Source organism: Streptomyces sp. NPDC056480, from assembly GCF_042795405.1.
Classification (GTDB): Bacteria; Actinomycetota; Actinomycetes; order Streptomycetales; family Streptomycetaceae; genus Streptomyces.
Genome location: NZ_JBHTSA010000057.1, coordinates 1 through 51,321 on the forward strand (window position 1 = coordinate 1; position 51,321 = coordinate 51,321).

A 51,321-nucleotide genomic window follows, 5' to 3' on the forward strand; every position below is an offset into this window, starting at 1 on the left:
GGCTTGACCCTGCCACTGGCGTCAGTGTTCGACCATCAGCCCCATGAACACCACCACACCCACCAGGGTCGTCGTCGTCACCGGTGCGGGCACCGGCATCGGCCGGGCCGCCGCCCACGCCTTCGCCCGGCAGGGGGCGACGGTCCTCGCCGTGGGCCGCAGGCCCGAGCCGCTGCGGGAGACCGCCGAGGGGCACCCCGGCATCCACCCGTACGTCGCCGACGTCACGGCGGAGGGCGCGGCCGAGGAGATCGTCCGCGCCGCCGTGACCGGCCACGGCCGCCTCGACGTGCTCGTCAACAACGCCGGGATCTCCCTCGGCGGCCCGCTCGGCACCCTCGACCGCTCCGTGATCGCCCCGCTCCTGGAGACCAACCTCGTCGCCCCCGTCCTGCTGACGCAGGCCGCCCTCCCCGCACTCCGGGAGTCCCGGGGCGTCGTGGTGAACGTGACGACGACGATCGGCCAGCGCGGCTGGCCGGCCAATTCCGTCTATCCGGCGACCAAGAGCGCCCTGGAGACACTGACCCGCTGCTGGGCGGTGGAGCTCGCGCCCGACGGCGTCCGGGTGGTGGCGGTCGCCCCCGGTCCGATCGAAACGCCGATCGCGGACCACATGGGCCTCTCCCCCGAGCAGTTGAAGGCCCTGCGGGCCTGGCAGCTCGCGCACGTGCCGCTGGGCCGGATCGGCCGTCCCGAGGAGGTCGCCTGGGCGATCACCTCGCTCGCGGCACCGGAGGCCTCCTTCCTGACCGGCACCGTCCTGCCCGTCGACGGGGGTGCGCTGGTCGCGTGATAGGAGTGGTCGAGGAGGTGGCGTCCTTGCGCATCGGTGAACTGGCCCGGCGGACCGGGGTGTCGCCGCGCGCCCTGCGCCACTACGAGGCGGCGGACCTGATCACGTCGACCCGCGCGGCCAACGGATACCGGGTGTACGGCGAGGGCGCCGTGACGCGCGTGTCGAACATCCGGTACCTCCTGGACGCCGGCCTCACCCTGGACGACGTGTCCGCGTTCCGTTCCTGCCTGGACGGCGACATGCCGTCGGCCCCGCCGTCCGCCCGCGGCCTGGACATCGCCCGCGAGCGGCTGGCCGTGCTCGACGCCCGCATCGCGGCACAGACCGAGGCCCGGAACCGGCTGGCCCGAAGGCTGGGCGCGGTGTCGGACCGGGACTGACGCCCGCGACGGGCCGATCCCCGGAGTCCGGCTACGACCGGACCGCCCGCACGGGCCGTTCCAGTGTCGCGCGCCCCGTCTCGACCGCCTCCGCGAGCGTCGACTCCCCGCCCGCGAGGGCCCGGCAGGTGGCCGCATCGGTCCGCAGCCGGGCGTCGGGCACCTCGGCCGTACCTGCGCCGTACACCCCGTCCCCGTACGACACCGCCCCGTCACCCCCGACCCGTACGTAGAACTCGCCCTCGTCCAGCGTCACCTGGACGACGCCGGCGCCCAGCCCGGCGAGCACCCCGAGGAGGGGGATCGCGTACCAGTGGGCGCGCACGGCGTCGGTGGGCCGCAGTTCGCCCAGGTCGGGCGCCCCCCAGGCGGCGAGGGTGCGCAGCACGGGCAGCAGGTCGCGGCCGCGCGGGGTGAGCTCGTACACGAACGCCGAGGCGGGCGGGGGCAGTCGGCGGCGGGTGACCAGCTCGGCGCCCTCCATGTCCTTGAGGCGGCCGGCGAGCATGTCGGTGCTGACGCCCGGGAGATCGGCGTGCAGGTCGGTGTAGCGGCGCGGCCCGGCGAGGAGTTCGCGGACGACGAGCAGGGTCCAGCGGTCGCCGACGAGGTCGAGGGCGCGCGCGGCGGCGCAGTGCTGGTCGTAGCTGCGGCGGCGTGGCTGACGTGGCATGCGACGCAGTCTAGACATGTTGTTGGACTTTCCAAGCTCGAACTTGGTAAAACCAAGCAACACTGATTCCGGGGACTTGGGGAGGTCGGACATGGAGTTCCGGCAGTCGAGCAAGCTGAGCGAGGTCTGTTACGAGATCCGGGGCCCGGTCATCGAACACGCCAACGCGCTGGAGGAGGCGGGCCACAGCGTCCTGCGCCTCAACACCGGCAACCCCGCGCTCTTCGGCTTCGAGGCGCCCGAGGAGATCGTCCAGGACATGATCCGGATGCTCCCCAAGGCCCACGGCTACACCGACTCGCGGGGCATCCTCTCGGCCCGCCGAGCCGTCGCCCAGCGCTACCAGTCCATGGGCCTGACGGACGTGGACGTCGACGACATCTTCCTCGGCAACGGCGTGTCCGAGCTGATCTCGATGGCCGTCCAGGCCCTCCTGGAGGACGGCGACGAGGTCCTCGTACCGGCCCCGGACTACCCGCTGTGGACGGCGGTGGTCACGCTCGCCGGCGGCCGGCCCGTGCACTACCTGTGCGACGAGTCCGCCGACTGGTACCCGGACCTCGACGACATGGCGTCGAAGATCACCGACCGCACCAAGGCCATCGTGGTCATCAACCCCAACAACCCCACGGGCGCCGTCTACCCGAAGGAGATCCTGGAGGGCATCTTCGCGCTCGCCCGGCGCCACGGCCTGATGGTCTTCGCCGACGAGATCTACGACCAGATCGTCTACGACGGGGCCGTCCACCACCCCGCCGCCTCCCTCGCCCCCGACCTGGTCGTCCTCACCTTCGGCGGGCTCTCCAAGACCTACCGGGTGGCGGGCTTCCGCTCCGGCTGGCTGGTCGTCACCGGCCCGAAGGAGCACGCCAGGAACTACCTGGAGGGCCTCACCATGCTGGCCTCCATGCGGCTCTGCCCCAACGCCCCCGCGCAGTACGCCATCCAGGCCGCGCTCGGCGGCCGGCAGTCGATCCACGAGCTGACCGCGCCGGGCGGCAGGCTGCGCGAACAGCGCGACCGGGCCTGGGAGAAGCTCAACGAGATCCCCGGCGTCTCCTGCGTGAAGCCGAAGGGAGCGCTGTACGCCTTCCCGCGCCTCGACCCCGCCGTGCACCGGATCCACGACGACGAGAGGTTCGTCCTCGACCTGCTGCTGCGCGAGAAGATCCAGGTCGTCCAGGGCACCGGCTTCAACTGGCCCCGCCCGGACCACTTCCGCATCCTGACCCTGCCGTACGCCGACGACCTCGACGCCGCGATCAGCCGCATCGGCCGCTTTCTGAGCGGCTACCGGCAGTGACGTGACAGCCCCTCGACTGTCATGATCTGAAGGCCTGAAGATCCTTCGGGCCTATGACAGGACGGCAGGACGGGAGGGGGCGCCCGGTCATGGATGTGGCGCTGATAGCAGTGGCGGGAACCCTGTTGGGCGTCATCGCCACCCACTGGTTCCAGGGGCGGGCCACCGAGCGCACCGCCTCGCTGGCCCGGACCGAACAGCTCCGCCAGGAGCGGATCGCGACCTACAGCGCCTACGCGGGCGCGGTCGTCGACTACCGGCACAGCCAGAACGACCGCTGGTTCCGGGCGGCCGAGGAGCCGGGCTCCGAGGAGGCGGAGGAGTCCCGGCACGCCTCCTACCGGCAGCGGACCGCCGCCCGGCAGGCCCTCTTCCGCGTCCAGTTGGTGTGCGACGACCCGGAGGTCCGGCGGCTGGCCGAGGCCGCCTTCGAGGAGACCCACTGCATGCACGAGGCGCGGGACGAGTCCGAGCGCGCCCGTCGCTCGGCGGAGGCGAAGGAAGCGCTCGCCGAGTTCATCGCCGCGGCCGCGCCCGGCGTGCGCTGAGCGGGGCCCCGACATGGACCTCGTCGCGCCCGTGGTCGTCGAACCGCTCAAGCGCCGCCGCTGCTCGGAGTGCCTGCAGGGGCCCCTCGAGCGGATGATCGTCGAGTTCAACGCCCCGGTCTGCCTCGACTGCGCCGACCTCGGGCACCTCGTCTTCCTGCGGCGGGGCGACACGGCGCTCACCCGCCGGGCCCGCGAGGGCAGCACGCTCTGGGCCGTGGTCGTACGCCACAACCGGCGCCGTACCCGGTACGAGCGTCAGGGCCTGCTCGTCGAGGAGGCGGCCCTCGCCGAGGCGGAGCTGTCCTGTCTGGCGGACGCGGAGGCCCGGGCCAGACGCCGGGCACGGGACGCCGTACGGCGCGCGGCGCTCGACGTGGAGATCACCGAGGTCCTCCGGACGGAGATCCTCCGGCTCTTCCCGTCCATCCCGGCCGACCGGGCCACGGAGGTGGCCGTCCACGCCTCGGCGAAGGGCAGTGGACGCGTGGGGCGCACGGCGGCGGGCCGCTCCCTCGACCGCGGCGCCGTCACGGCCGCGGTGCGCGCCTCCGTACGCCATCTCGACACGCCGTACGACACCCTGCTCATGCAGGGTGTTCCCCGGCACCAGGCCCGGACGAGGGTGGCGCCCGCCATCGAGGCGGTGTTCCGGGCCTGGCGTCGCGGCGGCGGGGACGCCGACGGCCGGGGGCGGCGCGGCTGACAGCTCGGGTGTCAGCCCACGTCGGCCCGGCCGTGGGAGCGGAACCGTCAGGCCTGGTCCCCGGCGCGGCGGGCGCGACGGTACAGCAGGGCTCCGCCGAGCAGCAGCGCGGCGCTCGCGGCGCCGGTGTACCCGATGCTCTCGGAACCGGTGGAGGCCAGCGCAACGGTGCTCGTCTCGCCCTGCGGAGCGGGGAGCGGGACGGGCTTCGCCGTCTCGGTCTCGGTCTCCGGCTGCGGAACCGGCACGTTCCGAACGGGGGTCTGCGGGCGCGGCGTCGGCGTCTCGACCGGCGGCGTCGGCTTCGAGGGGCCGTTGACCGACGTGTTGCCGAAGACCGGGTTGAGGATGCCCACCACGTTGACCGAGTTGCCGCTGATGTTCACGGGGAGGTCGACGGGCAGCTGGATGCCGTTCCCGGAGAGCACGCCGGGAGAGCCCGCGACGTGGGTCTCGGCCGTGGACCCGCCGCCGTTGGAGGAACCGCCGTCGGAGGACCCGCCGCCGTGCGAACCGCCGGCCTGCTCTCCGCCGCGCGGGGTGCCGGGCTCGTCCTTGTGGCTGCGGCCGCCGCCCTCCGAGCCGTAGCCGTCGGGCTCCTTCTCGGCGGAGCGGTTGGCACAGCCGTTGCCGAAGGCCGGATTGAGCAGGCCGACGACGCTGACCGTGTTGCCGCAGACGTTGACCGGCACGTGCACCGGCAGCTGAACGGTGTTGCCGGAGCCGACGCCCGGCGAACCGACCGCGGCGCCCTGCGCGCCGGCGTCGGCGTGCGCGGCGCCGGCCGAGAGGGCGATCGCCCCACCCGTGACCAACAGTGTGGCCAGACCACTTCGGCGAATCTGCCTCATGGCTTCCTGCCTTCCGGAGGTGTGCGGGCAAGTGCCCGTACCGGAATCAACGCGACAAACGCACGTGCCGGATCCGGCCGTTGACAGGTTTCACTCCTTCGAGTGGGCCCCGTTCGAGTGTGCGTCAGCGCCCCAGAAGATCGGTGAGAGCGCCCACCGGGTCGTGGTCGGGGGCGCCGCGCGGCCACCAGTCCTCGCGGCCGGCGTCCGACTCGTAGCCGTACCAGAGGCCGTCCCGGCCGAGGCGGAGCTGGAGGGAGTCGGTGGAGAGCCGGTTGCGCCAGGGACGGAAGGCGGGGAAGTCGGCGGCGATCAGGGCGGGTCTGGCCCGGTCGAACGGACCCGCCGGCGGATCCCACGGCTCCTCGAGTACGGCGAGACCGGCGGCGCCGCCCTGCCGCCAGGCGGCGACGGCCCGGGCGAGGTCGGTGGGGGTGCGGTCCAGCGCGTACGCCAGGTCCCGGTAGAGGGCACGGGTCGAGGCGGTGAGACCGGAACCGGGGTGTGCGGCGGCCAGCCGGACGGCGTCCTGCCACGGCGTGAGCGCGGCGACCGGATCGTGCCCGGTGGTGAGGAACGCGTGGGCGCGGACGGCGGCTTCGGAGGCGAGGAGGTCGAGGGCGAGCGGGTCGGGGGCGTCGGGGTCGGGCGGGAACACGGCCGGGCGGCCGGGCCGGTCAGGGGCCGGAAGCGGAGGCGGCAGCGGCAGCCCGGCCCGCTCCGCCGCGTCGAACACCGCGCGGGCGGGGACCGTGGGCATCGGAGGTGCGGCCGCGGTCGTCTCCGCGGCGGACAGGGCGGCGTTGCGCCGGGTCAGCTCGGCGAGCAGCTCCTGCTCCCCGCGGCCGCGCATCAGGAAGAGGACGAACGGGTCCTCGTCGAGGAGCCGGGCGGCCTGGTAGCAGAGGGCGGCGGCGTGCTTGCAGGGGTAACCGTCGTCCGGGCAGGAGCAGTCGGGGACGAGGTCGCCCGGCGCGGGCAGCAGTCCGGTGACGGCCTCCAGGGCGTGCGGCACGTCCTTGTCGAGCAGGGCGGCGATGTGATCGGGGCGGGCGGTCGCCTCGTCGAGGAAGCGCTCCCAGCCGTCGTCGCCGAGCGTCCGCATCCTGATCTCGGTGCGGTACGGGCGAGGCCGGCTGCCGTGGACGTAGGCGACGACCCGGCCGGGAGTGACGGTGATCGCGTCGACGTGGCCGCGCCCCGCGTACGCCTTGCCGCGGGCGAGGCGGGCCGGGTCGAGGGCGGTGTCCTCCAGGGCCTCCACCCAGGCGTTGCCCCACCAGGTGGCGGCGAACCGGCCGTCGGGGGCCTCGCGGGGCGCGACCTGCGGGAAGCTGCGACGGCGGTCGTCGTGGCGGGGCACTGCTCCGCGCGCGCCCCGTGGGGTGGTCACGAGGGCCTCCTCAGGGACACCAGGTCGGCGAGCTCCCGGTCGGTCAGTTCGGTGAGGGCCGCCTCGCCGGAGCCGAGGACGGCGTCGGCCAGGGCACGCTTGGCGCGGAGCATCTCGCCGATCCGGTCCTCGACGGTGCCCTCGGCGACGAGCCGGTGGACCTGCACCGGCTGCGTCTGCCCGATCCGGTAGGCCCGGTCGGTGGCCTGCTCCTCGACGGCCGGGTTCCACCAGCGGTCGTAGTGGACGACATGGCCGGCCCGCGTGAGGTTGAGGCCGGTGCCCGCGGCCTTGAGGGAGAGCAGGAAGACGGGGACCTCGCCGGCCTGGAAGCGGTCGACCATCCGCTCCCGCTCGGCCACCGGGGTGCCCCCGTGGAGGAGTTGGGCCTGGATGCCGCGCGCGGCCAGGTGGTCGGCGAGGAGCCGCGCCATCGTCACGTACTGGGTGAAGACGAGCACCGAACCGTCCTCGGCGAGGATCGTGTCCAGGAGCTCGTCGAGCAGGGCGAGCTTCCCGGAGCGGCCGGCGAGGCGGGCGGTGCCGCTGCCGCGCGGCGCCTCCTCCTTCAGGTACTGCGCGGGGTGGTTGCAGATCTGCTTGAGGGAGGTCAGCAGCTTCATGACGAGACCGCGGCGGGCGATGCCCTCGGCCTCCTCGATCCGCGCCATGGTCTCCCGGACGACCGCCTCGTACAGCGAGGCCTGTTCCCGCGTGAGGGAGACGGGGTGGTCGGACTCCGTCTTGGGCGGCAGCTCGGGGACGATGCCGGGGTCGGACTTGCGGCGGCGCAGCAGGAAGGGCCGGACGAGCCGGGCGAGCCGCTCGACGGCCTCCTCGTGCTCGATCTCCTCGTGGTTCTCGACGGCGCGCGCGTGCCGGGAGCGGAAGGCCTTGAGCGGGCCGAGGAGACCGGGCGTGGTCCAGTCGAGGAGCGCCCAGAGTTCGGAGAGGTTGTTCTCCACGGGGGTGCCGGTGAGGGCGACCCGGGCGGGCGCGGGGATCTCGCGCAACGCCCTCGCGGTCGCGGAGAACGGGTTCTTGACGTGCTGGGCCTCGTCGGCGACGACCATCCCCCACTCCCGCCCGGCCAGTTCGGCGGCGCTCGTCCGCAGGGTGCCGTAGGTGGTGAGGACGAATCCGCCCTCGGCACCGTCGAGATCGCGCTCGGCGCCGTGGAAACGCCGGACGGGCACGTCGGGGGCGAACCTCCCCACCTCCCGCTGCCAGTTGCCGAGCAGCGACGCCGGGCAGACGACGAGGGTGGGGGCGCGCCGGGCGCGGCGCAGATGGAGGGCGATCAGGGTGACGGTCTTGCCGAGGCCCATGTCGTCGGCGAGGCAGCCCCCGAGGCCGAGCGAGGTCATCAGATCGAGCCAGGCGAGGCCGCGCAGCTGGTAGTCGCGAAGGGTGGCGGTGAGGCCGGGCGGGGCCTGCACGTCCTCGGGTCCGGCGAGGAGCCGGTCGCGGAGTGCCGCGAGCGCCCCGACGGGGACGGCGGGCACGGTCTCGCCGTCCACCTCCGCGGTGCCCGTGAGGGCGACGGCGAGGGCGTCGACCGGTTCCAGCAGGCCGAGTTCCCGCTTGCGCGCCTTGCGGACGAGGTCGGGGTCGACGACGACCCACTGGTCGCGGAGGCGCACGATCGGCCGGTGGGCCTCGGCGAGGTGGTCCATCTCCCGCTCGGTGAGCGGGTCGCCGTCGAGGGCCAGCTGCCAGTTGAACCGCAGGAGTTCCTCGCTGTCGAAGAACGCGGTGCCGTCGGTCGCCGAGCCCGGCGCGGCGTGGCCGGCGCTGACGACGGCGGAGGCGCTGAGGGAGCGGGCCAGCTCACGCGGCCAGTGGACGGCGACGCCGGCGTCGGCGAGCCGGGCGGCGGCCGGGCCGAGCAGCTCGTACAGCTCGTCCTCGGTGACCGCGAGGACGTCGGGCACGTCCCGCTCCAGGAGCCGGGCGAGCGGGGGCCAGACGCGGGCGGCCCGGCGCAGGGCCAGGACCGCGTCGATCCGGGCGCGGGGCCCGAAGTGCTCGCCGTCGCCCGCCCAGAGGGCCGTGGCGTCGATGACGAGCGTGGGGTCGGCGAGGCTGTGGACCTGGAGGAGCGCGGCGGCGGCGTGCCGCTCGCCGCGCGGCGTCCGGCCGGCGTCGTCGGTGTCGTCGGAGGCGACGTCGAACAGTTCGTAGGGGGAGAAGTCCAGTCGGAGCGAGACCCGGACGCCCGCGTCCATCCCGGCCGCCGCCTCGGCGGCCCAGGCACGCGCGCGGGGCAGGTGCTGGGGAGCACGGGCGGCGAACGGCGCGCCCACCGCGTGGGCGGCGGCCGGCGTCCTGGGCAGGATGTCGGCGACCGCGTCGAGGAAGGCGCGCACGAGCGCCTCGGGGTCGGGCAGGCGCAGCGGTCCGCGTCCGGGGACGGGCACGGCGTGCGCCTCGTACGGCAGGGCCGCGGCGACGGCCCGCAGATGGGCGATGTCTTCGGCGTCCAGCGGGCCGGCCCGCCAGGCGTCCAGGTCGTCGGCGGTGAGACCCGGCAGCATGCGGCCGCGGGCCACCAGATGCAGGGCGTGCAGGGCGGCGGCGCCCCAGCCGGCGGTCGCGGGGTGGGCGGCAGGGTGGTGGCGGGCCGCGACGAGACGGGGCAGCGCGGCGTCGACCGGGAGGGTCAGGGCGGGGACGGACCGGCTCCGGGCGCCGCTGCCGTGCCGCCGGGCGACGGTCAGCTCGACGCGCTCCGCGCCGCTCTCCGCCGGGTCCGGCAGCGCACCGCCGTCGGGGGCCCAGAAGGCCACCCGGCCCTCACGGGGCAGGGCGGCCGGCAGGAAGACGGCGGCGCTGGTCGTCCAGGTGTGTGCCACGGCTCCGCGCTCCTTCCCACCGGGTGACGAGTGTCGACTGGATCTCCGACCTTACGGCGGGGGTCTGACAACGGCCGCCAGGCGGGTTCGCCCGAGCGGCCCAGCAGCGGATGACACGGGCCCCGGGGCGCGCGAGGGTGGCCTGAACCGGGTGCACCGGAGCTGCCCGCCGGAACACCGACCCGGACTCCGACAGAAGAGGAACCGCCATGTCCGTTCGCCGGCGTCTCACGACCGCCACCGGGGCCGTGCTGCTCACCTTCGCCGTCGCCGGCTGTTCGAGCCTGGGCCGCACCATGGTCGGCACGCTGTCGTACGAGACGGACCGCGAGGTCGTGGTGACCGTGACGAGCCCCTCGGTGAACGGCTGCCACCGCCTCCTCGCCCCGAGCGGGGTGCACAGGGTCGAGAACAACACCCTGGTCGACATCAGACTGTTCCCGACGCGCGACTGCTCGGGGCCGCACAACATCTACCTCCCCATGAACAGCAGCAACAGGGTCGCGCCGGGCGCCCTGCCGTGGCGCAGCTACAACGTCATCCACTAGGCGGTTCCCTCCAGCCCACCGGAGGGTCCATCCTGGAAGAGCCCTTCGGGGCTCGGACGGGAGATGGTGACCGTCATGCGTTCCGGGAACGAACCGGCGACCGCGCGCAGTCCCCTGCGCATGCGCTTCTGGCTGGGCCTGTGGGGACTGCTCTGGGCCGCCTTCGGCACGACCGTCTTCTCGCTGCTCGGCCGGCCGGGATGGGCCGCGGCCTGCGGCGTGCTGTTCCTCGTCGTCCTGGTCGACCTGGGGATGGTGGTGCACCACATCCGCCAGGGCCCGCACTGGCAGCCGGGCCGGAACATCCCGCCGTACGAACCGGATCACGGCGGGACGGGTCGCTGAGCGCGCACGCTCCTCCGCGTCCCCGTCCGCGTCCTAGTTCTCCGTGCTCTCCCTGTTCTCAGAGTCGAACCCGGCCGCCCGGAGGTACTCCGGCTTCGGGTCCAGCGCGGCCGCGAGGCGGAAGTGCCGGGTGGCCTGGGCGGTCAGACCGGAGCGCTCGAAGGTGCGGGCGAGGGCGAAGTGCGCGAACGCGTTGTCCGGCTCGCGCTCCAGGACCAGCTCGAACTCCAGCTGCGCGGGTCGCAGCTGCGCGGCGGCGAAGAAGGCCCGGGCCCGCAGCAGACGCGCCGCCGTGTTCTCCGGATGGGCGGCGATCACCGAGTCCAGGAGCTTCACGGCGCCACGAGGGTCCTTCGCGGCCAGCAGGTGCTCGGCTGCGCGGAAGTCGATGACGTGCGTTTCCGGGTTTCTGTCGGCCACCATGGCATCCTTCCCCTCGATCCGGTGGTTGAACACCGGACCGGGCACCCTCATTCCACCGACGCGCGGCGCTCCAGCTCGTCCCAGACCTTCCGCACCTGCCGTTCGAGCGCGTCGAGCGGCCCGTCGTTGTCGATCACGAGATCCGCGACGTCCAGTCGCTGCGCGCGCGTGGCCTGCGCCGACATCCGGGCGCGTGCCTCGGACTCGGCCATGCCCCGGAGCCGTACGAGCCGGTCGAGCTGGGTCTCCGGGGAGGCGTCCACGACCACGACCAGGTCGTACAGCGGCGCGAGCCCGTTCTCGGTGAGCAGGGGTACGTCGTGGACGACGACGTCTCCCGTGCCCGCACGCCGCTCCAGCTCCGCCGACCGGGCCCCGACCAGCGGGTGGACGATGGCGTTGAGGGTGGCGAGGCGGTCGGCGTCGGCGAACACGATGGAGCCGAGCTTCGGCCGGTCGAGCGTCCCCTCCGCGGTGAGGACGTCCTCTCCGAAGGCCTCCACGACGGCCGCGAGCCCCGGCGTGCCGGGCTCGACGACCTCGCGCGCGATCCGGTCCGCGTCGATCAGCACGGCCCCGTACGAGACGAGCAGCCGTGACACTTCGCTCTTGCCGGCGCCGATCCCGCCGGTCAGGCCCACCTTCAGCATGAGCGGCAGCTTAGGGCCTGCCCCTGGCGGGTCAGGAGTCGCCCTCCCGCTCGGCGAGGAAGCGCTCGAACTCGCGGCCCAGCTCGTCCGCCGACGGCAGGTCGACGGGCTCGGCGACCAGGCTGCCGCGGGTCTCCGCGCCGGCCGCCGCGTCGTACTGGTGCTCAAGGCCCTGCACGAGCGCGACCAGTTCCTCGTCGCCCTCGCCGATCTGGCGGTCGATCTCGGTCTGGGTGCGACGGGCCTCGGTCCGCAGCGCGTGCGCGACCGCGGGAAGGACCAGACCGGTCGCGGCCGTCACGGCCTCGAGCGCGGTCAGCGCCGCGTCCGGGTACGGGGAGCGGGCGACGTAGTGCGGAACGTGCGCGGCGACACCGAGGGTGTCGTGGCCGGCCTCGGTCAGGCGGTACTCGACGAGGGCCTCGGCGCTGCCGGGGACCTGTGCCTCGTCGAAGGGGCTCCGGTGGCCCGGCATGAGGTCGGTACGGCTGCCGTGCGGGGTCAGGCCGACGGGCCGGGTGTGCGGCACGCCCATGGGAATGCCGTGGAAGTTCACGGAGAGGCGCACGCCGAGGCGCTCGATGATCTGCCGGACGGCGGTGGCGAACCGCTCCCACTCGACATCCGGCTCCGGTCCTGAGAGGACGAGGAAGGGGGCGCCGGTGGCGTCCTGGACGAGGCGGACCTCGATGGACGGCGTCTCGTACGCGGTCCAGCGGTCGCGCCGGAAGGTCAGCAGCGGGCGGCGGGCGCGGTAGTCCACGAGCCGGTCGTGGTCGAAACGGGCCACGAGCTGGTGGGGCAGGGTGTCGAGGAGGCCCTCGATGATCTGCTCACCGGTCTCCCCCGCGTCGATGTAGCCGTCGAAGTGGTACAGCATGACCAGCCCGGCCGACTCCTGCGCCAGTGCCAGGTCGACGACAGCCAGGCCCTTGGCGTCCCATTCGTACAAATCCTGGGGATCAAGCACGATTACCGCTCCTCCTCGTGTTCTCTCTGGGAACGTCTCGCGCGGCGACGCCATTCCCGGACGGCGCGATCTTCCGTACGGGCGCGGACCTTCCGGCCGACGGGCGCCGCCTTCGGAGCGAGGAGCACGACCCTGCGGGCGAGGTCTTCGGGGGCGAGGAGCAGGGGCCTCGAAGGCCCTGGAACACGACCTCGAAGGCCCCGGAACATGACCGAGGCCCGCTCCCCCGAAGGGAAGCGGGCCTCGATTCGCTAGCGGCTAGCGCTCAGCGGAGAGCCTGTTCAGCTCTGGCCGCCGGCGAGCTTCTCGCGGAGGGCGGCGAGCGCCTCGTCCGACGCCAGGGCGCCGGAGTTGTCGTCCGACTCCGAGGAGTACGAACCACCCGAGATGCCCGCACCGGCGTTGCCACCGGCGGCCGGGGCGGCAGCGCCCTCGGCAGCAGCGGCCTCGTCGGCCTCGCGGGACTTGATGACCTGAGCCTGGTGCTGCTCGAAACGAGCCTGCGCCTCGGCGTACTGGGTCTCCCAGGCCTCGCGCTGGGTCTCGAAGCCCTCGAGCCAGTCGTTGGTCTCGGGGTCGAAGCCCTCGGGGTAGATGTAGTTGCCCTGGTCGTCGTAGGACGCGGCCATGCCGTACAGGGTCGGGTCGAACTCGACCGAGGCCGGGTCGGCACCGAAGGACTCGTTGGCCTGCTTCAGCGAGAGGCTGATGCGACGACGCTCGAGGTCGATGTCGATGACCTTGACGAAGATCTCGTCGTTGACCTGGACGACCTGCTCCGGGATCTCCACGTGGCGCTCGGCCAGCTCGGAGATGTGGACCAGACCCTCGATGCCCTCGTCCACGCGGACGAACGCACCGAACGGAACCAGCTTGGTGACCTTACCCGGGACGACCTGACCGATCTGGTGGGTCCGGGCGAACTGCTGCCACGGGTCCTCCTGCGTCGCCTTCAGCGACAGGGAGACACGCTCGCGGTCCATGTCCACGTCGAGAACCTCGACGGTGACCTCCTGGCCGACCTCGACGACCTCGGAGGGGTGGTCGATGTGCTTCCAGGACAGCTCGGAGACGTGCACGAGGCCGTCGACGCCACCCAGGTCCACGAAGGCACCGAAGTTGACGATCGAGGACACGACGCCGGAGCGGACCTGACCCTTCTGGAGGGTCGTGAGGAAGGTCTGGCGAACCTCGGACTGGGTCTGCTCCAGCCAGGCACGGCGGGACAGGACCACGTTGTTGCGGTTCTTGTCCAGCTCGATGATCTTCGCCTCGAGCTCCTTGCCCACGTAGGGCTGGAGGTCGCGGACGCGACGCATCTCGACGAGGGAGGCCGGCAGGAAGCCACGGAGGCCGATGTCGAGGATGAGACCACCCTTGACGACCTCGATGACGGTACCGGTGACGATGCCGTCCTCTTCCTTGATCTTCTCGATGGTGCCCCAGGCGCGCTCGTACTGGGCACGCTTCTTCGAGAGGATCAGGCGGCCTTCCTTGTCCTCCTTCTGGAGAACCAGGGCCTCGATCTCGTCGCCGACCTTGACGACCTCGTTCGGGTCGACGTCGTGCTTGATCGAGAGCTCGCGGCTCGGGATGACACCTTCGGTCTTGTAACCGATGTCGAGCAGGACCTCGTCCCGGTCGACCTTCACGATGACGCCGTCGACGATGTCGCCGTCGTTGAAGTACTTGATCGTCTCGTCGATCGCGGCGAGGAAGGCTTCCTCGTTACCGATGTCGTTGACCGCAACCTGCGGGGTGGTGCTGGTGGCGGTGGTCTCGGTGCTGCTCGTCATGTGGGAAAGGGCTCCGGTTACGGACAGAAAGTCGTAGGTACTGCTACGCCGAGAGCCCGTATCGCACCAAGAAGCCGGACAGCCAATGAGGCCCCCTTCCCGCGAACGGGAGGAGCCTCGAAAACCGAGGGGACATACAACAGGTACGAGCGCGGCCTGCTCCGTCTGAGGCGCGCAGGCCCGCAGCGCAACCTTTAGCATACGGGGGCGGCCGGACAGGGTCAATGCGCGAAGCGCGCACCCGGGGCAGATCTACTCAACTCCGGCACCAACTCGTGTCCATCCACGCCTCATCGGCGGGATCCGCGCACAGCGGCACTGAGCGCAAACTACATCGGCGGGCGAGATGAACCAAGAGTACGAACACGAAGTCCCCTCCGACTCGGGCGAGGAGGAGGCGGAGGCGACCCGGCGTGACGCGGGGGACGCGGAGAGCAGCCGGGCGAGCCGCGGCTGGTGGGACAGGAACGCCGACGAGTACCAGAGCGATCACGGATCGTTCCTGGGCGACGACCGCTTCGTCTGGGGTCCGGAGGGGCTCGACGAGGCCGAGGCCGGACTCCTCGGGCCGGCCGCCTCGCTGAAGGGCCTCGACGTCCTGGAGATCGGGGCGGGCGCGGCGCAGTGCTCGCGCTGGCTGGCGGCGCAGGGGGCGCGGCCGGTGGCCCTCGACCTCTCGCACCGCCAGCTCCAGCACGCGCTGCGGATCGGCGGGGACGTGCCGCTGGTGGAGGCCGATGCCGGTGACCTGCCCTTCAGGGACGGCTCCTTCGACCTGGCGTGCTCGGCGTACGGCGCGGTGCCGTTCGTCGCCGACCCGGTGAAGGTGTTCCGGGAGGTGCGGCGGGTGCTGCGGCCGGGCGGCCGGTGGGTCTTCTCGGTGACGCATCCGATCCGCTGGGCCTTCCCGGACGAGCCCGGTCCCGAGGGCCTCTCGGTCGCGGCCTCCTATTTCGACCGCACCCCTTATGTGGAGCAGGACGAGCAGGGACGGGCGGTGTACGTGGAGCACCACCGGACGATCGGCGACCGGGTGCGGGACGTGGTGGCCGGCGGCTTCCGCCTGCTCGACCTGGTCGAGCCCGAGTGGCCGGCGTGGAACAGCCAGGAGTGGGGCGGCTGGTCCCCGCTGCGGGGGAACCTGATCCCGGGCACGGCGATCTTCGTCTGCGAGCGCGCGGAGGAGCGGCACCGCTTGTCCTATTAATGGGTGGGTCCTGTGGACGACGGGACCCACCTTCCTCGCGTCGCGTACGAGACTGAACTCGTGATCCGAAACGACGCTCTCGACCGTCTCCCCGTCCGCCATGCCGTCCCCGAGCTGCTGGCCGCGCTCGACCGGCGCGGTACGGCCGTGCTGTCCGCGCCTCCCGGCACGGGCAAGACGACGCTGGTGCCGCTCGCGCTCGCGGGTCTCATAGGGGAGGGACCGCGGCGTCGGGTCCTGGTGGCCGAGCCGCGGCGGATGGCGGTGCGGGCGGCGGCCCGGCGGATGGCGTGGCTGCTCGGCGAGGAGGCCGGCGGCACGGTCGGCTTCTCGGTCCGCGGCGAGCGGCGGACCGGCCCCTCCACCCGGGTCGAGGTGGTGACCACGGGCATTCTGCTCCAGCGGCTCCAGCGCGATCCGGAGCTCGCGGGTGTCGACGTGGTGCTGCTCGACGAGTGCCACGAGCGGCACCTGGACGCGGACACGGCGATGGCCTTCCTGGTGGACGTGCGGGCCACCCTGCGGCCGGAGCTGAAGCTGATCGCGGCGTCGGCGACGAGCGACGCGGCGGCCTGGGCGGATCTCCTCACGGTCCTGGACGGCGGCGGGCCCGCGCCGGTGGTGTGGAGCAGGGGCGAGGGCCACGGCTGCCGGGTCTTCTTCGAGGCGCCGCCGTCGGGCATCCGGCCGGCCCACGGCACCTGGGTGGATCCGGCGCTGCTCCGGCACGTCGCCGCGACGGTCCGGCTCGCGCTGGAGCGGCACGAGGGGGACGTCCTCTGTTTCCTTCCGGGTACGGGGGAGATCGCGCGGACGGCCGGGATGCTGGCCGATGCCGACGCGGAGGTGCTCCAGCTGCACGGGCGGGCGCCCGCGGCGGTGCAGGACGCGGTGCTGCGCGGTACGGAGCCGGGCGGGCGGCGGCGGGTGGTGCTCGCGACCTCGGTGGCGGAGTCCAGCCTGACGGTGCCGGGGGTGCGGATCGTCGTGGACTCGGGGCTGGCCCGTGAGCCGCGGACGGACCACGCCCGCGGTCTCGGCTCGCTGGCGACGGTGACGGTCTCGGAGGCGACGGCGACCCAGCGCACGGGCCGGGCGGGCCGTGAGGCCTTCGGGTTCGTCTACCGCTGCTGGGCGGAGGCGAGCGACGGGGGCAGGCCACGCTTCCCGTCGCCGGAGATCAAGGTCGCCGACCTGGCGGACTTCGCCCTGCGGGCGGCCTGCTGGGGCGACCCGACGGCGGAGGGCCTCGCACTGCTCGACGCGCCGCCTGCCGGGGCGATGACGGCGGCGCGGTCGGTCCTCGGCTCGATCGGAGCCGTGGACGAGGCCGGGCGGGCCACCGAGCGAGGCGTACGGATGTCCCGGCTCGGTCTCCATCCCCGGCTCGGCCGTGCGCTCCTGGACGGTGCGCCGGAGGTCGGGGTGCGGCGGGCGGCGGAGGTGGTGGCGCTGCTCAGCGAGGAGCCGCCGCGCGACTACGGGGACGACCTGGCGGCGGCCTGGCGCGCCGCCCGCCGGGGCACCGACGGGTACGGCGCACGGTGGAAGGCGGAGGCCCGCCGGCTGGAGCGGTCGGCGGCGGAGGCGATGGGCGGTGGCGCCTCGGGGACGTCGGGGACCTCGGGGACGCCGGCGGCTTCGGGGGCTTCGGCTCGGCTCGCCGGCGCAGCGACTTCGGCGACTTCGGCGGGGTCTGCGGGGTCTGCGGGGTCTGCGGGGTCTGCGGGGTCTGCGGGGTCTGCGACCGGGGACGACGTGGTGGCCGGGCTGGTGACGGCGCTGGCCTTTCCCGAGCGGGTGGCGAGGGCGCGGGAGCAGGGCGGCTATCTGATGGTGTCGGGGAGCGGGGCCCGGCTCGGTGAGGGTTCCGGGCTGCGGGCCACCGCGTGGCTGGCCGTGGCGGTGGCGGACCGTACGGCGCGGGACGCGACGGCGCGGGTGCGGCTGGCGGCGGTGGTGGACGAGGACATGGCGCGGCGGGCGGCCGGGCATCTGCGGTCCACCGGCGAGGAGGTCCGCTGGGAGGACGGGGACGTGGTCGCGCGGTCGGTGGACCGGCTCGGCGCGGTCGAGCTGACGGTACGGCCGCTGGGGGCGAAGGCGGATCCGGCGCTCGTGCGGGAGGCGCTGCTCGACGGGCTGCGGCGCGAGGGGCTCGGGCCGCTGCGGTGGAGCCGCGAGGCCGGGGAGCTGCGCGACCGGCTCGCCTTCCTGCACCGGGAGCTGGGGGAACCCTGGCCGGACGTGGCGGACGAGGCGCTGGTGGAGCGGGCCGGGGAGTGGCTGGAGCCGGAGCTGTCCCGGGCCGCACGGCGGGCCGATCTGGGGCGGATCGACGCCGGCGAGGCACTGCGGCGGCTGTTGCCGTGGGCGTCGGGCGAGGCGGGCCGGCTGGGGGAGCTGGCGCCCGAGCGGATCGAGGTGCCGAGCGGATCGCGGATCCGGGTCGAGTACGGCGGTGAGCGGCCGGTGCTCGCGGTGAAGCTCCAGGAGATGTTCGGGCTCGCGGAGACGCCTCGGGTGGCGGGGGTCCCGGTGCTCGTCCACCTCCTCTCCCCCGCGGGCCGGCCGGCGGCGGTCACCGCCGACCTGGCGTCGTTCTGGCGGGACGGCTACCGGTCCGTGCGGGCGGAGCTGAGGGGGCGGTACCCGAAGCATCCGTGGCCCGAGGACCCTTCCGCTGCGGAGGCGACCCGGTTCACGAGCGCGCGGCTCAGACGGGAGGGGTGAGCGGGGCGACGGCGGGTTCCGGCGCCGGGCGGCGGGAGCGGGCCTCCAGCCAGAGTGCGAGGGCGAGGAGGAGGAGCGCGAGGAAGGTCAGGCTCCAGGGGACGTAGGAGACGAGGAGGAGGACGGTGAGGCGGTTGGAGGCGACCATGTCGCCGACGCTCCGGATGTAGTCCTCGCGCATCTTCACGTGGCCCTCGAAGACGGTGAGGGTGTCGACGCCCATCAGGGCCTTGGCGTTGCGGAGCTCTTCCTTGTGGATCTCCTCGCCGTTGACGGGGGCGCCGGTGACGGGCTCGATCCAGAACATCCGCTTGGTGGTGTACCAGCGGGTGAGGCCGGATTCGGCGATGACCTCCGGGGGGATCTTGACCGGCATGGCCTTGGGCATGGGGACCTTGGTCCAGGGGATGGTCTGCTCGAAGTAGTAGACCTCCATGCCGCGGAAGGTGCGGGTGCCCTTGTAGTGGATGGGGGACGAGGTGCGGGTCTGGGCGTCGAAGTACTGGTAGTCCCGCTTCTCGGTGAGGAAGGGCCACTTGAACTCGATGCCCTCGCGCCGGACCGGGTCGCCGTCGACGGATTCGCCGGTGGCGTTGACGGGGTCCTGGGTGTGGGCGTCGAAGATGTACCGCTCGGGGATCCGGGAGACCATCTTGCCGTCGGGGCCCGTGATGTAGGCGAGGGCGTCCCAGACGACGACGTCGCGCCCGGCGTCGCGTTCGATGCGCCGCGACTCCTCCACGTTGCCCTTGAGGGTCTGGATGATCGTGATCTTGTCGACCTTCTCGGCCTTGAGCGTGGAGTAGTTGAGCAGGGTCGCGGGCTGCGCCTCCAGGACGGTCTCCTGGTACTGGTTCGGCGGGATCTTCGCCAGGCGGGGGAAGGCGTACCAGCGCAGGGTCGGGGCCATCGCGACACAGAAGACGGCGAGGGCGAGGAGGACGAGGCTGGCTCGGCGGCGCACGGTCGCCCCCCTACTTCTTGGGGCCGGGGTCGGCGGTCAGCAGGGGCTTGGGCGAGGTGGGCCCGTCGGGCGGCAGATCGACCACGGAGACGAGGAGGACGAAGAGGAGGACTGGGGCGAGTCCGATGGCGGCGGCGACGAGGGCACGCATGGTCGGCCTCCCGGGGTGCGATCTGATAGGTCGTCAGGGCGGGGGCACCGTAGCAACGCGACCGCGAGATGAGAACACGTTGCACCGCCCTGCCCGGGGATCCCGGTGCCGCTCCCCCGCCCCGGCGTCCCGAAAGGCCGCCCGCCCGCCCCGGCGTCCCGAAGGCCGCTCGCCCGCCGGGGAACGCCAAGCGCCGCCCCGCCGCCCGGTGGGGGCGGAGGAGCGGCGCGTGGGGAGGAGGGGGATGCGCGGGCGGGTCAGGCCGAGGGTGAGGGGGAGGCCTCGGGCGAGCCGGTGCCGGAGGAGCTCGGCTCCGGGGTCGGGCTCGGGGTCGCGGTGGGCGCGGTGACCGTCAGCTTGATCTCCGTGGTGCCGCCGCCGGGCGCGGTGAGGCGGAGCACGTACTCGCCCGCCTTGTCGCCCGCGAGGATCGCCGGCAGCGAGACGAGGCCGTTCTCGTCCGTCTTCAGGACGAGCGTGCGGACCCCGTCCTTGAAGGTCGGGCCGTCGGCGCTCTCCTTGGTGTCCGCGGCGTCGGCGATCACGGCCGTGACGAGCACACCGGGGGCGAGGACGCCCTTGTCGGTTGCCTTCACCTGAACGGACTGGCCGAACGTGGTGCCGGTGGTGGCCGACAGCGGGTCGCCGCCGACCCGGGCGAGGGCGTCCGCCTGCCGTTCGGTGACGGTCGCGGTGAACGTGGTCGCGTCCATGCCGCGGCCCACGACGGTGGCCTTGACCGTGAACGACCCGGTCTTCTCGCCCGCCCGCAGGGCGGGGGCGGCGGCGATGCCGGCCGAGCCCGTGGTGACGGTCGTGGTCGTCGCGCCGCCGGAGAAGCGGGTGTCGGTGGTGCCGGTGATCTCGAAGCGGATGCTCACACCGGTGATCGGCGCGCCCGCGGCGTCGAGCGCCGCGACCGTCGGGGTCTTGGTGAAGGCGCTTCCGGTGGTCGCGGTGAGGGGACCGGAGGAGACGGCCGCGAGGCGCGCGACCTTGACGGCCGGCGGCACGGTCGGCGGGACCGGCGGCTTCGTCGGCGGCGTGACCGGGGGCTTCACCGGCGGGGTCGGCTTCGTCGGCGGCTTGGTGACGTCCGAGGGCCCGCCGGGCTTCGTGGGGCCGGGCTTCGGCGTGCCCGGCTTCGGGGCGGGGGTCGTCGGGGCCGGCGTGAGCGGCGACGTGGGGAGGGGGCGGTTGTTCTGGCCCCGGTCGTCGCTGCGGTCGACCGGCAGCACTCCCGTGCCGTCCGGGACCTGGTGGGTGCCGCGCCGATAGTACTCGAACCACGACATGACCGTGTTCAGGTACTCCGTCGAGCGGTTGTAGCTGAGGATCGCGCGGTCGAGGTCGGCCTTGAGCGCGAGGTTGCGGTCGTTGGCGCAGAGGTAGAGACCGGCGGCCTGCGCGGCGTCGTAGATGTTGTTGGGGTCCTTCTTACCGTCGCTGTTCGCGTCCTGGCCCCAGGTGGCCCAGGTGGACGGGATGAACTGCATCGGGCCGACGGCGCGGTCGTGGGTGCGGTCACCGTCGAAGGCGCCGCCGTCGGTGTCGGAGATGTTGGCGAATCCGACGCCGTTGAGGATGGGGCCGAGGATCGGCGAGAGGGTGGTTCCGTTCGCGTCGACCCGGCCGCCGCGGGCCTGTCCGGACTCGACCTTGCCGATGCCGGCGAGCAGCTGCCAGGGCAGGTTGCAGCCGGGGGCGGTCGAACGGATCGACTGCTCGGCACGCTGGTAGGCGGCGAGCACGGACGCGGGTATGCCGGCCTGCGCAGGGCCCGTGATCACCGGCAGCTTGACGGGGGGAAGCCCGGGCTTGTTCGGCGTGTTCAGCGGCGGCAGTTCCGTGTAGTACGGCGAGTTGCCGGTGGCGGAACCGTCGCCGGACGGCGACGCGGTGTCCCCGGCGCCGATGGCCCGGTCTCCGCCGGCGTTGTCGGTGGGCGGCGGGGTCATCTCCGGCGCCTGTGAGGCGGCGAGCGCGGCGACCGCCGCGGCCACCACCGCACCGCTGGTGGCCCCCTTGCGCAGCCTGCGGCTCAAGTGCGCTGACATGTCCGTGGTCCCTTCCCCCTCGACTGGATCCCGCGCTCCCCGCGCGAGACCTCTGGCGACCCTATGCCAACTCCGGTCCACCGAACACCGGCGCCTGACCGTCTTTCACGCTTTCGTCACCTCTCGGCTGCCTGACGACTTCCCAGGTCGGACACGGAGAGCGACACGACCGGAGGGCCCCGCGCACCCCGGTCGGGAACCGGATGGAGGGTCGAACACCTCTTGCACTGCGGCCGATGATGTACTGCGGCCGTCGCCACCGGAACCTGGGGGAACACCCGTTGCCGTTCACGCTGAGCCATGCCGCTGCCGTGCTGCCCGGACTGCGCCGGAACGGCACCGCCCGCGGACCGCTGGTCGCGTCCGCTCTCGTCGCGGGCTCGTTCGCGCCCGACATGACCTACTTCGCGGCGACGGCCGTCCCCGGGGCGATGGTCTTCGGGGACGTCACCCACTCCCCCGTCGGGATCGTCACGGTCGATGTCCTGATCACCGCCGTGCTGGTGGCCCTGTGGCTGACCGTCCGTGAGCCGCTCGTCGTGCTGCTGCCCGCCCGGTGGCGCGGGCGGGTGTACGGCTTCGTCCGGGGCGAGGTCTGGCACGACCGTCACCCGGCCGTGCTCGCCGGGTGGTTCGGCCTCTCCGCGGTCGTCGGCTCGACGACCCATGTCGTGTGGGACTCCTTCACCCACCTCGACCGGTGGGGGACCCGGATGATCCCGTTCCTCGGTGACGTCGTGGCCGGGTTCCCCGTCTACCTCTATGCGCAGTACGGGGGTTCGGCGCTGGCGCTCGGACTCCTGGTCTGGTTCACGGCGCGGGCGCTCCGCTCCGCCGCGGGCGGTGAGCTGCCGCCCGGGGTACGGGTCCCGGGCCGGCGCGGGCGGCTGCTGGCGGCCGCGCTCATCGGCGGCTGCGTCCTCGCCGGGATGGCCCACCGGGTGCTGCGCTGGGCCGCGTACTGGGGCTGGGACCGCATCGAGACGCCCCTGGACGTCATTCCGACGGCCTGCTTCGGGGCCGGCGCGGGACTCGCCGTCGGGCTCGTGCTGTACGGGACGGGGGCACGGCTCCTTCGGTCGTCGCCCCCTGCGCGGCCGAAGCCTCCGGCCACCCCTCCCCCGGTGACGGGAGAGGGGGACCGGGGAGACCGCCGCGCACGTGATGCGCGGTCAGGCGCCGAAGCCTAGGCCCGGCAGGGGGCGCCGGGGCGCCCGCCTGCCGTGGCGGGTCAGTGTGCCGCCGAGTCCCAGTCGTGGCCCACGCCCACCGAGACGTCCAGGGGGGCGCGCAGGTCGGCTGCGGCCGACATCTGTTCGCGGACCAGGGCCTCGACCCGCTCGCGCTCGCCGGGGGCGAGTTCGAGCACGATTTCGTCGTGGACCTGGAGGAGCATCCGGGAGGCGAGGCCCGCCTCGGTCAGTGCCCGGTCGACGCCCAGCATGGCGACCTTCACGATGTCGGCTGCCGTGCCCTGGATCGGGGCGTTGAGCGCCATCCGCTCGGCGGCCTCGCGGCGCTGGCGGTTGTCGCTGTTCAGGTCGGGCAGGTAGCGCCGGCGGCCGAGCATGGTCTCGGTGTAGCCGGTGGCGCGGGCCTCGTCGACGACCCGGCGCAGGTAGTCCCGCACCCCGCCGAAGCGCTCGAAGTAGGTGTCCATCAGGCCGCGGGCCTCGCCCGGGTCGATGTTCAGCTGCTGCGAGAGGCCGAATGCGGAGAGGCCGTAGGCCAGGCCGTACGACATGGCCTTGATCTTGCGGCGCATCTCGGCGTCGACGGCGGACCGCTCGACGCCGAAGACCTGGGAGGCGACGGTGGTGTGGAGGTCCTCGCCGGAGGTGAAGGCCTCGATGAGGCCCTCGTCCTCGGAGAGGTGGGCCATGACGCGCAGCTCGATCTGGCTGTAGTCGGCGGTCATGAGGGCATCGAAGCCCTCGCCGACGACGAAGCCGTGCCGGATGGCGCGGCCCTCGTCCGTCCGCACCGGCACGTTCTGCAGGTTGGGGTCGGTGGAGGAGAGGCGTCCGGTGGCGGCCACCGTCTGGCTGAAGGTGGTGTGGATGCGCCCGTCGGCGGCGATCGTCTTGATCAGGCCCTCGACGGTGGAGCGCAGCCGGGCCTGCTCGCGGTGCCGGAGCATGATCACGGGCAGGTCGTGCTCGGTCTGGCCGGCCAGCCAGGCGAGCGCGTCCGCGTCCGTGGTGTACCCGGTCTTGGTCTTCTTGGTCTTCGGCAGGTTCAGCTCGCCGAAGAAGACCTCCTGGAGCTGCTTGGGCGAGCCGAGGTTGAACTCGTGGCCGACGGAGGCGTGCGCCTCCTTCACGGCCTGCTGCACGGCCCCTGCGAACTGCTGCTCCATGGCCTCCAGGTGGTCGCGGTCGGCGGCGATGCCGTGCCGCTCCAGGCGGGCGAGGAGGGCGGAGGTGGGCAGCTCGACGTCGTGGAGGAGCTCGCGGGCGCCGACCTCTCCGAGCTTCTCCTCGAAGGCCGCGGCGAGGTCGAGGACGGCCCGCGCCTGGGTCATGAGGGCCTCGGCCTCGGCGGTGTCGTCGGCGCCGAAGGCGAGCTGGCCGTCGGCGGCGGCCGCGGGGGCGAGCTCGCGGTGGAGGTACTCGACGGAGAGCGCGTCGAGCGCGAAGGAGCGCCGGCCGGGCTTCACGAGGTAGGCGGCGAGGGCGGTGTCCATGGTGACGCCCGCGATGCTCCAGCCGTGCTCGGGGAAGACCCGCATCGCGCCCTTGGCGTTGTGCATGGCCTTCGGCCGGTCGGGGTCGGCGATCCAGGCGGCCCAGGCCTGCTCGTCGGCCTCGTCGAGCGCGCTCGGCTCGAACCACGCGGCGGCGCCTCCGGCGGCGGCGAGGGCGATCTCCCCGACGTTCCCCGTGCCCAGGGCCCAGGTGTCGACGGTGGCGATGCCGAGGGGCTCGGTGCCGTGCTCGGCGAGCCAGGGGGCGAGCTCGCCGGCGCCGAGGACGGTGCCGTCGATCTCGACGCCCGCCTCGGGGGCCGGGGCGGTGTCCTCGGCGGCGCCCGGGTCGACGGCGAGGAGCCGCTCGCGCAGCGAGGGGTTGCGGATCTCCAGGGTGTCGAGGACGAGGGCGACCGCCCCGCGGTCGTACGGCTCGCGGGCGAGGTCCGTGACGCCCTTCGGCAGCTCGACGTCCGTGACCATCGCGGTCAGGCGGCGGTTGAGCTTGACCGACTCCAGGTGGTCGCGGAAGTTCTGGCCGGCCTTGCCCTTGACCTCCTCGGCGCGCTCGACGAGCTCGTCGAAGGAGCCGAACTGGTTGATCCACTTGGCCGCGGTCTTCTCGCCGACGCCGGGGATGCCGGGCAGGTTGTCCGACGGGTCGCCGCGCAGGGCCGCGAAGTCGGGGTACTGCGAGGGCGTGAGGCCGTACTTCTCCTGGACCTTCTCCGGGGTGAAGCGGGTGAGCTCGGAGACGCCCTTGGTCGGGTAGAGCACGGTGGTGTGGTCGGAGACCAGCTGGAAGGAGTCCCGGTCGCCGGTGACGATCAGGACCTCGAAGCCGGCGGCCTCGGCCTGGGTGGCGAGGGTCGCGATGACGTCGTCGGCCTCGAAGCCGTCGACGGCGAACCGCGGCGCGTTCATCGCGTCGAGGAGCTCGCCGATCAGCTCGACCTGCCCCTTGAACTCGTCGGGGGTCTTGGAGCGGTTCGCCTTGTACTCCGGGAACTCCTCGGACCGCCAGGTCTTGCGGGACACGTCGAAGGCGACCGCGAAGTGCGTGGGCGCCTCGTCGCGCAGCGTGTTCGCCAGCATCGAGGCGAACCCGTAGATCGCGTTCGTCGGCTGCCCGGTCGCGGTGGTGAAGTTCTCCGCGGGCAACGCGAAGAACGCCCGGTACGCGAGCGAGTGCCCGTCCATGAGGAGCAGGCGGGGGCGGGTGTCTGCGGGGTTCTTCGATGCTGTCTCGGCCACACGACGATCCTGCCACGGACGACTGACAATCCCGCCCACCGTTCCCGTCCGCACCGGCGGGGTGCCGGGCTGTCACCGCCGCGTGACAGGATCGGAGACGTACGCCGCAGGATTACGCTCAAGGGAGAGCGCGATGGTCAGCAAGCCGCCGGTCGGCGACCCGGTCCAGGACGCACCGCAGGTCACGCCGCCGCAGCACGCCGCCGCCGGGCTGCCCGCCATCGGGCACACGCTGCGGATCGCCCAGGAGCAGATGGGGCTGCGGCGCACCGCGCGGACCCTCCTCAAGGTCAACCAGAAGGACGGCTTCGACTGTCCCGGCTGCGCCTGGCCCGAAGAGGACAAGCGTCACGTGGCGGAGTTCTGCGAGAACGGCGCGAAGGCGGTCGCCGAGGAGGCGACGCTGCGCCGGGTGACCCCCGGGTTCTTCGCCGCGCACCCGCTGGCGGACCTGGCGACCCGCAGCGGGTACTGGCTGGGCCAGCAGGGCCGGATCACCGAGCCGATGCTGCTGCCGGAGGGCGGCGACCGGTACGAGCCGGTGACCTGGGAGCGGGCCTTCGCGATCCTGGCGGAGGAGCTCCGGGCGCTCGCCTCCCCCGACGAGGCGCTCTTCTACACCTCGGGGCGGACGAGCAACGAGGCGGCGTTCCTGCTCCAGCTCTTCGCCCGCGAGTTCGGCACGAACAACCTGCCGGACTGTTCCAACATGTGCCACGAGTCCTCGGGCTCGGCGCTGACGGAGACCATCGGCATCGGCAAGGGCAGCGTCTCCCTCGAGGACCTGCACCGGGCGGACCTGATCATCGTGGCCGGGCAGAACCCGGGGACGAACCATCCGCGCATGCTCTCGGCCCTGGAGAAGGCCAAGGCGGGCGGCGCGCGGATCATCTCGGTCAACCCGCTGCCCGAGGCGGGCCTGGAGCGGTTCAAGAACCCGCAGACCCCACAGGGCATGCTCCGGGGCGCCGCGCTCAACGACCTCTTCCTCCAGATCCGGATCGGCGGCGACCAGGCGCTCTTCCGGCTCCTGAACAAGCTGGTCCTGGAGACGGCCGGGGCGGTCGACGAGGAGTTCGTACGCGAACACACCCATGGGTACGAGGAGTTCGCGGCGGCGGCCGAGGGGGCCGACTGGGACGAGACCCTCGCCGCGACCGGTCTGGAGCGTTCCGAGATCGAGCGTGCCCTGGAGATGGTGCTCGCATCGGAGCGGACGGTCGTGTGCTGGGCGATGGGCCTCACCCAGCACAAGCACTCGGTGCCGACCATCCGCGAGGTGGTCAACCTCCTCCTCCTGCGCGGCGCCATCGGCCGGCCGGGCGCCGGGGTGTGCCCGGTGCGCGGCCATTCGAACGTGCAGGGCGACCGCACGATGGGGATCTTCGAGCGGCCCGCGCCCGCCTTCCTCGACGCCCTGGACAAGGAGTTCGGGATCGTCTCGCCGCGCCACCACGGCTTCGACGTGGTCCGGTCGATCCAGGCGCTGCGGGACGGCGAGGCGAAGGTGTTCTTCGCGATGGGCGGCAACTTCGTGGGGGCGACGCCCGACACGGAGGTGACGGAGGCGGCGATGCGCCGGGCCCGGCTGACCGTCCACGTCTCGACGAAGCTGAACCGCTCACACGCGGTGACGGGCACGCGCGCGCTGATCCTGCCCACCCTGGGCCGTACGGACAAGGACGTGCAGGCGGGCGGCAGGCAGTTCGTGACGGTCGAGGACTCGATGAGCCAGGTGCACGCCTCGCGGGGCAACCTGCCGCCCGCGAGCCCGCACCTGCTGTCCGAGCCGGCGATCGTGGCGAGGATGGCCCGCGCCGTCCTCGGCGACGGATCGGCCACGCCCTGGGAGGAGTTCGAGGCCGACTACGCCACGATCCGGGACCGCATCGCGCGCGTGGTGCCCGGCTTCGAGGACTTCAACGCCCGTCTCGCCGCGGACGCGGGCGGCTTCCGGCTGCCGCACGGTCCGCGCGACGAGCGCCGCTTCCCGACGAAGACCGGCAAGGCCAACTTCACGGCGGCGCCCGTGGAGTACCCCAGGGTGCCGGAGGGGCGGCTGCTCCTCCAGACGCTGCGCTCGCACGACCAGTACAACACCACGATCTACGGCCTCGACGACCGCTACCGGGGCATCAAGGGCGGCCGCCGGGTCGTCCTGGTCCATCCCGAGGACGCGGCGGCGCTGGGCTTCGCGGACGGGGCGTACGCGGACCTGGTGAGCGAGTGGACGGACGGCAGCGAGCGGCGGGCGCCCGGCTTCCGGGTGGTGCACTACCCGACGTCCCGGGGCTGCGCGGCGGCCTACTACCCGGAGACGAACGTGCTCGTGCCGCTGGAGTCGACGGCGGACGTCAGCAACACCCCCGCGAGCAAGTCCGTGATCGTCCGTCTGGAAGAATCCGCATCCGCCTAAGCGTTTGCTCAGGCAGCTCAGGAAGACCAGCCGTACGAAGACGTACGAAACGAACGGAGCCGGGCATGGGTGAGCAGCAGCACGTGAAGTTCCCGCAGGAGGTCCTCGACGAGTACGCGGCGCTGGGTGTCGACCTCCCGGCGCTCTTCTCGGCCGGGCACCTCGGCAACCGGATGGGCGTCCAGATCCTGGAGGCCTCCGCCGAGCGGGTCGTCGGCACCATGCCCGTGGAGGGCAACACCCAGCCGTACGGTCTGCTGCACGGCGGCGCCTCGGCGGTGCTCGCGGAGACGCTCGGGTCCATCGGCTCGATGCTGCACGGCGGGGTGTCGAAGATCGCGGTGGGCGTCGACCTGAACTGCACCCACCACCGCGGGGTGCGCAGCGGCCTGGTGACCGGTGTGGCGACGCCGGTGCACCGCGGGCGGTCGACGGCCACGTACGAGATCGTGATCACCGACGAACAGGACAAGCGGGTGTGCACGGCGCGGCTGACGTGTCTGCTGCGCGAGGTCACCGCGAAGGACGCGTCCAACATTCCGGACACCTCGAACGCCTGAGCGGTGACATACGGGGCCTGACCAGCCACGCACGACCAAGGGGCGGCACCTGTGGGTGCCGCCCCTTCGGCGTTCCCCCCCGGTCCGCACACCGGATTTCGTCACGCTGTGTCACATACACAAGAGGGGACGGCGACCGAACCGGAGGGGCCGGTTCGTCCGCTCAGGTTTCTGCCGTTGTCCGATATCCGGAGAGTCCGCTGAGCGGACCGTCAGTACCAAGAATCGCTCAAGCCCCTTAGCGGAACTGCGCGTTCTCACTATGTGAACACCGCATTACAGCCCTCTATGCCCCGGTTTTCCCACTCGACGCGCACACTCTTTCCCCCTCGGCATAACAAGACAGTCACATCCTGTCCTCGGCGCTCCCCGACCCTCCCCACCTGCGCTTAGAGTCACCGCCAGTCACCGCGCCGCCGGGCGCGTTCTACTGCACGGCCCTGTACCAACCCCAGTACGGCCCGGCGTTCCAAAACGGCACCCCTCGCTCCGCAGCTTCACGGCACCGCCTCATCCGAGGGGGCCGCGCCAGGGAAAGGACCCTTCGTGCGAAACCGTTCGATGCTCATACTCACCACCGCGGTCACCGCGGGAGCACTCACCCTCACCGCCTGTGGTTCGCGCGACGACAAGGGCGCCGAAAAGGGCGGCGGCGACAGCGGCAACGTCACCGTGACCATCGGCCTCGACGCGCCCCTCACGGGTGAGCTGTCCGCCCTCGGTCTCGGCATCAAGAACTCCGCCGACCTCGCGGTCAAGACCGCCAACGAGAAGGCCTACGTCAAGGGCGTGACCTTCAAGCTGGAGTCCCTGGACGACCAGGCGCAGCCCTCCGCCGGCCAGCAGAACGCCACCAAGTTCGTCGCCGACAAGAGCGTCCTCGGCGTCGTCGGCCCGCTGAACTCCTCCGTCGCCGAGTCGATGCAGAAGGTCTTCGACGACGCGAAGCTGGTGCAGGTCTCCCCGGCCAACACCAACCCGGCGCTGAGCCAGGGCATCAACTGGAGCACCGGCGACAAGAAGCGGACCTACAAGTCCTACTTCCGCACCGCCACCACGGACGCCATCCAGGGCCCGTTCGCCGCCCAGTACGTCTACAACGAGGCCAAGAAGACCAAGGCCTTCATCATCGACGACAAGAAGACCTACGGCGCCGGCCTCGCGGGCACCTTCAAGGGCGAGTTCGAGAAGCTGGGCGGCAAGGTCCTCGGCACCGAGCACATCAACCCCGACACCAAGGACTTCTCCGCGGTCGCGACCAAGGTGAAGAGCTCCGGCGCCGACGTCGTCTACTACGGTGGCGAGTACCCGGCCGCCGGCCCGCTGGCCAAGCAGATCAAGGAAGCCGGCGCGAAGGTCGTCGTCGTCGGCGGCGACGCGATCTACAGCCCCGAGTACGTGAAGCTCGGCGGCGCGGCCGCGACCAACGGCGACATCGCCACCTCCGTCGGCGCGCCGATCGAGTCCCTCGACTCCGCCAAGGAGTTCCTGGCCAACTACAAGGCCAAGGGCTACAAGGAGGCCTACGAGGCCTACGGCGGCTACGCGTACGACTCCACCTGGGCGATCATCGAGGCCGTCAAGAAGGCCACCGAGGGCAACGGCGGCAAGGCCCCCGAGCGCGCCAAGGTCGTCGAGGCCATGCAGGGTGTCTCCTTCGAGGGCGTGACCGGCAAGGTCTCCTTCGACGAGTTCGGTGACACCACCAACAAGCAGCTGACCGTCTACAAGGTCGAGGGCGGCGCGTTCAAGCCGGTCAAGTCCGACACCTTCGGCGGCTGATCAGCCTCACCACCCCGCATCACCAGCAACTCCGCATCACTCAGCACCACTCAGCACCACTTTCACCGCGCGGGGGGCCGCACCTGGCTCCCCGCGCGGTGTCACATCCGTCGAAAGTCTCGGAGGACAATGCGGTGAACGAACTGCCGCAGCAGCTGGTCAACGGCCTGCTACTGGGATCCATGTACGGGCTCGTCGCCGTCGGCTACACGATGGTCTACGGCATCGTCCAGCTCATCAACTTCGCCCATGGCGAGATCTTCATGACCGGCGGCTTCGGGGCGCTCACGGTCTGGCTCATCCTGCCCGGCGGCACCAGCATGTGGGTCGCGCTGCCCGTCATGATCATCGGTGCCGTGATCGTCGCGACCACCATAGCCGTCGGAGCGGAACGGTTCGCCTACCGTCCGCTCCGGGGTGGCCCACGCCTCGCCCCCCTCATCACGGCCATCGGTCTCTCGCTCGCCCTGCAGTACGCGGTGTGGGTGTGGTACCCCGAGGCGAAGTCCGCCCGGACCTTCCCGCAGATCCCCGGCGGTCCGATCGAACTCGGCCCCGTCACCATCCAGACCGGCGACGTCTTCCTCCTGATCGCCGCCCCGATCTGCATGGCCGTCCTCGCCTTCTTCGTGATGCGCACCCGCGTCGGCCGCGGCATGCAGGCCACGGCGCAGGACCCGGACACCGCCAAGCTCATGGGCGTCAACACGGACCGCATCATCGTGATCGCGTTCGCCCTCGGCGCCGCGATGGCCGCCGTCGGCGCCGTCGCCTACGGCCTCAAGTACGGCGTCGTCGACTACAAGATGGGCTTCCTCCTCGGCCTCAAGGCCTTCACGGCCGCCGTCCTCGGCGGCATCGGCAACATCTACGGAGCCATGATCGGCGGAGTCGTCCTCGGTATCGCCGAGACCATGGCGACGGCGTACATCAGCCACATCCCCGGTATGGAGCAGCTCGGCGGCCAGTCCTGGGCCGACGTCTGGGCCTTCGTACTCCTCATCGTCGTACTCCTCGCCCGGCCACAAGGCCTCCTGGGCGAGCGCGTCGCGGACAGGGCGTGAGCACCATGACCACCATCTCCGAGAACCCCCAGGCAGCACCGGTCTCCCAGCAGGAGGAGGCCACCGGCCTCATCGGCTTCGTGCCGGCCAAGGCCGCCCGCGCCCTCACCCTGGGCGGCGCCGTCCTCACCGTCGCCAGCTGTTTCCTCTCGTGGACCTGGACGCCCACGTTCCCCGGCGACCTCACGTACTACGGCTCCCCGGCCGGCCTCCAGCTCCAGGTCCTGGTCCTGGGTCTGCTCACCGCCCTCTTCGCCCTCTCCTCCTACGGCGTCAAGGGCACCCGCTGGCTGACCCCGGCCGGCGCCGACGCGGCCGTCAAGTTCGCCGCGCTCGCCGCCTTCGGCACCACCTGGTACACCGTCGCCGCCATCAGCGTCTCGCTCGGCGGCCCGGTCAACCTGGAGCCGGGCGGCGCGATCGTCGCGTTCGCCACCCTGATCACCCTCCTCGGCGCCCTCGCCCTCCCCTTCGAGCGGCCCAAGGTCCACCCCGTCGACCCCGAAGACACCGGCTGGGACCAGTTCAAGCACCGCGCCGGCAACGGCTGGACCGTCTTCAAGGGCGCCTTCGCCACCACCGGCACCGCCCGCAAGCTGCCCCCGATGCACTCCTCCGTCGAGATCCTGATCATCACGGGCATCCTCGCCGTGGCGCTCGGCGTCTTCACCTACGGCGTCGGCACCGAGTACGACGAGCTGTTCCTCGGCTTCCTCATCACGGCCGGCCTCGGCTTCGCCGCGGTCAACAAGTCCGGCCTCATGCAGCAGGCCACGCAGCTCACCAAGAAGCACCAGAACCTCACCATCGCGGGCGCGTTCACCGCGGCGGCGCTCTTCCCCTTCACCCAGACCGACGACCAGTACGCGACGCTCGGCGTCTACATCCTGATCTTCGCCACGGTCGCCCTGGGCCTGAACATCGTCGTCGGCCTCGCCGGTCTCCTCGACCTCGGCTACGTCGCCTTCCTCGGCGTCGGCGCCTACGCGGCCGCCCTCGTCTCGGGCGCCCCCACCTCGCCGTTCGGCGTGCACTTCCCCTTCTGGGCCGCCATCCTCGTCGGCGCCGGAGCCTCCCTGGTCTTCGGCGTCCTCATCGGCGCCCCGACCCTGCGACTGCGCGGCGACTACCTCGCCATCGTGACGCTCGGCTTCGGTGAGATCTTCCGCATCGCCGTCATGAACACCGACGGCACCTCCGGTCCGGACATCACCAACGGCTCCAACGGCATCGCGTCCATCCCGAACCTCAACATCTTCGGGTTCGACTTCGGCGCCGAGCACGCCATCGCCGGATTCACCATCGGCCGCTTCGCGAACTACTTCTTCCTGATGCTGCTGATCATGGCGGTCGTCGTGCTGGTCTTCCGGCGCAGCGGCAACTCCCGCATCGGCCGCGCCTGGGTCGCCATCCGCGAGGACGAGACCGCCGCGCTCGCCATGGGCATCAACGGCTTCCGCGTCAAGCTCATCGCCTTCGCACTCGGCGCCTCCCTCGCCGGCCTCGCCGGCACCGTGCAGGCCCACGTGACCTACACGGTGACGCCGGAGCAGTACCTCTTCGCCGGTCCGATCCCGCCCAACTCCGCCTTCCTGCTCGCAGCCGTCGTCCTCGGCGGCATGGGCACGATGAGCGGTCCGCTGGTCGGCGCCTCGCTGCTGTTCCTCATCCCCAACAAGCTCCAGTTCATGGGCGAGTACCAGCTCTTCGCCTTCGGCGTCGCGCTGATCCTGCTCATGCGCTTCCGCCCGGAAGGCATGATCGCCAACCGGCGCAACCAGCTGGAGTTCCACGAGAACGACGAGACGCCCGCCACGCTCGCCAAGGCAGGTGCCTGAACCATGACGACCACCACGAAGACCGCCGACGCCACCACCGCGCCGCCCGCCGGCGAGGCCGTGCTCGACGCGCGCGGAGTCACCATGCGCTTCGGCGGCCTCACCGCCGTGCGCGACGTGAACCTGACCGTCAACAGCGGCGAGATCGTCGGTCTCATCGGCCCCAACGGCGCCGGCAAGACCACCTTCTTCAACTGCCTCACCGGTCTCTACGTCCCCACCGAGGGCGAGGTCCGCTACAAGGGCCAGGTCCTGCCGCCCACGTCGTACAAGGTCACCGACGCCGGCATCGCCCGCACCTTCCAGAACATCCGTCTGTTCCACAACATGACGGTCCTGGAGAACGTCCTCGTCGGACGCCACACCCGGATGAAGCAGGGCCTCTGGTCGGCGCTGCTCCGCCTCCCCGGCTTCAAGAAGGCCGAGGCCGAGGCGACGGACCGGGCCATGGAGCTCCTGGAGTTCATCGGACTCCAGGACAAGGCCCAGCACCTCGCCAAGAACCTCCCGTACGGAGAGCAGCGCAAGCTCGAGATCGCCCGCGCCCTCGCGAGCGACCCCGGCCTGATCCTGCTCGACGAGCCCACCGCCGGCATGAACCCGCAGGAGACGCGGGCGGCGGAGGAACTCATCTTCGCCATCCGGGACATGGGCATCGCCGTCCTCGTCATCGAGCACGACATGCGGTTCATCTTCAACCTCTGCGACCGGGTCGCCGTACTCGTCCAGGGCCAGAAGCTGATCGAGGGCGACAGCCAGACCGTCCAGAGCGACGAGCGGGTCATCGCCGCGTACCTGGGCGAGCCCGTCGCGGACACCCCGGCGGAGGAGGCCCCCGCACCGGAGGCCCCCGCGAAGGCCGCGCCCGCCGAGGACGCGCCCGCCGAGGAGGACGCGCCCTCGGACGAGGACGCACCGTCGGACGGGGACGCACCGTCGGAGGCGGACGCCCCCGAGGCCGCTGAGGCCCCTGAGGCGACCGAGACCCCCGAGGCCGCCGCCGACGAGGCACCGGCCGCCGAGGAGACCTCCTCGGAGGACACCACGCACGACCCTGCTTCGGGCAAGGAGAACGACGCATGACCGCACTGCTCGAAGTCGAGGACCTGCGCGTCGCCTACGGAAAGATCGAGGCCGTCAAGGGCATCTCCTTCTCCGTCGAAGCCGGTGAGGTCGTCACCCTCATCGGCACCAACGGCGCCGGAAAGACCACCACCCTGCGGACCCTCTCCGGGCTCCTCAAGCCGGTCGGCGGCCAGATCAAGTTCGAGGGCAAGTCCCTCCGCAAGATCCCCGCACACAAGATCGTCTCGCTGGGTCTGGCCCACTCCCCCGAAGGCCGCCACATCTTCCCCCGGATGACGATCGAGGAGAACCTCCTCCTCGGCGCCTTCCTCCGGAAGGACACCGCCGGCATCGCCAAGGACGTCCAGCGCGCCTACGACCTCTTCCCCATCCTGGGCGAGCGTCGCAAGCAGGCCGCCGGCACGCTCTCCGGCGGCGAGCAGCAGATGCTCGCCATGGGCCGGGCCCTGATGTCCCAGCCCAAGCTGCTCATGCTCGACGAGCCCTCCATGGGCCTCTCGCCGATCATGATGCAGAAGATCATGGCGACCATCGCCGAGCTCAAGGCCCAGGGCACCACCATCCTGCTCGTCGAGCAGAACGCCCAGGCCGCGCTCGCCCTCGCGGACCACGGCCACGTGATGGAGATCGGCAAGGTCGTGCTCTCGGGCACCGGCCAGAACCTGCTCCACGACGAGTCCGTCCGCAAGGCGTACCTCGGCGAGGACTGACCCACCCGGTCGGCACCACAGACAGAAGGCCCGCCCCACAGAGCCGTGGGGCGGGCCTTCTCCGTACGTCGTGGGCGGGCCTTCGCCGTACGCGTACGGCGGGGCGGGCGGGGCTACTGCCCCTTGGCCGCCTTCTTCTCCTCGGCGTCCTCGATGACGGCCTCGGCGACCTGCTGCATGGACATGCGCCGGTCCATGGACGTCTTCTGGATCCAGCGGAACGCGGCCGGCTCCGTCAGCCCGTACTGGGTCTGCAGGATGGACTTGGCGCGGTCGACCAGCTTGCGGGTCTCCAGGCGCTGGGAGAGGTCGGCGACCTCCTGCTCCAGGGCGCGCAGTTCGGAGAAGCGGGAGACGGCCATCTCGATGGCCGGCACCACGTCGCTCTTGCTGAACGGCTTCACGAGGTACGCCATGGCGCCGGCGTCCCGGGCCCGCTCGACGAGCTCGCGCTGCGAGAAGGCGGTGAGCATGAGGACGGGGGCGATGGACTCCCCGGCGATCTTCTCCGCGGCCGAGATGCCGTCGAGGACGGGCATCTTCACGTCGAGGATGACGAGGTCGGGGCGGTGCTCGCGGGCGAGCTCGACGGCCTTGGCGCCGTCACCGGCCTCGCCGACGACCGTGTAGCCCTCTTCCTCCAGCATCTCTTTGAGATCGAGGCGGATGAGGGCCTCGTCCTCGGCGATGACGACGCGGGTCGTCAGCGGCGGGACGTGCGACGCGTCGGCGTCGTCGGCGGGCTGGGGCGACTCGGGGGCGGTCACGGGGGCTCCTCGTTGCGGGGCAGTGCGCTGCACTAGGAAGCCTACCTAGCTGCTGGCCGGACTGGTGACCGGGTACACTTCGACTGGCAACATTGCCGGGTTGGCGCAATTGGCTGACGCTGAGGTCTCAAACACCTCTGTCCGAAAGGACGTGTGGGTTCGAATCCCATACCCGGCACCATTCTGAAAGCGGACGTTCACCTTCGCGTGGATGTCCGCTTTTTGCTGCGCCCAACTACGACTCGTCGCGCAGAGTGATCGCATGAACTTTCACGGCACAGAAGTGCGACAGCGGGCGCTCGCGCTGCTCCGAGGAGGCGCCAAGAACGCGGACGTGGCCCGCGAACTCAACGTTCCGCAGGGCACGGTCAGCTACTGGAAGCACAAGGACCGCGCGACGCGTGGCGAGTGCCCAGGTAGGCACAGCCCTTTGTGTGCACGGTGCGACGGACGGGATCTCGACGGGTCGGCGTACTCGTACCTACTGGGGCTCTACCTCGGTGACGGGCACATCGCCCACAGCCCTGCCATGCGGGTTCCGAGCCTTTCCATCTCGTGTACCGACACCTGGCCGGGGCTCATCGACGCCTGCGTGCAGGCGATGCAATCCGTCCTACCCGGCAATCACGCATCGAAGGTCCAGCGGCAAGGGTGCCTAGACGTCAAGATCTACTCCAAGCACCTCGCATGCCTCTTCCCTCAGCACGGGCCCGGCAAGAAGCACGAGCGGCACATCGCCCTCGAACCGTGGCAGCAGGAGATCGTCGACGCGTACCCGTGGCACTTCATCCGGGGACTCATCCACTCCGACGGGAGCCGGATCACGAACTGGACGACCCGGCTCATCGGCGGCGAACGGAAGCGGTACGAGTACCCCCGCTACTTCTTCACCAACTCGTCCGCCGACATCATCGGGCTCTTCACCGACGCCCTGGACCACGTGGGTGTCGACTGGAAACCCACGAACCAGTCGCGCACCGCACAGAACATCTCCGTCGCCCGCAAAGCCTCCGTCGCTCTCATGGACGCGCACGTGGGTCCCAAGCACTGACGCCCGCCGGACGGCTTACGTCAGCGGATCCCCGATGTGGTGGACCCGGACCAGGTTCGTCGAACCCGCGACCCCCGGCGGGGAGCCGGCCGTGATCACCACGATGTCGCCCGGCCGGCAGCGGCCGATCCGGAGGAGTTCCTCGTCCACCTGGGCCACCATCGCGTCCGTCGAGTCGACGTGCGGGCCGAGGAAGGTCTCGACGCCCCAGGTGAGGTTGAGCTGGGAGCGCGTCGCCGGGTCGGGCGTGAAGGCGAGCAGCGGGATCGGTGAGCGGTAGCGGGAGAGTCGCTTGACCGTGTCGCCGGACTGGGTGAAGGCGACGAGGAACTTGGCGCCGAGGAAGTCGCCCATCTCGGCGGCCGCGCGGGCCACCGCGCCGCCCTGGGTGCGGGGCTTGTTCCGGTCGGTGAGCGGCGGGAGGCCCTTGGCGAGGACGTCTTCCTCGGCTGCCTCGACGATGCGGCTCATGGTGCGGACGGTCTCGATGGGGTAGCGGCCGACGCTGGTCTCGCCGGAGAGCATCACGGCGTCGGTGCCGTCGATGACGGCGTTCGCCACGTCGCTCGCCTCGGCGCGGGTGGGGCGGGAGTTGTCGATCATCGAGTCGAGCATCTGGGTGGCGACGATGACCGGCTTGGCGTTGCGCTTGGCGAGCTTGACGGCGCGCTTCTGGACGATCGGGACCTGTTCGAGGGGCATCTCGACGCCGAGGTCGCCGCGGGCGACCATGATGCCGTCGAAGGCGGCGACGATCTCTTCGATGTTCTCGACGGCCTGCGGCTTCTCGATCTTGGCGATGACGGGGAGGCGGCGGCCTTCCTCGTCCATGATCCGGTGGACGTCGTCGATGTCCTGGGCGCTGCGGACGAAGGAGAGCGCGATGACGTCGGCGCCGATGCGCAGGGCCCAGCGCAGGTCTTCGATGTCCTTCTCGGAGAGGGCGGGGACGGAGACGGCGACGCCGGGGAGGTTGAGGCCCTTGTTGTCGGAGACCATGCCGCCTTCGATGACCACGGTGTTAACCCGGGGTCCGTCGACGGAGACGACCTCGAGGGTGACGCGGCCGTCGTCGACGAGGATGCGCTCGCCGGTGGTGACGTCGGCGGCGAGGCCGGAGTAGGTCGTCCCGCAGCAGTGGCGGTCGCCCTCCATCGGTTCGACGGTGATGGTGAACTCGTCGCCGCGTTCAAGGAGTACGGGGCCTTCACGGAAGCGGCCGAGGCGAATCTTCGGGCCTTGAAGGTCGGCGAGGACGCCGATGCTGCGGCCGGTCTCGTCGGAGGCTTTGCGTACGCGCTGGTAGCGCTCCTCGTGCTCGGCGTACGAGCCGTGGCTGAGGTTGAAGCGGGCCACGTCCATTCCGGCCTCGATCAACGCCTTGATCTGGTCGTATGTTTCGGTGGCGGGCCCAAGGGTACAAACGATTTTCGCTCGGCGCATGGGTCGAGCCTAGGGCTTACCCACCAGTAGCGAGTTGGCGGGACATGACTACTCAACAACCTTTCCGTGAAAGGCTGTTGACAAGTCTTGAATCTGTGCGCCGGGGTGCTCCGATGAGCGATTTTCGCGCCCCGGCGCCCCCTGTCTCAGAGTGCGGGCGGCCGCATCGTGAAGCGCGCGACGACCTCGGCGGTCACCGTCTGGCGCTGCGGTTCGAGGTCGAGCGGCGGGGCTTCCCCGACGCCCTCCGCCGAGTAGGCCACCGCCGCGGAGCCGAAGGCCGCCCGCCGTGGCATCAGCGGCTCCGCGACGCCGGCGTCCGACAGTTCGAGGAGTGAGGAGAGCGAGGTGCCGAGCGCCTCCGCGTAGGCCCGCGCCCGCTGCACCGCCTCGGTCACGGCGAGCCTGCGGGCCTCCGCGTACGCCGGGGAGGCGGGGCGCAGGAACCACCACGGGCCGTCGACGCTGGTCAGTTCCAGGTCGGCGAGCCGGGTCACCAGCTCTCCGAGGACGGTGAAGTCGGTCAGTTCGGCGGTGACCCGCACCCGCCCGTGGAAGGCGTGCACCCGTTCCCCCCGGCCTTTGCGGGTGAGTTCGGGGGAGATGGAGAAGCTGCCGGTCTCCAGTTTCTCCACCGCGGAGCCCTGCGCCTTGACCAGGTCGAGCACCAGGGCGTTGCGCCGGGTGAGGTCCGCGAGGGTCGCCGAGCGGTCGGGCCCTCGGGCGGAGACGGCCACCCAGATCCGGGCGAGTTCCGGGTCGACCTCCAGACGTCCTTCCCCGCGAACCGTCACCTGGGGTGCTTCCGGGGTCGCGTGTTCCTGCGTCACGTCCTGACTCCTCCGTGTTCGGCAGCGATCGTCCACCGAACACTTTCCCACTCCGTAACCCGAAAGCCCTGTCGCCGACGTGGCCGTCCGGGTCAGAATCTACGCGCGTTGTGCGCCATGGTCGGCGCCGACGGCACGGAACCACAAGGGGAGAGAACACATGCCGCTGAACCGCAGGACGTTCCTGGAGCGCTCGGCCGCCGCCGGGGCCGGAGTGGCCGTCGCCGGAGCCGTCGCCGTTCCCGCCGAGGCCCACGGCGGTCACGGTCGCCCGCGTCCGCGGAAGCGGTACTCGTTCACCGTGATGGGCACCACCGACCTGCACGGCAACGTCTTCAACTGGGACTACTTCACGGACAAGGAGTTCGACGACAAGGCGCACAACGACGTCGGCCTCGCCAAGATCTCCACCCTGGTCGACCAGGTCCGCAAGGAGAAGGGGCGCCGCAACACCCTCCTCATCGACGCGGGCGACACGATCCAGGGCACCCAGCTGTCGTACTACTACGCCAAGGTCGACCCGATCACCGCCCGTCGCGGCCCGGTCCACCCGATGGCCCAGGCCATGAACGCCATCGGCTACGACGCCGCCGCGCTCGGCAACCACGAGTTCAACTACGGCATCCCGGTGCTGCGCAAGTTCGAGGAGCAGTGCGACTTCCCGCTGCTCGGCGCCAACGCGCTGGACGCGAAGACCCTGCGCCCGGCCTTCGCCCCGTACAGCATGCACCGGCTGCGGACCCCGCACGGCAAGGACGTCAAGGTCGCGATACTGGGTCTGACCAACCCCGGCATCGCCATCTGGGACAAGGCGAACGTCAGCGGCAAGATGGTCTTCCCGGGGCTCGAGGAGCAGGCCGCGAAGTGGGTGCCCAGGCTGCGCTCGATGGGTGCGGACGTGGTCGTCGTCTCGGCGCACTCGGGCTCGAGCGGCACCTCCTCGTACGGTGACCAGCTGCCCCACATCGAGAACGCGGCCGGGCTCGTCGCCGAGCAGGTGCCGGGCATCGACGCGATCCTCGTCGGGCACGCGCACACGGAGATCCCCGAGTACCGGGTGAAGAACAAGGAGACCGGCAAGGACGTCGTCCTGTCGGAGCCCCTGAAGTGGGGTCAGCGCCTCACCCTCTTCGACTTCGACCTGGTGTGGGAGAAGGGCTGCTGGACGGTCGAGAAGGTCGCCGCGCAGGTCCTGAACTCCAACACGGTGGCGGAGGACCCGGAGATCACGGGGCTGCTCGGGGACGAGCACAAGAAGGTCGTGGCGTACGTCAACCAGATCATCGGGACTTCCACCGCCGTCATGACGACGGCCGACGCGCCGTGGAAGGACGAGCCGATCATCGATCTGATCAACGTCGTCCAGGCCGAGACCGTGAAGGCGGCCCTCGCGGGCGGTGCCCACGCGGCGCTGCCGGTCCTCTCACAGGCCTCGTGCTTCTCCCGCACGGCCCGCATCCCGGCCGGCCAGGTCTCCATCAAGGACGCCGCCGGTCTGTACCCCTTCGAGAACACCCTGGAGGCCCGTCTGATGACGGGCGCCCAGCTGAAGGACTACCTGGAGTTCTCGGCGCGGTACTACGTCCAGACCCCGGCGGGCGCTCCGGTCGACACCGCGAAGCTGACCAACGCCGACGGCATCCCGGACTACAACTACGACGCCGTCGCGGGGCTCACGTACGCCATCGACATCGCGAGGCCGGCCGGTTCCCGGATCGTGAACCTGTCCTTCGAGGGCAGGCCCCTGGACCCGGCGGCGAAGTTCGTCCTCGCGGTCAACAACTACCGGGCGAGCGGCGGCGGTGCGTTCCCGCACGTCGCCGGCGCCCAGCAGCTGTGGGCCAACTCGGACGAGATCCGCAACACCATCATCCAGTGGGTGAAGGCGAAGGGGACGGTCGACCCGTCCCTGTTCGCCTCGGTGGGCTGGAAGCTGACGCGGGACGGCGTCCCGGTCTTCTAGGAGTCAGCGGGTTATCACTGCTGTACGAGAGGCGTCAGCTTCTGGCCCTGGGCCGGGATGCTCGGCGCCTCTCGTGTCTCCAGGCCGAAGCTGGTGAAGGCGGTGCGGCGCGGCAGCGGGTACGGCTCCTTGCCGGTGATCGAGTTGAGGATGGTCGCGCTGCGCCAGGCCGCGAGGCCGAGGTCGGGTGCGCCGACGCCGTGGGTGTGCCGCTCGGCGTTCTGTACGTGCACGGCGCCGGTGACCGACGGGTCGAGGACCAGCCGGTACCGTTCGTCGACCCGGGCGCGCCCGGCGGAGTCGTGGCGGAGGTACGGGTCGAGCCCGGCGAGCATCCGGTCGACCGGGCGTTCCCGGTAGCCGGTGGCGAGGACGACGGCGTCGGTGGTGAGCCGGGAGCGGGTGCCCTGCTGGAGGTGTTCCAGGTGCAGCTCGACCTGGGTGGTGGCGACGCGGCCGGCCGTGCGGACCCGGACGCCCGGGGTGAGGACGGCGTCCGGCCAGCCGCCGTGCAGGGTGCGGCGGTACAGCTCGTCGTGGATGGCGGCGATCGTGTCGGTGTCGATGCCCTTGTGCAACTGCCATTGGCGGGGCATGAGTTCGCCGCGTACCGGCTCGGGCAGGGCGTGGAAGTAGCGGGTGTAGTCGGGGGTGAAGTGCTCGAGGCCCAGCTTCGAGTACTCCATCGGTGCGAAGGCCTCGGTGCGGGCCAGCCAGTGGATGCGTTCGGCCCCGGCGGGGCGGGCGCGGAGCAGGTCGAGGAAGACCTCGGCGCCGGACTGGCCTGATCCGATGACGGTGACGTGTCCGGCGGCGAGGAGCGTGTCGCGGTGTGCGAGGTAGTCGGCGGAGTGGAAGACGGGGACTCCGGGGGCGTCGGCGAGCGGTTTGAGGGGTTCGGGGACGTAGGGCTCGGTGCCGACGCCGAGGACGACGTTGCGGGTGTAGGCGCGGCCGAGGGCCTCGGCCTCGCCGTCCGGGTCGATCTGGGTGAAGTCGACTTCGAACAGGCGCCGTTCGGGGTTCCAGCGGACCGAGTCGACCTGGTGGCCGAAGTGCAGGCCGGGGAGCCGCTCGCTGACCCAGCGGCAGTAGGCGTCGTACTCGGCGCGCTGGATGTGGAACTTCTCGGCGAAGTAGAAGGGGAAGAGACGCTCGCGGCTCTTCAGGTAGTTGAGGAAGGTCCAAGGGCTGGCCGGGTCGGCGAGGGTCACCAGGTCGGCGAGGAACGGGACCTGGAGCGTGGCGCCCTCGATGAGGAGGCCCGGGTGCCAGTGGAAGGCCGGCTTCTGCTCGAAGAAGGCGGTGGCGAGCCCGCCGGGGACACCGTGCGCGAGGGCGGCGAGCGAGAGGTTGAAGGGGCCGATGCCGACGCCCACGAGATCGTGGGGGCGGTCGAGGTCGTCCTGGGGGGTGCTGCCGGTGCTGCCGGTCATCGGTGCGCGCTGCCTTCCACGAGGGTGATGAGCTGAGCCAGGTCGCCGGGGGTGGCGTGGGGGTTGAGCAGGGTGGCCTTGAGCCAGAGGCGGCCGTCCGCCTCGGCACGGCCGAGGACGGCGCGGCCCTCGGTGAGGAGGGTGCGGCGGACGGCGGCGACGGTATCGTCGGTGACGTCGGGGCCGTTGGGCCGGAAGAGGACGGTGGTGAGGGTGGGGCGGGCCCGCAGGTCGAGCCCCGGCGCCTTCTCCACGAGGTCGGCCAGCTCCTGTGCCCGGTCCATGCAGGCGTCGACGAGTTCGCCGAGACCGGTGCGGCCGAGGGCGCGGAGGGTGACGGCGGTCTTGAGGACGTCGGGGCGGCGGGTGGTGCGCAGGGAGCGGCCGAGGAGGTCGGGGAGGCCGGCCTCGGTGTCGTCGTCGGCGTTGAGGTAGGCGGCGGTGTGGCCGAGTACGGCGAGGTCGGCCGTGTCCCGTACGGCGAGGAGTCCGGCGGCGGCCGGCTGCCAGCCCAGTTTGTGGAGGTCGACGGTGACGGTACGGGCGCGGGTCAGGCCGTCGAGGAGGGAGCGGTGGGTACGACTGAAGAGGACGGGGCCTCCGTAGGCGGCGTCGACGTGGAGGTCGGCGCGCCGCTCCGCGCAGAGGTCGGCGAGGGCCGGGAGGGGGTCGATGAGGCCCTCGTCGGTGGTTCCCGCCGTGGCGGCGACGAGGACCGGGCCGGTGAGGGCGGTCAGCGTCTCGTGGAGGGCGGCCGGGTCCAGGGTGCCGCGGGGGGTGGGCACCACGACCGGTTCCGGGAGGCCGAGGAGCCAGGCGGCGCGCTGGAAGGAGTGGTGGGCGTTCGCGCCGACGACGGTGCGGACGGTGGGGCCCTGGCGTTCCCTCGCGAGGAGGAGGGCGAGCTGGTTGGACTCGGTGCCGCCGGTCGTGACGAGGGCGTCGGGGTCGGTGGCGTCGGGGAAGACCTCGGCGGCGAGGGCGGCCGTGACCAGGTCCTCGATCGCGGAGGCGGCGGGGGCCTGGTCCCAGGAGTCCATGGACGGGTTGAGCGCGGAGGCCGCGAGGTCGGCGGCGGCGGCGAGGGCGAGGGGCGGGGTGTGGAGGTGGGCGGCGCAGAGGGGGTGGGCGGGGTCGGCGGCCCCCTCGGCGAGGACCCGCACGAGGGTACGGAGTGCCTCGTGCGGGTCCTGGCCCGTCTCGGGCAGGGGCTCCCCCAGCGCTTCCCGCACCCGCCGCGCCACGGCCTCCGGCCCGCCGGCCGGGAGCGGGCCGCCGCGGGTCCGCGCGCCGTCGCGCAGGGCGTGGAGGGTGGTGCCGAGGAGGCGGCTCAGGGCGGTGGGATCGGCGGCGAGGGGTGGGGGTTCGGCACGCATGGACGACAGGGTGCCGGGGGTTGTGGGGGTATGTCCGAGGAGTCGCCCGTTGTGACCCGAACGGGTGACGCGCGGTGGCGCGAGTCGTGGCGATGGCCTTGCCGCCCGCCGCGAGGGCTCCGGCTCCGTGGTCTCCTCCCAGCCGCGGAGCCAGGCGCCGGCTGCCTCCGCGCGGCTGCTCCCCCGCGTCGGCCACCTCGCGCGTACTGCGCCCGCCGCCCGGGCTGAGCCCCCGCCCCTCCGCGAGCCGCACCCGCCCTCACCACCACCAGCGGGCCGCGCCTCGGCCACCCCCGTGCGGGCTGCGCCCGCGCCCTCGCCCCACCCACCCCCGCACGGGCTGCGCCCGCGCCCTCGCCTCAGTCACCTCCGTGCGGGCTGCGCCCCGCCCCCACCGCCTCCTGCGGGCCGCGCCCGCCACCCGCCCGTGTGGGCAATCGTCCCGCAGGGCGGGACGGGTGGGCACACGGGACGGCGCCCTCTGGCGGCGCCTCCGCCCCTTGCGCCTGAACCCGCACCCACAGTGCATCGCGCACGAGGTGCGGGTTACGGCGCGGAAGCCTAGGCCCGGCAAAGGGCGCCGTTCCGTTGTGCCCACCCGTTCCGCCCCAGCGGAACGAATGCCCACAACGGGGTGGGAGTGAGCACCGGCCCGGTGGGGGCAGCGCCCCCGCTGGGGCGCCGCCCCAGCGGGGGGGGACGGGGGCCGTTAGGCGTTGCGGGTTTTCAGGGCTCGGGTCAGGTCGTCCAGCTGGTCGACCAGTTTGCGGTGGAGCGCCGGGATCATCTCGTCCGTCAGGTGGTGCTCGCCCAGGGTCAGGGATTCCTGGTCGATCGCGTACGACGGGAAGGCGTAGCGGCCCGCCGCCTCCGCCATCGCCGCGCCCCGCCGGGCGCCCAGGGCGATGGCCGCCGGGTAGAAGCGGGGGACGTACTCGCGTACGAGCTCGGCCTGCTCCGGCTGCCAGAAGCCCTGGGCCGTGGCCGTGAAGAGGTAGTTGGAGAGGTCGTCCGTGTCGAAGAGGGCCGACCAGGCCGCCGCCTTCGCCTCCGCCGTGGGGAGCGCGGCCCGGCAGCGGGCCGCGCCCTCCTGGCCGGTGGCGCTCGGGTCCCGCTCCAGTTCGGCCGCGATCGTGGGCTCGTCGGTGGCGCCGAGGACGGCGAGACGGGCCAGGATGCGCCAGCGCAGCTCCGGGTCGAGCTCGGGGCCGCCGTGGACGGTGCCCTCGTCGAGCCAGGAGGTGATCTGGTCGGGGGTGGTGGCGCTGTCGATGAGGGCGCGGACGGCGGTGAGGCGCAGGCCGGGGGCCTCGCCGTCCTCGGTGCGGCGCAGCAGGGCGCGGGCGATCTGCCGGATGGTGGAGAGGGCGGCGGGGCGCTCCTCCTCGGTGACGTAGCGGTCGGCGATCTGGGTGCGGGCGAAGCCGAGGACGCCTTGGACGAGGGCGAGTTCGGTCTCCTCGGTGAGGTGCGCGAGGGCGACCTCCAGGTAGTCGGCGGGGCGGAGGTCGCCGTCGCGGACCATGTCGCGGAGCGCGTTCCAGATCACCGCGCGGGTCAGTGCGTCGGGGATGCGGGAGAGGCCGCGCAGGGCGGCGTCGCCGGAGGTCTCGTCGAAGCGGAGCTTGGCGTAGGTGAGGTCCTGGTCGTTGAGGACGACGAGGGCGGGGCGCGGGCCGGTGAGTTCGGCGGGTTCGGTCTGGGGCACGTCGAGTTCGCGGCGTTCGCGGAGGACGAGGTCGCCGGAGGGGTCGCGGTCGTAGAGGCCGGCGGCGACCCGGTGCGGGCGGCTGCCGTCGCGGTCGACGGTGAGCTTCCAGCGGAGGCCTTCGCCGGCGAGGGCGGGGGTGAGGGTGTCGACGCCCGTGGTGCGGAGCCACTGGTCGGCCCAGGCGTGGACGTCGCGGTCGGTGGCGGCCGCGAGGTTGTCGATGAAGTCGGCGAGGGTCGCGTTGCCGAACTTGTGGCGCTTGAAGTGGATGTTGATGCCGGCGAGGAAGTCCTTCTCGCCGAGCCAGGTGACGAGCTGGCGGAGGGCGGAGGCGCCCTTGGCGTACGAGATGCCGTCGAAGTTGAGGAGGGCGGAGGCGGTGTCGGGGACGGCCTCCGGGTCGGGGGCGACGGGGTGGGTGGAGGGCCGCTGGTCGGCCTCGTATCCCCAGGCCTTCCGGGTGACGCCGAAGTCGACCCAGGTGTCGGGGAAGAGGTCGGAGCAGGCTTCGTTGACGGTCTGGTAGCCCATGTACTCGGCGAAGGACTCGTTGAGCCAGATGTCGTCCCACCAGCGCAGGGTGACGAGGTCGCCGAACCACATGTGGGCCATCTCGTGGGCGATGACCATGGCGCGGGTCTGCCGCTCGGTGACGGTGACGGCGGAGCGGAAGACGAACTCGTCGCGGAAGGTGACGAGGCCGGGGTTCTCCATGGCGCCCGCGTTGAACTCGGGGACGAAGGCCTGGTCGTACGAGTCGAAGGGGTACGGCTCGTCGAACTTCTCGTGGAAGCGGTCGTAGCAGGCCTTGGTGACGGCGAGGATCTCGTCGGCGTCGGCGTCGAGGTGGGCGGCGAGGGAGCGGCGGCAGTGGATGCCGAAGGGCAGTCCGGCGTGCTCGGTGCGGACCGAGTGCCAGGGGCCCGCGGCGACGCAGACGAAGTAGGTGGAGAGCGGCGGGGTGGCGGCGGAGCGCCACCGGCCGTCGGGCTGCTGCTCGGTGATGCCGTTGGCGAGGACGGTCCAGCCTTCGGGGGCCGTGACGGTCGTCTCGAAGACGGCCTTGAGGTCGGGCTGGTCGAAGGCGGCGAAGACGCGCTGGACGTCTTCCATGAAGAGCTGGGTGTAGACGTACGACTCGCCGTCGCTGGGGTCGGCGAACCGGTGCATGCCCTCGCCGGTGCGGGAGTACCGCATGGTCGTACTGATCCGCAGGACGTGCTCGCCCTCGCTCAGGCGCAGCGGGAGGCGGTTGCCGTCCAGGGCGTCGGTGTCGAGGGGCTCGTCGTCCAGGAGGGCGGAGTGCAGGGTTTCGGGCTTCAGCTCGACGAAGGTGTCCCCGGCGGTGCGGGCGGTGAACCGGATGAGGCTGGTCGATTCGAAGGTCTCGTCGCCGGTGGTGAGGTCGAGGTCCACGCTGTAGTGCTGGACGTCGAGGAGCTGGGCACGGGTCTGCGCTTCGTCGCGCGTCAGTACGGACATGGCCCTATGCTGCCCGATGCCTTCGGCGTCGGGCAGGGGTGGTGGGGTCCGGACCTGGTCCGGGTCCGTCCTCCGGGGCGTTTCCCGCCGTTCTCAGGCGAGTCCTGAGCCGTTCAGGTGGGCGAAGGCCGCGGTGATCCGGGGGCGGTCGTAGCCGGCCGGGCCGGCCGCTCCGCTGGAGAGCAGGGTGTGGAGCAGGATCCGGGCCTTGGCGGGGTCGAGGGGGCCGGCCGGGATCAGTCCGTGGTGCAGCAGGTCGTATTCGGATCCGGGGCCGCGGTAGGTGTCCGAGAGGGTGGCGCCGCTTCCGGTGCGGGAGGCGAGGACGACCGGGATGCGGCGGGCGATCTCGGCGAGCGGCTCGACGAGCCGGGCGGGGGCGTGGCCGGCGCCGAAGGCGGCGACGACGAGGCCCTGGAAGCGGTGGTCGACGGCGTCGAGGAGTTCGCCGCGGTCGCCGAGGGAGAGGGTCACCAGGGCCACCCGTACGTCGGGGTCGAGCTTCAGCGGGCAGAACGCGGCCTGGACGGCGGGGCGGAGCAGGATGCGGGGTTCGCCCTCGACGACCGTGCCGAGCGGCCCCGCGCCGGGTGAGGCGAAGGTGGCGACGGAGGTGGTGTGGGTCTTGCGGGCGAGGCGGGCCGCGTGGATCTCGTCGGCGAGGACGACGAGGACGCCGAGGTTCCGGCAGGCGGGGTGGGCGGCGACCGCGAGCGCGGCGGCCAGGTTGGCGGGGCCGTCGGCGCCCGGGAGGTCGGGGCGGCGCATGGCGCCGGTGACGACGATGGGCTGCTCGGTGGTGCAGAGCAGGTCGAGGAGGAAGGCGGTCTCCTCCAGGGTGTCGGTGCCCTGGACGACGACCACGCCGGAGCCGTCGGCGACGGTGGTGCGGACCTCGGCGGCGAGCGCGGCGAGGTCGGCGTGGGTGAGGGTGGAGCTGGGGACGCGGCGGAAGTCGTTGAGGACGACGTCGTGGTCGCTGCCGAGTTCGGCGAGGACCTCCTGGCCGGTCATCCGGGCCGCGTCACCGCCTCGTGCGGAGATGGTCCCTCCGAGGGTGAAGACCGTGACGCGGGCCATCAGCGTGCTCCGTCCGCAATCGTCTCGTGGTGGCGGATGACCTCCGCGATGATGAAGGTGAGCAGTTTCTCCGCGAAGGCCGGGTCCAGTTTCGCGCTCCCGGCGAGTTCCCGCAGCCGGGCGATCTGCCGGGCCTCGCGGGCCGGGTCGGCGGGCGGCAGCTGGTGCTCGGCCTTGAGGACGCCGACCTGCTGGGTGCACTTGAAGCGCTCGGCGAGCATGTGCACGACCGCCGCGTCGATGTTGTCGATGCTTTCGCGCAGCCGGGTCAGCTCGGCCCGTACGGCCTCGTCGGGCTGGGACGGGGCGGGGGCCGGAGACGGTGTGGGCGGGTGGGGGCGCGGGGACTCACTCATGATCTGCGAGCTTAGACGGATCTCGGGGGGATCGTGGGCGGGTGTTCGGGATCCGGAACGGTGTTGCTCCAGCCGCCGTGCACGGACCGTCCCTGCTGTTCGCGGAAGCGGATGGGGGCGGTGCCGACCCGGCGGGTGAAGAGCCGGGAGAAGTAGGCCGGGTCGTCGTAGCCGACGCGGCGGGCGACGGCGGCGACGGGCAGCTCGGTGGCGGCGAGGAGTTCCTTGGCGCGGCCGAGCCGCACGGTGAGCAGGTAGTCCTTGGGGCTGCACCCGGCGGCCCTGCGGACGGCCGTCCGCAGCTCGGCGGCGGTCATGCCGTGCCGGGCGGCGTGTTCGGCGACGGAGAGCGGCTGGAAGGCGTCGCGGGCGAGGGCGGCGAGGACGGGGTCGCCGTCGGCGTTGGTGTCGGCGCGGGCGCGGCGGAGGGCGACGAGGAGTTCGTGGACGGCGGCGCCGGTCTCGACCTCCAGGAGGGGGTTGCCGGCGCGGGCGGCGCGGGCGATCCGGCTGATGGCGGCGCGGGCGGGCGCGGCGTCGGCGAGGGGGACGACGGGCCGGTCGGGTTCGATGTAGCCGAGTTCGGTGTAGGTGGCGGTGGCGGGCCCGGAGAAGTCGACGAAGGCCTCGTCCCAGCCGGTGCCGGGGTCGGCGCCGTAGTGGTGGGGGGTGCCGGGTGTCAGCCAGAGGAGCGCGGGCGCGGTGACGGTGGTGCGGCGCCCGTCGGAGCCGCGGTACCAGCCGCTGCCGGCGGAGACGACGACGGCCACGTGGTGGTCGAGGGTGCGGGGTCCGACGGTGGGCAGGGTGCCGTGCTGGAGTCCGACTCCGAGGCAGACGAGGCCGAGGCGGTGGTGGACGGGGCTGGGCGTGAAGTAGCGCATCCAGGTGTGGTACATGCGGTGGTGCCCCTCCCCGGGCCCCTCCGGCGGATCGGGGCCGGGCGGGCTCTAACGTCCAAACTGCGACGATCTTTGTCCATGGACCGCTTCGCCGCCAGAGGGTGAGGGTGAGGCCATGAGCACGTTCGCTGTGGGTGACGAGGACTTTCTGCTCGACGGTCGGCCGGTGCGCCTCCTGTCGGGGGCGCTGCACTACTTCCGGGTGCACGAGGGCCAGTGGGAGCACCGGCTCGGGATGCTGCGTGCGATGGGCCTCAACTGCGTCGAGACGTACGTCCCGTGGAATCTGCACGAGCCGGAGCCGGGGCGGTACGCGGACGCGGACGCCCTCGGCCGGTTCCTGGACGCGGTGGCGCGGGCCGGGATGTGGGCGATCGTGCGCCCGGGGCCGTACATCTGCGCCGAGTGGGAGAACGGCGGTCTGCCGCACTGGCTGACCGGCCCGCTGGGGCGGCGGGTGCGGACCCTGGACCCGGGGTTCCTGGCACCGGTGGAGGACTGGTTCCGGCGGCTGCTTCCGCAGGTGGTGGAGCGGCAGATCGACCGGGGCGGGCCGGTGGTCCTGGTGCAGGTGGAGAACGAGTACGGCAGTTACGGCAGTGACCGGGGCTATCTGGAATGGGTGGCGGAGCTGTTGCGCGGCTGTGGGGTGAGCGTTCCGCTGTTCACCTCGGACGGCCCCGAGGACCACATGCTGACGGGCGGCTCGGTGCCGGGGGTGCTCGCGACGGCGAACTTCGGCTCGGGTGCGCGGGAGGGTTTCGCGACGCTGCGGCGCCACCAGCCGTCGGGGCCGCTGATGTGCATGGAGTTCTGGTGCGGCTGGTTCGACCACTGGGGCACGGAGCACGCGGTGCGGGAGGCGGGGGACGCGGCGGACGCGCTGCGGGAGATCCTGGAGTGCGGGGCCTCGGTCAACGTCTACATGGCGCACGGGGGTACGAACTTCGGCGGTCGGGCCGGTGCGAACCGGGCGGGTGACCTGCACGACGGGCCGCTGCGGGCGACGGTGACCTCGTACGACTACGACGCGCCGGTGGACGAGGCGGGGCGGCCGACGGAGAAGTTCTGGCGTTTCCGCGAGGTGCTCTCGGCGTACGCGGAGGGGCCGCTGCCGGAGGTCCCCGAGCCTCCGGCCCGGCTGGCGGGCCCGGTGTCCGGCGGCTTCGACGGGTGGGCGCCGCTGGACACGGTCCTGGAGGTGCTCGGTGACGAGGAGGCGGTGACGCCGGTGCCGCCGACCTTCGAGCAGCTCGGTGTGGACCGGGGCCTGGTCCGTTACCGGGTGGCGGTGCCGGGTCCGCGGCAGCCGTATCCGCTGGGGGTGACGGGTCTGCGGGACCGGGCGGTGGTGTACGTCGACGGGGCCCCGGCGGGGGTGCTCGGCACGGCGGACGGGGAGGACGTGTCGCTGCCCGGGCCGGTGGCGGGTCCGGCGGTCGTCGACCTGTGGGTGGAGTCGCTCGGCCGGGTCAACTACGGGCCGCGGCTCGCGGAGCCGAAGGGGATCACCGGGGGCGTACGGCACGAGCGGCAGTATCTGCACGGGTTCCGGTCGCGGGCGCTGCGTCTCGACGCGTTCGAGGCGGCGGCCGTGGACAAGGTGCGCTTCGGGCCGGCGGCGGACGGGAGCGGTCCCGGTCTCCACCGGGGGAACGTCGAGGTGACGGGGGCGGGGGACGCGTGGCTGCGGGTGCCGGGCGGGACCCGGGGCTTCGTGTGGGTGAACGGCTTCTGTCTCGGCCGGTACTGGTCGGCCGGGCCGCAGGACGCGCTGTTCGTGCCGGGCCCGGTGCTGCGGGAGGGCGCGAACGAGGTGTGGGTGCTGGAGCTGGAGGGGGCCGGGGAGCCGGGCGTCGAACTCGGCGCCCTCTGAGCCCGCGCGGCGCGGGAGGCGTCGGGCCCGGCGTCCTCTGAGCCCGCGCGGCGCGGGAGGCGTCGGGCCCGGCGTCCTCTGAGCTTGAGATTTAACCTTGTGTGATCGTCGGGTGTGTGGTGTGTTCACCCACATGGGGATTTCCCGGACATGGTGACGACCTCCGTTTCACGCTGTGTGGTGTCTAGTCACGCAGCGAGCTCCGGAGGTCGTCGGTGTCGAGTGTTGTTGATGGAGCCGTGCCACGGCAGGTGTTGGCTGAACTTTCCTGCTTTCGGGTGGGGTTGTACGAGGCGA

Annotated in this window: 41 protein-coding genes and 1 tRNA gene; 21 read left to right on the forward strand and 21 right to left on the reverse strand. The window is 72.1% G+C overall.

The window, feature by feature from the left end; all coding sequences use genetic code 11:
- Positions 1–43: 43 nt before the first annotated feature.
- Together ACFQ79_RS23770 and ACFQ79_RS23775 are read left to right on the forward strand one after the other, a co-directional pair.
- Positions 44–796 (forward strand): SDR family NAD(P)-dependent oxidoreductase, encoded by a 753-nt coding sequence (locus tag ACFQ79_RS23770; protein WP_383586642.1) that lies wholly within the window; start codon positions 44–46, stop codon positions 794–796.
- A gap of 26 nt (positions 797–822) precedes the next feature.
- The gene (locus ACFQ79_RS23775; protein ID WP_383586708.1) at positions 823–1,179 is read left to right on the forward strand and encodes a MerR family transcriptional regulator; all 357 of its coding nucleotides are present in this window, start codon (positions 823–825) and stop codon (positions 1,177–1,179) included.
- Positions 1,180–1,210: 31 nt separating this feature from the next.
- Here the strand turns inward: ACFQ79_RS23775 and ACFQ79_RS23780 are convergent, their stop codons facing one another.
- A complete protein-coding gene (locus ACFQ79_RS23780) occupies positions 1,211–1,852 on the reverse strand; it encodes a winged helix-turn-helix transcriptional regulator (RefSeq protein WP_383586644.1) in 642 nt (213 codons plus the stop codon).
- Between the two features lie 91 nt (positions 1,853–1,943).
- Between ACFQ79_RS23780 and ACFQ79_RS23785 the strand changes: the two genes are divergently transcribed.
- From ACFQ79_RS23785 to ACFQ79_RS23795, 3 genes are all read left to right on the forward strand, one after another.
- Complete coding sequence (locus ACFQ79_RS23785) at positions 1,944–3,155, forward strand: pyridoxal phosphate-dependent aminotransferase (RefSeq protein WP_383586646.1); 1,212 nt, start codon at positions 1,944–1,946, stop codon at positions 3,153–3,155.
- An 89-nt stretch (positions 3,156–3,244) separates the two neighbouring features.
- Entirely contained in the window at positions 3,245–3,703 is a 459-nt protein-coding gene (locus tag ACFQ79_RS23790) for a hypothetical protein (protein WP_383586648.1), read from the forward strand.
- A gap of 13 nt (positions 3,704–3,716) precedes the next feature.
- A complete protein-coding gene (locus ACFQ79_RS23795; protein WP_383586650.1) occupies positions 3,717–4,409 on the forward strand; it encodes a DUF2293 domain-containing protein in 693 nt (230 codons plus the stop codon).
- 47 nt (positions 4,410–4,456) lie between these two features.
- Here the strand turns inward: ACFQ79_RS23795 and ACFQ79_RS23800 are convergent, their stop codons facing one another.
- The 3 genes from ACFQ79_RS23800 to ACFQ79_RS23810 all read right to left on the reverse strand — a co-directional run bounded on the left by ACFQ79_RS23800 (position 4,457) and on the right by ACFQ79_RS23810 (position 9,508).
- The gene (locus ACFQ79_RS23800) at positions 4,457–5,260 is read right to left on the reverse strand and encodes a chaplin (RefSeq protein WP_383586652.1); all 804 of its coding nucleotides are present in this window, start codon (positions 5,258–5,260) and stop codon (positions 4,457–4,459) included.
- Positions 5,261–5,384: 124 nt separating this feature from the next.
- The gene (locus ACFQ79_RS23805) at positions 5,385–6,653 is read right to left on the reverse strand and encodes an SWIM zinc finger family protein (RefSeq protein ID WP_383586654.1); all 1,269 of its coding nucleotides are present in this window, start codon (positions 6,651–6,653) and stop codon (positions 5,385–5,387) included.
- A complete protein-coding gene (locus ACFQ79_RS23810; RefSeq protein WP_383586657.1) occupies positions 6,650–9,508 on the reverse strand; it encodes an SNF2-related protein in 2,859 nt (952 codons plus the stop codon). Before ACFQ79_RS23810 ends, ACFQ79_RS23805 begins: the two co-directional genes overlap by 4 nt.
- 209 nt (positions 9,509–9,717) lie before the next feature.
- Between ACFQ79_RS23810 and ACFQ79_RS23815 the strand changes: the two genes are divergently transcribed.
- Together ACFQ79_RS23815 and ACFQ79_RS23820 are read left to right on the forward strand one after the other, a co-directional pair.
- Entirely contained in the window at positions 9,718–10,056 is a 339-nt protein-coding gene (locus ACFQ79_RS23815) for a hypothetical protein (protein WP_383586659.1), read from the forward strand.
- 75 nt (positions 10,057–10,131) lie between these two features.
- Positions 10,132–10,401, forward strand: a complete 270-nt coding sequence (locus tag ACFQ79_RS23820) for a DUF6343 family protein (RefSeq protein ID WP_383586661.1) — start codon at positions 10,132–10,134, stop codon at positions 10,399–10,401.
- Between the two features lie 33 nt (positions 10,402–10,434).
- Here ACFQ79_RS23820 and ACFQ79_RS23825 read toward each other — a convergent pair whose 3' ends face one another.
- The 4 genes from ACFQ79_RS23825 to rpsA form a co-directional block, all read right to left on the reverse strand.
- Positions 10,435–10,821, reverse strand: coding sequence for a tetratricopeptide repeat protein (locus ACFQ79_RS23825; protein ID WP_383586710.1), 387 nt, complete (start codon positions 10,819–10,821; stop codon positions 10,435–10,437).
- Positions 10,822–10,871: 50 nt separating this feature from the next.
- The gene (gene coaE / locus ACFQ79_RS23830) at positions 10,872–11,474 is read right to left on the reverse strand and encodes a dephospho-CoA kinase (RefSeq protein ID WP_383586663.1); all 603 of its coding nucleotides are present in this window, start codon (positions 11,472–11,474) and stop codon (positions 10,872–10,874) included.
- 31 nt (positions 11,475–11,505) lie between these two features.
- Positions 11,506–12,444 (reverse strand): PAC2 family protein, encoded by a 939-nt coding sequence (locus tag ACFQ79_RS23835; RefSeq protein ID WP_383586666.1) that lies wholly within the window; start codon positions 12,442–12,444, stop codon positions 11,506–11,508.
- 281 nt (positions 12,445–12,725) lie between these two features.
- Positions 12,726–14,240: a 30S ribosomal protein S1 gene (gene rpsA, locus ACFQ79_RS23840; RefSeq protein WP_030325237.1), complete on the reverse strand. Its 1,515-nt coding sequence runs from the start codon at positions 14,238–14,240 to the stop codon at positions 12,726–12,728.
- A gap of 346 nt (positions 14,241–14,586) precedes the next feature.
- On the opposite strand from rpsA, the gene ACFQ79_RS23845 reads away from it, so the two are divergent.
- Positions 14,587–15,447 (forward strand): class I SAM-dependent methyltransferase, encoded by an 861-nt coding sequence (locus ACFQ79_RS23845; protein WP_383586668.1) that lies wholly within the window; start codon positions 14,587–14,589, stop codon positions 15,445–15,447.
- A 60-nt stretch (positions 15,448–15,507) separates the two neighbouring features.
- Positions 15,508–18,180, forward strand: a complete 2,673-nt coding sequence (locus ACFQ79_RS23850; protein ID WP_383586670.1) for an ATP-dependent RNA helicase — start codon at positions 15,508–15,510, stop codon at positions 18,178–18,180.
- Here the strand turns inward: ACFQ79_RS23850 and ACFQ79_RS23855 are convergent.
- The 3 genes from ACFQ79_RS23855 to ACFQ79_RS23865 all read right to left on the reverse strand — a co-directional run bounded on the left by ACFQ79_RS23855 (position 18,164) and on the right by ACFQ79_RS23865 (position 21,352).
- Positions 18,164–19,144, reverse strand: coding sequence for a DUF3068 domain-containing protein (locus tag ACFQ79_RS23855; RefSeq protein WP_383586672.1), 981 nt, complete (start codon positions 19,142–19,144; stop codon positions 18,164–18,166). The two genes, ACFQ79_RS23850 and ACFQ79_RS23855, sit on opposite strands and share 17 nt — an antisense overlap.
- Positions 19,145–19,154: 10 nt before the next feature.
- Positions 19,155–19,295, reverse strand: coding sequence for an SPW_0924 family protein (locus ACFQ79_RS23860; RefSeq protein ID WP_106975990.1), 141 nt, complete (start codon positions 19,293–19,295; stop codon positions 19,155–19,157).
- A gap of 257 nt (positions 19,296–19,552) precedes the next feature.
- A complete protein-coding gene (locus tag ACFQ79_RS23865) occupies positions 19,553–21,352 on the reverse strand; it encodes a lytic transglycosylase domain-containing protein (RefSeq protein WP_383586674.1) in 1,800 nt (599 codons plus the stop codon).
- Between the two features lie 281 nt (positions 21,353–21,633).
- Here ACFQ79_RS23865 and ACFQ79_RS23870 point away from each other — a divergent pair, with 281 nt between their 5' ends.
- Positions 21,634–22,542 carry a DUF4184 family protein gene (locus ACFQ79_RS23870; protein WP_383586676.1) on the forward strand — a complete coding sequence of 303 codons (909 nt, stop codon included), beginning with the start codon at positions 21,634–21,636 and terminating at the stop codon, positions 22,540–22,542.
- Positions 22,543–22,583: 41 nt separating this feature from the next.
- Here ACFQ79_RS23870 and polA read toward each other — a convergent pair whose 3' ends face one another.
- Positions 22,584–25,295, reverse strand: coding sequence for a DNA polymerase I (gene polA / locus ACFQ79_RS23875; protein WP_383586678.1), 2,712 nt, complete (start codon positions 25,293–25,295; stop codon positions 22,584–22,586).
- Between the two features lie 133 nt (positions 25,296–25,428).
- Between polA and ACFQ79_RS23880 the strand changes: the two genes are divergently transcribed.
- The 7 genes from ACFQ79_RS23880 to ACFQ79_RS23910 all read left to right on the forward strand — a co-directional run bounded on the left by ACFQ79_RS23880 (position 25,429) and on the right by ACFQ79_RS23910 (position 34,751).
- Positions 25,429–27,711, forward strand: a complete 2,283-nt coding sequence (locus ACFQ79_RS23880) for an FdhF/YdeP family oxidoreductase (RefSeq protein WP_383586680.1) — start codon at positions 25,429–25,431, stop codon at positions 27,709–27,711.
- Positions 27,712–27,776: 65 nt separating this feature from the next.
- On the forward strand, positions 27,777–28,271 hold the full coding sequence (locus tag ACFQ79_RS23885) for a PaaI family thioesterase (protein ID WP_266964877.1): 495 nt from the start codon (positions 27,777–27,779) through the stop codon (positions 28,269–28,271).
- A 561-nt stretch (positions 28,272–28,832) separates the two neighbouring features.
- Positions 28,833–30,053, forward strand: coding sequence for a branched-chain amino acid ABC transporter substrate-binding protein (locus ACFQ79_RS23890; protein ID WP_383586712.1), 1,221 nt, complete (start codon positions 28,833–28,835; stop codon positions 30,051–30,053).
- A gap of 134 nt (positions 30,054–30,187) precedes the next feature.
- Entirely contained in the window at positions 30,188–31,117 is a 930-nt protein-coding gene (locus tag ACFQ79_RS23895) for a branched-chain amino acid ABC transporter permease (RefSeq protein ID WP_209494229.1), read from the forward strand.
- A gap of 5 nt (positions 31,118–31,122) precedes the next feature.
- Positions 31,123–32,955, forward strand: coding sequence for a branched-chain amino acid ABC transporter permease (locus ACFQ79_RS23900; RefSeq protein ID WP_383586682.1), 1,833 nt, complete (start codon positions 31,123–31,125; stop codon positions 32,953–32,955).
- 3 nt (positions 32,956–32,958) lie between these two features.
- The gene (locus tag ACFQ79_RS23905; RefSeq protein WP_383586684.1) at positions 32,959–34,038 is read left to right on the forward strand and encodes an ABC transporter ATP-binding protein; all 1,080 of its coding nucleotides are present in this window, start codon (positions 32,959–32,961) and stop codon (positions 34,036–34,038) included.
- Positions 34,035–34,751: an ABC transporter ATP-binding protein gene (locus ACFQ79_RS23910; RefSeq protein WP_209494232.1), complete on the forward strand. Its 717-nt coding sequence runs from the start codon at positions 34,035–34,037 to the stop codon at positions 34,749–34,751. Before ACFQ79_RS23905 ends, ACFQ79_RS23910 begins: the two co-directional genes overlap by 4 nt.
- A 113-nt stretch (positions 34,752–34,864) precedes the next feature.
- On the opposite strand, the gene ACFQ79_RS23915 is transcribed toward ACFQ79_RS23910, so the two are convergent.
- Entirely contained in the window at positions 34,865–35,518 is a 654-nt protein-coding gene (locus tag ACFQ79_RS23915; protein ID WP_015032844.1) for an ANTAR domain-containing response regulator, read from the reverse strand.
- Positions 35,519–35,612: 94 nt separating this feature from the next.
- Here ACFQ79_RS23915 and ACFQ79_RS23920 point away from each other — a divergent pair.
- Positions 35,613–35,699: transfer RNA gene (locus tag ACFQ79_RS23920), tRNA-Leu, on the forward strand.
- An 81-nt stretch (positions 35,700–35,780) separates the two neighbouring features.
- Positions 35,781–36,569 (forward strand): helix-turn-helix domain-containing protein, encoded by a 789-nt coding sequence (locus ACFQ79_RS23925; protein WP_383586686.1) that lies wholly within the window; start codon positions 35,781–35,783, stop codon positions 36,567–36,569.
- Positions 36,570–36,584: 15 nt separating this feature from the next.
- On the opposite strand, the gene pyk is transcribed toward ACFQ79_RS23925, so the two are convergent.
- Positions 36,585–38,012, reverse strand: a complete 1,428-nt coding sequence (pyk, locus tag ACFQ79_RS23930; protein ID WP_383586688.1) for a pyruvate kinase — start codon at positions 38,010–38,012, stop codon at positions 36,585–36,587.
- Between the two features lie 146 nt (positions 38,013–38,158).
- Positions 38,159–38,842, reverse strand: coding sequence for an SIMPL domain-containing protein (locus ACFQ79_RS23935; RefSeq protein ID WP_383586690.1), 684 nt, complete (start codon positions 38,840–38,842; stop codon positions 38,159–38,161).
- A gap of 160 nt (positions 38,843–39,002) precedes the next feature.
- Here ACFQ79_RS23935 and ACFQ79_RS23940 point away from each other — a divergent pair, with 160 nt between their 5' ends.
- Entirely contained in the window at positions 39,003–40,805 is a 1,803-nt protein-coding gene (locus ACFQ79_RS23940; RefSeq protein ID WP_383586692.1) for a bifunctional metallophosphatase/5'-nucleotidase, read from the forward strand.
- Between the two features lie 14 nt (positions 40,806–40,819).
- On the opposite strand, the gene ACFQ79_RS23945 is transcribed toward ACFQ79_RS23940, so the two are convergent.
- The 6 genes from ACFQ79_RS23945 to ACFQ79_RS23970 all read right to left on the reverse strand — a co-directional run bounded on the left by ACFQ79_RS23945 (position 40,820) and on the right by ACFQ79_RS23970 (position 49,145).
- On the reverse strand, positions 40,820–42,241 hold the full coding sequence (locus tag ACFQ79_RS23945) for a lysine N(6)-hydroxylase/L-ornithine N(5)-oxygenase family protein (protein WP_383586694.1): 1,422 nt from the start codon (positions 42,239–42,241) through the stop codon (positions 40,820–40,822).
- Positions 42,238–43,617: a pyridoxal phosphate-dependent decarboxylase family protein gene (locus tag ACFQ79_RS23950; RefSeq protein WP_383586696.1), complete on the reverse strand. Its 1,380-nt coding sequence runs from the start codon at positions 43,615–43,617 to the stop codon at positions 42,238–42,240. Before ACFQ79_RS23950 ends, ACFQ79_RS23945 begins: the two co-directional genes overlap by 4 nt.
- 709 nt (positions 43,618–44,326) lie before the next feature.
- Positions 44,327–46,810: an aminopeptidase N gene (gene pepN, locus ACFQ79_RS23955; protein WP_383586698.1), complete on the reverse strand. Its 2,484-nt coding sequence runs from the start codon at positions 46,808–46,810 to the stop codon at positions 44,327–44,329.
- Between the two features lie 93 nt (positions 46,811–46,903).
- Positions 46,904–47,890 (reverse strand): asparaginase, encoded by a 987-nt coding sequence (locus ACFQ79_RS23960; RefSeq protein WP_383586700.1) that lies wholly within the window; start codon positions 47,888–47,890, stop codon positions 46,904–46,906.
- Positions 47,890–48,246, reverse strand: coding sequence for a chorismate mutase (locus ACFQ79_RS23965; RefSeq protein ID WP_383586702.1), 357 nt, complete (start codon positions 48,244–48,246; stop codon positions 47,890–47,892). Before ACFQ79_RS23965 ends, ACFQ79_RS23960 begins: the two co-directional genes overlap by 1 nt.
- 11 nt (positions 48,247–48,257) lie before the next feature.
- Entirely contained in the window at positions 48,258–49,145 is an 888-nt protein-coding gene (locus tag ACFQ79_RS23970) for an AraC family transcriptional regulator (RefSeq protein WP_383586704.1), read from the reverse strand.
- A gap of 118 nt (positions 49,146–49,263) precedes the next feature.
- On the opposite strand from ACFQ79_RS23970, the gene ACFQ79_RS23975 reads away from it, so the two are divergent.
- Positions 49,264–51,024 (forward strand): beta-galactosidase family protein, encoded by a 1,761-nt coding sequence (locus tag ACFQ79_RS23975; RefSeq protein ID WP_383586706.1) that lies wholly within the window; start codon positions 49,264–49,266, stop codon positions 51,022–51,024.
- Positions 51,025–51,321: the final 297 nt, after the last annotated feature.

Excerpts from the sequence above, each read along its gene's own strand:
- pyk (WP_383586688.1), bottom strand. The coding sequence starts at position 38,012 with ATGCGCCGAGCGAAAATCGTTTGTACCCTTGGGCCCGCCACCGAAACA.
- ACFQ79_RS23815 (WP_383586659.1), top strand. The coding sequence starts at position 9,718 with ATGTCCGTTCGCCGGCGTCTCACGACCGCCACCGGGGCCGTGCTGCTC.
- coaE (WP_383586663.1), bottom strand. The coding sequence starts at position 11,474 with ATGCTGAAGGTGGGCCTGACCGGCGGGATCGGCGCCGGCAAGAGCGAA.
- ACFQ79_RS23975 (WP_383586706.1), top strand. The coding sequence starts at position 49,264 with ATGAGCACGTTCGCTGTGGGTGACGAGGACTTTCTGCTCGACGGTCGG.
- ACFQ79_RS23770 (WP_383586642.1), top strand. The coding sequence starts at position 44 with ATGAACACCACCACACCCACCAGGGTCGTCGTCGTCACCGGTGCGGGC.
- ACFQ79_RS23960 (WP_383586700.1), bottom strand. The coding sequence starts at position 47,890 with ATGGCCCGCGTCACGGTCTTCACCCTCGGAGGGACCATCTCCGCACGA.
- pepN (WP_383586698.1), bottom strand. The coding sequence starts at position 46,810 with ATGTCCGTACTGACGCGCGACGAAGCGCAGACCCGTGCCCAGCTCCTC.
- ACFQ79_RS23925 (WP_383586686.1), top strand. The coding sequence starts at position 35,781 with ATGAACTTTCACGGCACAGAAGTGCGACAGCGGGCGCTCGCGCTGCTC.
- ACFQ79_RS23905 (WP_383586684.1), top strand. The coding sequence starts at position 32,959 with ATGACGACCACCACGAAGACCGCCGACGCCACCACCGCGCCGCCCGCC.
- ACFQ79_RS23885 (WP_266964877.1), top strand. The coding sequence starts at position 27,777 with ATGGGTGAGCAGCAGCACGTGAAGTTCCCGCAGGAGGTCCTCGACGAG.
- ACFQ79_RS23820 (WP_383586661.1), top strand. The coding sequence starts at position 10,132 with ATGCGTTCCGGGAACGAACCGGCGACCGCGCGCAGTCCCCTGCGCATG.
- ACFQ79_RS23940 (WP_383586692.1), top strand. The coding sequence starts at position 39,003 with ATGCCGCTGAACCGCAGGACGTTCCTGGAGCGCTCGGCCGCCGCCGGG.
- rpsA (WP_030325237.1), bottom strand. The coding sequence starts at position 14,240 with ATGACGAGCAGCACCGAGACCACCGCCACCAGCACCACCCCGCAGGTT.
- ACFQ79_RS23860 (WP_106975990.1), bottom strand. The coding sequence starts at position 19,295 with ATGCGTGCCCTCGTCGCCGCCGCCATCGGACTCGCCCCAGTCCTCCTC.
- ACFQ79_RS23910 (WP_209494232.1), top strand. The coding sequence starts at position 34,035 with ATGACCGCACTGCTCGAAGTCGAGGACCTGCGCGTCGCCTACGGAAAG.
- ACFQ79_RS23945 (WP_383586694.1), bottom strand. The coding sequence starts at position 42,241 with ATGACCGGCAGCACCGGCAGCACCCCCCAGGACGACCTCGACCGCCCC.
- ACFQ79_RS23800 (WP_383586652.1), bottom strand. The coding sequence starts at position 5,260 with ATGAGGCAGATTCGCCGAAGTGGTCTGGCCACACTGTTGGTCACGGGT.
- ACFQ79_RS23845 (WP_383586668.1), top strand. The coding sequence starts at position 14,587 with ATGAACCAAGAGTACGAACACGAAGTCCCCTCCGACTCGGGCGAGGAG.
- ACFQ79_RS23965 (WP_383586702.1), bottom strand. The coding sequence starts at position 48,246 with ATGAGTGAGTCCCCGCGCCCCCACCCGCCCACACCGTCTCCGGCCCCC.
- ACFQ79_RS23785 (WP_383586646.1), top strand. The coding sequence starts at position 1,944 with ATGGAGTTCCGGCAGTCGAGCAAGCTGAGCGAGGTCTGTTACGAGATC.
- ACFQ79_RS23950 (WP_383586696.1), bottom strand. The coding sequence starts at position 43,617 with ATGCGTGCCGAACCCCCACCCCTCGCCGCCGATCCCACCGCCCTGAGC.
- ACFQ79_RS23790 (WP_383586648.1), top strand. The coding sequence starts at position 3,245 with ATGGATGTGGCGCTGATAGCAGTGGCGGGAACCCTGTTGGGCGTCATC.
- ACFQ79_RS23970 (WP_383586704.1), bottom strand. The coding sequence starts at position 49,145 with ATGTACCACACCTGGATGCGCTACTTCACGCCCAGCCCCGTCCACCAC.
- ACFQ79_RS23865 (WP_383586674.1), bottom strand. The coding sequence starts at position 21,352 with ATGTCAGCGCACTTGAGCCGCAGGCTGCGCAAGGGGGCCACCAGCGGT.
- ACFQ79_RS23890 (WP_383586712.1), top strand. The coding sequence starts at position 28,833 with ATGCTCATACTCACCACCGCGGTCACCGCGGGAGCACTCACCCTCACC.
- ACFQ79_RS23780 (WP_383586644.1), bottom strand. The coding sequence starts at position 1,852 with ATGCCACGTCAGCCACGCCGCCGCAGCTACGACCAGCACTGCGCCGCC.
- ACFQ79_RS23880 (WP_383586680.1), top strand. The coding sequence starts at position 25,429 with ATGGTCAGCAAGCCGCCGGTCGGCGACCCGGTCCAGGACGCACCGCAG.
- ACFQ79_RS23900 (WP_383586682.1), top strand. The coding sequence starts at position 31,123 with ATGACCACCATCTCCGAGAACCCCCAGGCAGCACCGGTCTCCCAGCAG.
- ACFQ79_RS23795 (WP_383586650.1), top strand. The coding sequence starts at position 3,717 with ATGGACCTCGTCGCGCCCGTGGTCGTCGAACCGCTCAAGCGCCGCCGC.